Genomic DNA, 57,671 nt, shown 5'->3' on the forward strand with positions numbered 1-57,671 from the left:
CAGGTCCACTGCGACGCGCAGATCCGCTTCCACTCGCCGTACGCGGACGTGACCGAGTTCATCGAACGCGTCGTGCGCGCGTTCGCCGCCGCCGCGCCGCCCGACACGCGCCTGGTGGTCAAGCACCATCCGCACGACCGCGCGTACCGCGACTACACGGATTTGCTCGCGCGCCTCGGGCGCGACGCCGGCTGCGCCGACCGCATCGTGTATGTCCACGATCTCCACTTGCCGACGTTGCTCAAGCGGGCGCGCGGCACCGTCACGGTCAACAGCACGGTCGGCACGTCGTCGCTGTATCACGGAACGCCGGTGAAGGTGCTCGGCCGCGCGGTGTACGACATCCCGGGGCTCACGTTTCGCGGCAGCCTCGAGGCCTTCTTCGCCGACCCGGGCGAGGTCGACGGCGAGCTGTTCGCCGCGTTCTGCAAGTGGCTGCGCTACCACAACCAGATCAACGGCAGTTTCTACCGCCGGCTACCGGGCGTCGAGACGCCGACCGGAATGACCGCGCCCGCGCGGCCGGACGAGTCGGTCCCGGCCGTCCGCCGCGCGGTGTGACGGGGCGGGGGCGCGGTGCTGTCGGTCGTGATCCCGGTACGCTGCCGCGCGCCGACGCGCTATTTGCTGCCGCGGCTGGCGGCGCTGGTCGACCGGCTCGCGGGCGAGGCGGACACGGAGGTCGTGGTCGTCGACAGCGCCAGCGCGCCGGCCGAGGCGGCGGCGATGCGTCGTCTGTGCGCGCAGCACGGCGCGGCGCTGGTGACCGATCCGCACCCGGTCGAGCCGTTCGCGCCCGGCATCGCGCGCAACCTGGGCGCCGAGCGCGCCACCGGCGACACGCTGGTGTTCTTCGACGCCGACCTGCGGGCGCCGGCCGATCTGTTCGCGCGGGTGCGGGCGTGGGCGGCCGCGCCGCCGGCGCCGCAGGCGTTCTTGCTGATTCCGAGCCTGTACGCGACGCGCGCAGAGACCCGTCGGCTGGAGGCGGACCCGGAGGCGGACCTGGCGCCGCTGGTCGACTCGCTGCTGGCCGGCGACAACCACCGCGTGTCGCTGGTCGCGCTCAGCACGTCCACCGTTGCGGTCGCTCGCGACCATTTTTTCGCGATCGGCGGCAACAACCCGGCCTACCTCGGCCACGGCTGCGAGGACTTCGATCTGCTCCACCGGCTGGCGTCGCGCTGGCCGCACGCGCGGCGGCCGGCCGACTACTACGAGGACGTGCGCACGCGCTTTCCCGGCGACTACCGCGGCTTTCGCGCGTACCTGGCTCACTACGCGCTGCCGTTGTTGTTCGACGGACTGTTTACCGTACATCTTTGGCACGACCGGCCGGTTCGGCGGCGGTACTTTCGCCAGCGTCGCCGCAACGAGCGGCTGTTGCAGGCCAACATGCGCGCGGCCGACGCGGCGCCGGGAGCATGGGCGGGCGAGGGGACCGAGCCGCCGCCACCGCTGGCCGACGCGATTGCGGCCGCGATGCGCGCGCGCGGCCTGGACCCGGACCGCCAGCCGGGCCTGTTTCGCTGGCGCCCCGGCGTCGTCGCCGACGGGCGCGCGCGCAGCCGGCTGCGCAAGCTCGTCGTGCATCCGCACGAGTTCTTCGCGGACTCGCGGGTGCCGCTGTTGCGGCCGCTGCGGCGCCTGTTTCCCAAGTGAGCCGGGATGCGGGCGGCTCGCAGATACGCGGCAGGCGGCGGGCGGCGGTTCGCCGCGCCGGCGTGCGCGGTCGTGGCGCTCGTCGCGGCGACGCCGGCCGTCGCGCAGACCGCGGCCGCGCGCGCGCCGCACGCTGCCGCGGACCGGGCGGGCTCGCGCGGCGGCGGCGCGCGAGCCCCGGCCGCCCCCGCTGCGCAACCCACCGCACCGCCCGCGCGTGCCGTCGCCGGACGGCCGCCTGCGCGGCGGTCGCCGCATCGCCTGCGCGCGGTCGTCGAACTCGCGGCGACGCTCGCGGGCGGCGCCGCGTGGTACTGGATCGACCGCGACCGCCAGGTGGCCGACTGGGACTTCCCGAGCGTCGAGCAGCGGCTCACGTTCGAGGCGTGGCGCTACGACCACAACCCGTTTCCGATCAACTTCATCGCACACCCGCTCAACGGCGCGGCCTGGCACGTCATCGCCCGGTCCAACGGGTTCGGCAAGCTGTCGGCGGTCGGCTACGGGCTCGCCACGTCGTTGGCGTGGGAGTTCGGGCTCGAGTTTCGCGAAAAGGTCAGCGTCAACGACGTGATCGCCACGACCGCGGCCGGCGTCGCGATCGGCGAGTTCGCCCACCTGCTCGGCCGCTTCCTCGCCGCGCCCGGGCGCCCGGCCGGGCCGCTGGCCGCCGCGGCCCGCTGGACGGTCGGCCTCGGCGCGGCGGGCCACGCGGCGATCGACGGCGCGGCGCCGGCGCCGGTGCCGTGGGTCCGACTGGCCGGCGGCGCGACCTCCGCCCGCTGGCGCGCGTCGGGCGACGCGCCGGGCGGCGCGTGGACCACCGCCGGCGTTCGCTTTCGCGGCGAGCTGGTGGACGTCGCGGACTTCGGCTCCGGCCGTCCGCGGGCCGGCTGGTTCGCGGCCGGCAGCGCCACGTCGCTCGAGGTCGCGGCGGCCACGGGCGGCGGCGGCTACGGCGTCGACGTGTACGCGGAGGTCGTGCCGGCCGGCTACCGCGCCCAGCGAGACGGGCGCGCCCTCGTCGTCGGCCCGGCGGTCGCCTACCGCTACCGCAAGCACGCATTTCCGATGTGGAACGATCGCCTCGGCGTCGTCCACCTGCCGGGGCCGGCGGTGGCGGCGTGGTGGACGCGTCGCACCTGGCGGGCGTCGGTGGCGGCGCGGGCGAGCGCCGACTTCGCCGGCGTCGACGCCAACGCATTCGCCGCGTGGCGCGCCGACCATCCGAGCGCGTACGACCGGACGATCTTGCACAAGCACGGCTACTACTACGGCTGGGGCGGCTCGGCGCGACTGCGGGCGGAGGTGGCGGCCGGCCGCGCGGCGCTCGGCGCGGTGGTCCAGGCGGCGGCGTACGCGTCGGACGAGGGGCTCGATCGCAACCAGGAGGAGATCGACCTCGAGGCGCCCGCGCGGGACACGGCGGTGGACGCCGAGGCGTGGGCGCGGTGGCGGGCCGCGGAGACCTGGTACGTCGAGCTGCGGGGGCACTGGGGCAGGCGCGACGAGCGAATCGCCGGCGGCTATCGCTACGGCGCGTCGATGTCGCAGTGGTCGCTGTCGGTGGGCGCCGCGCGCTGACCGCGACGCGCGGCTGCCGGCCGGGGGGCTGCTGCGCTACAATCGCCGCGCATGGCGGGGTCGGTTCAGGCGCGGTTGCCGGTCGAGCCCGAGGTCGAACTCGCGCGGGCGCGGGCGGACCTCGAGGCGCTCACCGGCGCGATTCGCCACGACCTGCGCGCGCCGCTGCGCGCGATCATCGGCTTCGCCGAAGCGTTGTGCGAGGATTGCGGCGATCGCCTGGGGCCGGACGGCGCGGCGTACGCCGAGCGGATCGTGGCGGCGGCGCGCAGCCTCGACCAACTCGTCGTCGACCTCGCGGCGTACTGCCGGCTCGGCAGCCAGCCGTTGACGCTCGGCGCCGTCGCGGTGGCCGACGCCGTCGCCGACGCGCTGACCGCGATCGACGACCAGCAGCTCGTCGCGTCCGCGGCGGTGGAGGTCGCCGGCGACCTGCCGCGGGTGCGCGCGCACGCGCCGACGCTCGCGAAGGCGCTCGCGCAGCTCATCGACAACGCGCTGCGCTACCGCAAGCCGGACGTCGCCCCGCGCGTGCGCGTGTACGCGACGGGCGGGATGGGGCCGCAGACGGTGCGGGTGTGGGTCGAGGACAACGGCATCGGCATCCCGCCGGAGCACCACGCGGACATCTTCGGGGTGTTCGAGCGCCTCCACGGCGTGGAGCACTATCCCGGGACCGGGATCGGGCTGGCGCTCGTGCGGCGCGGGGTCGAGCGCATGGGCGGCGCCGCCGGTGTCGAATCCGTGCCGGGGGAGGGCAGCCGGTTCTGGATCGAGCTGCCGGCCGCGCCGTGAGCCGCCCGCGTCCGCACGGCCTGTCCGGAAGCGAGTCGGCACCGCCGTTGCGCGTCGCGATCGTCGACGACAGCCCCGACGACCGCCTGCTGAGCGTTCGGCAGCTCCGCCGCGACCTCGGCGCGGTGCACGCGATCGAGATCGCCCACCCGGACGATCTGGACGCGCTGTTGGCGACCGGCGACTACGACGTCCTGGTGACCGACTACAAGGTGCGCTGGACCGACGGCTTGTCCGTGTTGCGCCGGTCGAAGGAGGCTCATCCGGATCGGCCGGTGGTCATGTTCACCGCGACCGGGAGCGAGGAGGTGGCCGTCGCCGCGATGAAGGCCGGCTGCGACGACTACCTGGTCAAGTCGCCACGCAACTTCGTGCGGTTGCCGATCGCGGTGCGCGCCGCCGCCGACCGCGCCGCGGCGGCGCGCCGGGCGGCCCATCTCGAGTCGCAGCTCGCGCGGTCCGAGGCGCGGTGGGAGTCGCTCGTGCGAAGCGCTCCCGACTACATCCTCACGGTCGACCGCGATCGCACGATCACGTTTCTGAACCGGCCGGCGGCGAGCCCGGTCGACCGCATCGTCGGTCGCCGCATCGACGAGGTCGGCGGCGTCGAGCCGGCGAGCGAGTTGGTGGCCGCGGTCGACGCCGCGTTCGACGGCGCGTCCACCGCCGTCGACGTGACCGCGCGTGCGCCGGACGGCCGGCAGCTCGCGTTTCACGTGCGCGTCGGCCCCGTGGCGGGACCGGCCGGCGTCGACACCGCGATGCTCGTGGCTCGCGACGTCACCGAGCAGCGCCGGATGGAGGCGGAGCTGCGCGCGGCCCAGGAGCGCGAGCGCGAGCGCATCGCAGCGGATGCGGCGTACCTCGCGACGCAGGTCGCGGAGGCTCGGAGCGAGCGGATCGTCGGCGACAGCCCGGCCATGCGCGCGCTGCTCGACCAGGTGCGGACGGTCGCACCGACCGACGCGACCGTGCTGGTGCTCGGACCGACGGGCACCGGCAAGGAGCTGATCGCCCACGAACTGCACGCGCTCAGCGGGCGGGCGGACAAGCCGCTGGTGAAGGTCAACTGCGCGGCGATCTCGGCCGGCATCGCCGAAAGCGAACTCTTCGGCCACGAAAAGGGCGCGTTCACCGGCGCGGATCGGCGGCGGCTCGGGCGGTTCGAGATCGCCGACGGCGGCACGATCTTTCTCGACGAGGTCGCCGAACTCACGCCGGACCTCCAGGTCAAGCTGCTCCGCGTGCTGCAGGAGCACGAGTTCGAGCGAGTCGGCAGCTCGACTCCCGTCCGCGTCGACGTGCGCGTGGTGGCCGCGACGAATCGCGATCTGGCCGCGATGGTCCAGGCGGGCGAGTTCCGCAGCGACCTGTACTATCGGCTCAACGTGTTTCCGCTGCGCGTGCCGCCGCTGGCAGACCGCCGCGAGGACATCCCGCTTCTGGTCGACTACCTGATCGAGAAGTTCGCCCGGCGCGTGCGCAAACCGATCGACGGTGTGACCGACGCGGCGCTCGCCCGGTTGATGCGCTATCGCTGGCCCGGCAACGTGCGCGAACTGCAGAACGTCATCGAGCGCGCCGTCATCGTCGCGCGCGGGCCGAAGATCGACGTGGCGGACATCCCGCCGCTGGACGCGGACGAGGCTCTGCCGCCCGCGCTTCGCGCGCCGGCCGCGGACGACGCCGCGCCGCGATCGCTCGACGACGTGTTGCGGCGCCACATCGAGCGCGTGCTCGCCGAGCACGACTGGGTCATCGAGGGGGAGCGCGGTGCGGCCGTGGCGCTCGGAATCAATCCGAACACGCTGCGGTCGCGGATGAAGAAGCTGGGCATTCGGCGGCCGGCTGGTCGCCGAGGATGACGGGCGAGCCGATCGGGACGACATGCGAACGGGAACGGTACTTCTGGTCGAAGACACGCCGGACGACGAGCTGCTCGCGTTGCGCGCCCTGCGCCGGGCCGAGCCGGACGTCGCCGTCGAAATCGTCCGCGACGGCCAGGAAGCGGTCGACCGACTCCTCGACGGCGACGCGTTGCCGGACGTCGCGGTGCTCGACCTCAAGCTGCCCAAGATCAGCGGGATCGACGTGATCGCGCGCGTGCGCGCCGACGCGCGGGCACGCGACGTACCGATCGTCGTGTTCAGCTCGTCGGCCGAGGCGCGCGACGTCGCCGCGTGCTACGCGGCCGGCGCCAACAGCTACGTGCAAAAGCCGGTGGACTACCGCGCGTTCGCGGACGCGCTGGTCGACATCGTGCGCTACTGGACGCGGCGCAACGTGTCCGGCGACGGCGGCTGACGGTCGACGGCGGTCGCCCGCAACCCGCGGCCGAGTCGGCGCGGTGCGGACCGACGCCGCGCGGCGGGGCGACCCGCCGGAGACCGTCGCGCGCGGCCCGCGGCGGCTGCGCGCGGCGGCACGCTTCACCGCCCGGCGCGCCGAAATATCGCGGATCCCATCGCATTTCGGAGCCCGACGGCCTATAGTGCCTCCAAGTCCTTGAAATGGCTAACCATATTGGTTGGCCCAAAGTTGGCAAGGACGGGTTGCAGTACATGGACACCACCGATTCCCCATCGCGAGAGGATGTGCTGCGGTCGCTGCTGCGGCGCATGGACCAGTCGTTGCGCCAGCTGCAGGCGGATCTCGCCGAGATTGCGCTGATGGCCGGCCTGCGGCGCGGCGACGCGGAGCGCGCGGGCAGCCGCGTGGACTTCAGCACGCTGTCGGCTCGGGAACTCGAGATCGTTCGCCATCTGCTGGCCGGCCGGCGTGTTCCGCACATCGCCCGATCCCTGGGATTGAGCCCGAACACCGTCCGCAGTCACCTGAAGTCGGTGTTCAAGAAGCTGGGCGTTCGCTCCCAGGGCGAGCTGATCGAGCTGTGCCGCGGCCCCGACCCGGTGTGAGGCCGTCGACGTCGGGTCACAGCCGGAGTTCGGCGCCGGCCACGCGCGCGAGATCGACCGTGAGGTCGTCGAGTCGGAACGCGGCGGGCGCAAACCCCGGCCAGTCCACGCCGGTGACGCGGACCAGGGCGGGCGTCGCCGGGAGGGGAACCTCGGCCGGCGGTTCGACCTCTCGCGCGCCGTCGAGCACCAGCGCCGTCCACACCGGGTCGCCGGCCGCGTCGACGACGGCGACGACGTGCAGGGCGGCACCGGCGCTCGGGGCGAACGCATAGCGGTTCCCGGCCGCCGACAGGGCGGCCGGCGGCGCGAGCCACGGCGGCAGCGCGGCGCTGGCGGCCAGATCGACGTCCCGCACCAGGGAGGACGTGTAGGGGGCGGGGGCGCCGAGACGTGGCGTCGCGAGTCCGACAAGATCGTAGCGTCCGCCCGCGAACGCCCCGGTGAGCGCGGGTGCGCGGGCCGTCGCCGCCCCGGGGCGCACAGGAGTTGTCATCGCCGCAGCGTTGACACGCGCACCGGATCTGTCGCGACAATGCGCGCGGAGGTAGCCCTATGCTTCGGACGACTGCGAGGATGTGGACGATGCGGCCGGTCGCCGGTCTGCGATCTGGCTTGGTTGCGCTGGCCGGCGCGCTGGTGTGGCTCGGCGCTGGCTGTGGGGACGGCGGCGGATCCAAGCCGGACGCCGCACCGATCTCGCTGTTCGACGCGGCCCCGCCCGACGCCGCGCCGCCGGACGCGTTCGTGTGCACGAAGACGATGTGCGGCACCGAATGCGTCGACCTCGAGACCGACCCGCGGCACTGCGGCGCGTGCGACAACGCGTGTCCGCCGGCTGCCGATTGCGCGGCGCCCGACTGCGTGTGTCCGAGCAACTTCGTGCCGGCCGCACCTGGCGCGCTGTTTTCCCAAATGAACACGGAACAAGTCGCGCCAGACATCCTCGGACTGATGGTGTTCGCGGGGACCGACGGCAACGCGCACGCGCTGATTGCGATGTTCGCGCCGGACGTCGCGACGGGCGTCGACATCGACCTGGCGTCGGCCGACGCTCCGACGATCGGCTTCGGCTACCAGGTGGACACGGCAAACTTCACGTTGCGCAGCGGGTTCCTCGCGACCAGCGGGACGCTTCGCCTCGACCACGCGTGCGCCGAAGGCGTGGCGGGGACGGTCACCGGCGCGAAGCTCGAGGAGTATGACGTGTTCTCGATGACGCCGGTGACCGACGGCTGCGCGATCGACGACGTCGACGTGACGTTCGCGATCGGCGCGGACTGCGCGCCGACGCCCGACGCGGGGCCGGCCGACGCGGGGCCGGCCGACGCGGGGCCGGCCGACGCGGGCTCGGCCGACGCGGGCTCGGCCGACGCGGGCTCGGCCGACGCGGCCGGTTTGTAGCCGCCGGCGGCGGAGGACCCGCGGCGCGCAGCCGGCGGTCACCGTGCGTCCGCCGGCCGGCGCGCGGCCGCGGCGGCCGGCTCGACGCCGCGGGCCGGGGCGCGTGTGCGTGTCGGGTCGCGGTACAATGGCCGGGATGGCAGCGATCGCGGGGCGGCGGCGCGCGATGGCGGTGGCGGCGGCGGTCGCGGCGATCGGCTGCCGCGGCGGCGACCGGCCAACGCCTCCGGGGGCGCCGCCCGATGCGTCGGCATCGCCCGCGCATGCATTGGCGTCGGCGCCGCCGGAGCCGCGGTCGCCGGCGCCCGCGCCGCCGGCGATCGCCGAGGCGGCCGTGCGCGGACTGGTCGATGCGTGGGCGCGGGCTCAAGCGGATGGCGACGCGAAGGCGCTCTCGGCGCTGTACGCCGACGGCTGTACGGGCGTCGACCGAACCGGCGGTCGGCTGGCCCGCTACTCGCGCGCCGCGTGGTTTGCCGCCCGCCCGCGCATCGCCCCCGCCGCGGCGCGCCGCGCGGTGGACGGCTTGCGCGTGACGGCCGGCGCGGTCGCGGCGGTCGCCGACTTCGCGTGGCGCGGGCCGGTCGACGCCGTACGAGTGCGGCTGGTTGCGGCTCGCCGTGGGGACGGACTCGCGATCGTGCGCGAAGAACTCGGGCCGGCCGACGTCGCCGGCGACGGTGCGGCGCCGGTGCCGGCAGACGTATTTTCGTTCGTGGTCACCGACGGCGGCGTGCCGTACGTCGTCGTCGACCGCACCGCGCCGCGCGATTGGGCCGCCGGACCGCCCGTTCTCGTGTCGCGCGCGCCGGCGCGGGCGCTGTCGGCCGCGCGGCTCGACGCGCTGCCGGCGCCGCTTCGGGCGTGGCGCGGCAAGGCCGTCGCGCTGTTTCGCCCGGCGGGCGCTCCGTGCACCGGACACGTCGACGGCCTGTACGTGTTGTCCGGCTTCGAGCCCCCGGCCGAAGCCGAAAACGCCTGGTCGACGATGGAGGATGCGGCCGTGGCAGCCGACATCGTGCGCACCGCGCCGGTCCATTGGTTGGTTGCGCGTGCACCGGAGGCATGCGCCGGCGCGCTGTGGGCGCGCGCCGACGACAAGAACCTGATTCCGCGCGCCGTGCGGTTGCCCGAAGGCGACCGGCCTGACGTCGAAGCCGCCGCGACCGAGCACTTTCGCAAGCTCGCCGGCTACCGCGCGCGCCAGCGCGCGTACCGGCGGGCAGGTCGCCGCCACCCGTGGGACGCGGCCGCCGGAGGGCCGCTGGTCGTCGTGTTCGACGACCCCAAGGTCGGCCGGACGTTTGCGGCCGTCACGGTGCGTCCGGGTCGCGAGTGCGGTGGATGGACCGGGTCGCTGTGGGCGCTGTTCCAGTTGGTCGACGGCGGCCGTCGCCCGCGGCTGGTCGCGCTCACCGACCCCCGCGAGCCGGGACCGGCGTTCGTCCCGCAGACGTTGGCCGACGTCGACCGCGACGGCGACTTCGAAGTGATCGGCCACGGCGCGCTGGCGAAGCTCGTCGGGCGGACCTACCGAACCGTCGACCGCGCCGCGCTGCCGGCGCTCGACAGTCCGTGCGCCGCGGCGTCGGTCACTCGATGACCGGCACCGACGTGGTGACCGCCGCGCCCCACCATCGCACGCTGCCGCTGTCGACGAGCGTGGCCGCGCCGGTCGCGGGGTCGAGCAGGACGAATTGGCCGTCATCGGTGAAGCCGAACACGCGGTTGCCCCAGAAGCCGACTCCCCAGATGTCCGCCACGCCGGTGTCGCCGATCACGGTTGCGGCGCCGGTCGTCGGATCGACGCGCGCCAGCAGGTCCGTGCCGGCGCCGCCTTGTTTGACCGTGGCGACGGTGCCGAACCCGGCCACCGACACGATGTCGCCGCTGGACGTGAGCTGTCCGCCGTAAAAGGCTGTTGCGCACAGCCGCTGGCTGCGGTCGCGATCTGCGGGCGATCTTCGCCGTACGTCCTTGCGCCCTTCGGTACCGTATGTGGATACGCGCCCTCGTGCGCTACGGGTGTGCGCCGAACCTCGCCTCGCATCTCGCAACCTCGCTGGCGCGCCTATACGCAACAGCCTCCCAGCGGCCGATCGGCGTGCTCGCGCCGGTGATCGGGTCGATGCGCACGAACGACCCGTCGAGCGCGGCGCCGACGAGGGTCTCGTCGCCGGTCGGACCGACCTGCTGCGCCGGAATGAACGACAGGCCGTTGAACTGCCCGTCGAGATCCGCGAGGTACCTGCACGCCGCCGTGGCTTCGTCCACGGCGTACACTTTGTCGAACGAGATGCCGATCAGGCGGCCATCTTTGTCGATGGCAATGTCGGTCATCCGGTCGGCGCCGGCGGGCCATGGAAACGGGCCGACGAGGGTCACCGCCAGCGTGTCCGGATCGACGCGGTACAGTTCCGTGGCGCTGTGCGCAAACACGGCGGCGTCTGCCGGCTGCGGCGCGGCATCGGCACGACTGAAGCCGGCGTCGGCGCGCGTACCCGCGTCGCGCAGGCCGTCGCCGCCGTCACCGATGCGCGGACCGCAGCGGACGGCCGCGGGCGCGACCGCGGCCCACCGTGCCGCGCGCCTGCCGACCGTCCCCATCCCTCCTGGCTCTCCGCGGTGCCCGTTTGGCCGTCCGCCGGTGGCGATCACGGGATCGGCGGCAACTCGTTGCACGCGCGATCGATGATCGCGAACGCCTCGTCGAGGCCGTCTTCCAAGTTCCCCTGGCACAGGTCCCACCACACGCCACGATCTTGCGCCATGAACAGGTCGGTGATCTGGCGCAACTTGACCGCCTCGTCCGCCTGGCCGTACGCGCCGTTGCACCCGCCCGGTTGGCCGCCGCCGATGCCGACGAACACGATGCGCTTCGGGTCGCCGAACTTGGTCGCCACGAGCCGATCGTAGACCTCCTGTGCCGTCGCGTTCGGCACGGGCTGCTCGTCTTCGTCGGTGATGGCGAGAACGACCAGCAGCGCCTCCGGGCGCGAGAAGCCGGCGTTGGGGCCGGTCGAGTAGGGCGGCTCGAGCGAGGCGGCGGCGGCGGACGCGGGTTGCTCGTCGTCGTTGTCGCCGGTGCAGTTGTTGCGCTTGTCGAGGTCGCCGACGCACGCGAACTCGGCGTTGAGGTTGGGCGACGAGCTGTCAATCCACACCTGTCCGCTCGAGAAGTTGCAGTCGGCGCCGGCGCTGTTGGTCGTGTGGTAGTTGGCCGGATCCGGACAGGCGTCGAGCGTGGCGACCCGGAAGTTGTCGAGTCCCATGCCGACTTGCGGCAGCCGCTGCGCGAACGCCGGGAACACGATGTCGCGGATCGCGACCAACTCCTCGGTCATGGAACCCGATGGATCCACGGCGATGATCATGTCCACGAGGCGGCAGGCCGACGGCGGCGCGGCGTCGGGACAGTGTTCCTGGCAGGCGTGGCCGCCGCCGTCCCCGGACACGCCGCCATCGCCGGTGACGTCGTCGTCGTCGCCTCCCACTTCACCGTCGCCGCACGCGCCCGCGAGCGGGACGCACACCGCGAGGATCCAGCCCAGCTTGATCAGTGCGCGCATCGAATGCCTCCCGGCTCGGCCCGTCTCGCGGACGAACACCGCCGATCATAGTACGAGTTGTGAAACGACAGGTACACGAACCCACCTGCCTGCATAGCAAGGGGCGTGCCGAGGTGAGCTCGCGCACGCGGCGGGCTCGCCGAGAGCGCGTCTACACGTAATCCAGACCACGACCGCGCCGTAGCCGCGCGCGATTTCAGCCGACCGCGGCGCGGCGAACGCGCGCGGATCCGGCGCGCGCGGCGCCGGGCGTGCCGCAGGCCGGGGCGCCCAGTGGGGCTGCCGTCGCCACCGGGGTGCGCGGGAGACCGCAGGCCGCTCGCGGACGCGCGCGGCGCGCCGCGCCCGGGGCGCGATTACACCAGCGCCAGCTCCGGCGGCGCGATCGCAAACGCCGCGTTGATGAGCCCGACGTGCGAGTAGGTCTGCGGGAAGTTGCCCCACTGCGTCCCGGTGGCCGGATCGATGTCCTCCGACAGCAGGCCGACGTGGTTGGCGTGGTCGACGAGCGCCTCGAACACGGCGCGCGCCTCGTCGCGTCGACCGACGCGGGCGAGCGCCTCGGCGTACCAGAAGCCGCACGCGGTGAACGCCGCGTGCGTCTCGCCGATGCCGTCGTGGTGGCGATATCGGTACAGCAGGTGGGGGCGCGCGGCGAGGCGTGCGGCGGTGTTGCGGACGTGGGGATCGGCGTGCGGATGGTCGCGGCCGAGCAGGCCGACGTTGACCATCATCATCAGCGACGCGTCCGCCTCGTCGCTGTCGACGGCGTCCGCGTAGTAGCCGCGGTCGTCGCGCCAACAGCGCTGGTCGATGAGGTCCGCGGCGCGCTCGGCGACGCGGCGCGCCCGCCGGAGCAAATCGTCGTCGCGGTAGCGCGCCGCGACGCGGGCCGCCGCACGGCCGCCGGTCCAGTGCATCAGCAACGAAAACGTGTGCAGCCGCTCGCGATCGCGCTTTTCCCACGGGCCGACGTCGGGCTGGTCGATCGTGCGTTCGATGCCAGCCAAGAGCCGCGACAACAGCGCCGATGCGTCGCCGCCGGCGGAGTCGCGAAACCGCATGTCGAGAAACAGCGGTGCGATGGCGGCGATCATCTCGCCGTAGACGTCGTGCTGGCGTTGCGCGTACGCGGCGTTTCCGATCCGCACCGGCCCGCCGCCCGCCGCGCCAGCGAGGTGGTCGAGGACCACCTCGTCGAGCGTGCGCTCGCCGGCAATGCCGTAGACCGGCTGCAGCGCGCCGTCGCTCTCCTCGGCGATGTTGGCGAGGTAGCGGACGAACCGCTCCATCTCCTCGAACTGGCCGAGGCGGCGCAGCGCGCCGAGGGTGAAGCATGCATCGCGCAACCAGCAGTAGCGGTAGTCCCAGGTGCGGCCCGAGTTCGGGTACTCGGGCAAGCTCGTCGTCGTCGCCGCGGTGATCGCGCCGGTGTCCTCAAACTGGTGTAGCTTCAACGCGAGGGCGGACCGGATGACTTCGGCGTGGTAGTCGTCGGGCAGCACGCCGTGTTTGACCCACGTCTGCCAGTAGCGCACGGTGCGGTGATAGAACACCTCGCACGTCTCGGTCAGCGGCGCCTCGAGCGGTTGGCCCCACGTGAGCACCAAGTAGACATCGTCCGAGAGCACGAACGGTCGGCCCTCGTTGACGAAGTGGAGCGACGCGTTCGTCGTGAGCCGCAGGTGGGCGTCCGGCAGTTGATAGCGGATGTGGTTGCTCGCCGGCTGCGGTGTCGGAACCACGCGGCCGTAGTCGTAGACCGGCCGGCACACGACCCGCACCACGGGCCGGCCGGACAGCCGGCGGATGCGCCGCACGAGCATCGTCGGCTTGTAGAACCGCTCGTACTCGCGGAAGCGCGGCGCGAAGTCGAGTACCTCGAAGTCGCCGGACGCGGTGCGAAAGTACGTCTTGACCACGTTGGTGTTCGGCAGATACTCCTGCGCGGTCGAGAACGCGCCGTCGCGCGGCGCGACGGAGAATTCGCCCCCGCGCTCGCGATCGAGCAGTCCGCCGAACACGAAGCTCGAGTCGAACCGCGGCCAGCACAGCCACTGCACGCGGGCGCGGTCGTCGATCAGCGCCTGATAGCCGCAATTGCCGATGAGACAGAGGTTCACGGAGGCGGCAGAGTATGACATAAGCGAGCCATGGCGGACTCGAGACTCCTCGTCGCGTCCGTGCGGTTGCCCGTGTCGCTCCACCGCCGCGACCACGCGTGGGCCGTCGCTCCGAGCCCCGGCGGGCTCGCGACGGCGCTCCGATCGGTCGCCGAGCGCCGCGCGTTCACCTGGCTCGGCTGGCCGGGCGCGCACGTGCCACCGGCCGAGCGTGACGCGGTGCGCGCTCGACTCGCCACCGCGGGCGCGGTGCCTATCTTTCTGGGCAAACGCGAGTTTGCGGGCTTCTACGAGCAGTTCAGCAACCGGCTGATCTGGCCGCTGTTTCACAACCTGCCCGAGCGCCTGCACTACGACCGAGCCGCGTGGCGCCACTACCGCCAGGTCAACGCGCGCTTCGCCGACGCGATCGCCGAGCAGGCACGGCCCGGGGACACGATCTGGGTACACGATTACCAACTCGCGCTGGTGCCGCAGATGCTGCGGGAGCGCAAGGTCGCGGGGCCGATCGGGTTCTTCTTGCACATCCCGTTTCCGTCGGCGGAGACGTACCGCACGCTGCCCGTGCGCGAGGAGGTACTGCGCGGCATGCTCGGAGCCGACCTCGTCGGGTTCCACACCTACGAGTACGTGAGCCACTTTCGGAGCGCGTGTTTGCGCGTTCTCGGCGTCGACTCGGAGCCGGAGACGGTGTACTTGCCGTCGCACTCGGCCCAACTCGGCGTGTTGCCCATCGGCATCGACCCGGACGAGATCGCGCGCCTGCGCGACACCGACGAGGCGCGCGAAGAGTTGGAACGCCTGCGGCGCCGGTTCGCCGGCAAGAAGCTCGTCGTAGGCGTCGACCGCCTCGACTATACCAAGGGCATTCCGCAGAAGCTCCTCGCGTTCGAGGAGCTGCTCGCCGCCAACCCGCGGCTGCGCGGCAAAGTCGTGCTGATCCAGGTGGCGGCGCCGTCGCGGACCGGAGTTGCCGAGTACCAGGAGCTCAAGCGCGAGGTGGACGAACTCGTCGGTCGGATCAATGGCCGGTTCGGAGCGACCGACGACGTGCCCGTCGTATACATCAATCGAAACTTGTCGCGCGCGCGGCTCACGGCGCTGTACCGCGCGGCGGACGTCGCGCTGGTCACGCCGGTCCGCGACGGGATGAATCTGGTGTGCCTCGAGTACGTCGCCGCGCGCGGCGACGATCCCGGCGAACTGGTGCTCAGCGAGTTCGCGGGCGCGGCGGCCTGCCTGTCCGGCGCGCGCCTCGTCAACCCGCACAACCCGGAGCACGTGGCCGAGGTGCTCGCGGCCGCGCTCGACGCGGTGCCGGACCGGACGGCGTTCGAGCACATGACGGAGTTCGTGTACACGAATACGTCGGCGGCGTGGGCCGAGCGGTTCCTGCGCCGCCTGGAGGCGCGCTACGAAGAACTGCACGCGGGCGTCCAGCGCCTCGACGTCGCCAAGCTGGATGCGCGGTCGACCGACACGCGCGGGCACCGCCCGCTGGTCCTGCTCGACTACGACGGCACACTACAACCGCACGCGAGCGTGCCGTCGGCCGCCGCACCGACCCGGCGCGTGCGCGACACGCTCGCCGCGCTGGCCGAGCTGGCGACCGTGTACGTCGTGAGCGGCCGGCCCGCCGACGTGCTCGACGCGTGGCTCGGCGATCTGCCGATCGGGCTGGTGTGCGAACACGGCCTCAACGTGCGGCCGCCGGGCGGCCGATGGCCGGAGGTGCCGCACATCGACCGGGACGTGCTCGAGTCGGTCGTACGGCCGGTGTTGCGCGACTTCGTCGACCGGACCCCCGGCAGCAAGATCGAGGACAAGCGCGCGTCGCTGGCGTGGCACTACCGGGCCGCCGACCCGAAGCTCGGCGCGTGGCGCGCGCACGAACTGCTCGCGCTGCTCGAGGAGCGGCTGCGCGGCGAGGAGTTTTCCGTGCTGGTCGGTTCGCGCGTCGTGGAGATCCGCCACCGCGAGATCAGCAAGGGGCGCGTGGCCGCGCGGTTGCTCGACGGCGTGGCGCGCGAGGCGTTGGTCGTGTGCGCGGGCAACGATCGGACCGACGAGGAGATGTTCGATGCCGTGCTGCGGTCGGGCCACGAGCGCGTCATCGTGTGCCACGTCGAGGGGCGCAACACGATCGCGCCGTACTTCGTCGAGACGCCGGCCGAGCTGCTCGACCAGCTGGGGGTGTTGATCGACCGCTGGCGCGCCGAGCGCGGAGAGGGCGTCGGGCGCGGCGCCGCGGCTCCGTGACCGCGCGCCCGCGAGCGCGCGCCGCGCCGCGGCCGTGGTAGGGTCGGCGGCGTGCAGACGGAGACGTCTGGCGCGTGGTACCGGCGCCTTCACAACCAGGTGTTGCTCGCGATGGTGCTCGGCGCGGCGGTCGGGCTCGCGGGTGGCCCTGCCGCGGCGGACAAGGTCGGCTGGCTCGGCACGGTGTTCGTCCAGCTGCTCAAGATGGTCATCGTGCCGCTCGTGTTCTTCTCGGTCGCGACCGGCGTCGCATCCGTCGGCACCGGCCGCGACCTCGGCCGGCTGGGCTTGAAGACCCTGGCCTACTACGTGACCACGAGCCTGGCGGCCATTTTCGTCGGCCAACTGCTCGTCAACGCGATCCGGCCGGGCGTCGGCGCGTCGTTCGAGGGGCTCGCGTCGAAGACGGTACCGCAGGTCGCGCAGCCCGCGGGCGCCGGCCAGTTCGCGCTCGACCTGCTGCTTCGGTTCATTCCGAAAAATCCGATCGAGGCGTTCGCCGGCGGCGAGATGCTCGGCATCATCGGCTTCGCGATCTTCGTCGGCGTCGCGATCTCGCACAGTCCCATCCAGGTCCGCGACCGCGCGAAGACGGCGTTCGACGCCGCGTTCGAGGTCATGATGACCCTCACCGGGTTCGCGATCAAGGTGCTGCCGCTGGGCGTGTTCGGCCTCATCGCCGTGGCGGCGACGTCGGCCGACGCGGCCACCGTGCGCGCTCTCGTCAAGTACGTCGTGACGATCGCGCTCGGGTTGGCGATTCACGCCGGCGTCACGCTGCCGCTGTTGTTGATCGTGCTCGGGCGCGTGAGCCCGCGGGCGCACGCGCGCGCGATGCGCGACGCGTTGCTCACCGCGTTTTCGACGAGCAGCTCGGCGGCCACGATGCCGGTGACACTCGACGGCGTCGAGCGCCGCGCGGGCGTGAGCAAGCGCGTCGCCAACTTCGTCATCCCGGTGGGCGCGACCGTGAACATGGACGGCACGGCCCTGTACGAGTGCGTCGGCGTGATCTTCATCGCGCAGGCGCTCGGCTTCGACCTCAGCGCGGCGCAGCAGGCGACGATCGTCGTCACGGCGCTGGCGGCGTCGATCGGCGCCGCCGGCATCCCGTCGGCCGGGCTGGTGATGATCTTCATCGTCCTCGAGGCGGTCGGCCTCGCGGGCGAGGCGGCGACGGTCATCGTCGGGGTGATGCTCGCGATCGACCGCCCGCTCGACATGATGCGGACGGCGGTCAACATCTGGTCCGACTCGTGCGGGGCCGTGATCGTCGCGCGCTCGGAGGGCGAGGAGCTGCCGGCGCTGGCGCGGCCGCGGCCGGCGGTGCGGTGACCGCCGGCGGCCGCGGGCGGCCCGCCGCGGGCAAGTGGCCCGGGCCGGCGTGCAGCGCTTGACGGCGAGCACGATTTTCCGCAGACTGCCCCGGCCATGGCTACCCGACGTTCGAAGCGAAGCCTGCGAAACCGGCCGAAGTTCAAGCAAGAGCGGTCGCTCAAGAACCGACGCAAGAAGGCGCGCAAGGCCGCGCAGTACGCGCGCAACCGCAAGCGCTCGAAGGCCAAGCGACAAAAGCGCACCGGCCGCAAGCGCATCGGCGTGTAGCGGCGTCGCGCGCGGGCGGCCTACCCGCTGAACTGCACGTCGGCGCCGCGTATCTGCTTGACCAGCGCCGTTCGCAACACGGGCGACACGCGCCTGAGTTCGTCGACGAACGCGCGCATTTCGGGGCTCACGTGCTGGAACTCGATGCCGACGCCGCGCCCGCTGGTCCACGCGACCCGGCCGGACGCGGTCGCGGTTCGGCCCGCGCGCACCTCGAGCGTGACGCGAGCGGCGCCGGCGGCCGGCACGTCGTCGATGCGCTTGACGCGGAGGCCGCCGGGCGACAGATCGACAATCTCGCCGCGTCCGGTCGCGCCCTCCGCGCGCAGCGTCGCCGCGACGTGCAGCGGGAACCGCTCGTGCCGGCGACGATCCGCGGGCATGGCGCCGGAGGATAGCGGACGCGCGCCGGTCAGGCGAGCTTCGGCCGCCAGCCGGCGAGCGCCTTTTCGACGAACATCAGCCGGTCGACGCCCCAAAACAGATGATCGCCGTCGTCCGCGCTCACGATGAACGTCGGCGCGCCGAATATGCCGAGGGCGACCGCCTGTTCGCCGTTGGCGATGAGCTGTTGCTTGATGGCGGGGTCGCGGGTGCGCTCGAACATGTGCTGCGGATCGAAGCCGTGGCGCTCGAGGACCGCCGTCAGCGTGGCCTCGTCGTTGAGGTCGCCGTCGTCGACCCACAGCGCGCGAAACAGATCCTTCGACAGCGGCGCGATGCGGTCGCCGGCCGCGAGGGCGAGGCGCAGCGCGGTGATCGTGCGCATGGGGAAACGGGACGCGAAGCGGAACGGCACGCCGAGGTGGTCGGCCCACATGTGTAGGTCGCGCGCCATCCAGGCGCGCTTGGGCTCGGGCATGGACAGAATTGGCACGTCGGGAGTGCCGATCGCCTTGAACAAGCCGCCGAGCAAGAACGGCCGCCACTCGAGGGTGACGCCGGCGCGGTCGGCGACGGCTTCGACCTGCGTCGATGCCAGGTAGGTCCACGGGCTCGAAAAGTCGTACCAGAATTGCAGAGTCGTCATCGGGGTCTCCATCCGGCCAGCGCCCGCTCGACGAACGGCAGGCGGTCCTGGCCCCAGAACATTATTGGCTCGTCGTCGCCGACGAACATCGTCGGAGCGCCGAACACGCCGCGGCGCACCGCCTCGTCGGTCCGGCGCCGCAGTTCGGTCTTGATCGCGGGGTCGTCGTTGGCGGCGAGTGCGCGGTCGATATCGGCGTCCGCGGCGCCGGCGTCGCGCAGCGCGGCCGCGATCGTGGCCGGATCGTCGAACGCCCGGCCGTCGACCCAGTACGCGCGGTACAGCGCGTGGATCGCCGCGGGCCACGCCGGCTGCGGCAGCGCGAGCAGCGCGCGCAGCGCCCGCACGGTGCGCATCGGGTGGCCGGCCGGTACGCGCAGGTCGACGCCGAAATGGTCGGCCCAGCGCAGCATGTCCAGAGCGTTGTAGCGGGCCTTGGCCGCGGGCATGTGCGCGGCGGGAACCTGCGGCGCCGACAGCGCGCGGAACACGCCGCCGAGCAGCATCGGCTGCCACACCAGCTCCGCGCCGGCGCGCGCCGCGATCGACTCGATCTGGGTGCTGCCCAGGTACGCATAGGGGCAGGAAAAGTCGAACCAGTATTCGAGCCGCACCGCCGCGTCGTACCGCATCCGACGAGAACCGGCAACCGGCGATGGTCGCGCTCGACCGCGCGCCCGGCGGGCGATCCACCGGCGTGCTACAGTCCTGGCGATGAGCAGCTCGCACCGCCGGCTCACGTCGTTCAGCCACGGCGCTGGTTGAGCGTGCAAGATCCCCAAGGAGGACCTCGGGAAGGCCCTGAGCTTTCTGCCGCCGCTGCCGGACGCGCTTCGCGAACGCATCGTCGTGGGCACCGATTCGCACGACGACGCCGCGGTCTACGCGCTCGACCGGCACACCGGCATCGTCGCGACCGTCGACGTGTTCACCCCCATCGTCGACGACCCGCGCGACTTCGGCCGCATCGCCGCCGCGAACTCGCTGTCGGACGTCTACGCGATGGGCGGCGAGCCTCTGTTCGCGCTGTCGGTCGTCGGGTTCCCGATTCGCGAGCTGCCGGTGGACGAGCTCGGCGCGATGCTCGCGGGCTCGGCCGAAGTCGCGGCCGAGGCGGGAATCGCGATCGTCGGCGGGCACTCGATCGACGACCCGGAGCCGAAGCTCGGGCTGTGCGTCATCGGCCGGGTCGCGCTCGCGCGCGTCGTGCGCAACGACGCCGGCCGGCCGGGCGACGCGCTCGTGCTCACCAAGCCGATCGGCACGGGCATCATCACGACCGCGATCAAGCGCGGCGCGGCAGACGCCGACGTGGCCGCGGGCGCGGTGGCCGCGATGACCGCGCTCAACCGCGCGGCCGGCGAGGCGATGGTCGCCGCCGGGGCGGTCGCGGGTACCGACATCACCGGGTTCGGCCTGCTCGGCCACCTGCACGAGCTGGCGCACGGATCCGGCGTGGCGGCCGAGATCTCGGCCGGCGCGGTGCCGCTGTTGCCCGGAGCGCGCGCATTGGCCGAAGCGGGGATCGTTCCGGGCGGCACGCGCCGCAACCTCGACTATTTCGGCCGCTGGGTCGAATTCGACGACGCGGTGGACGCCACTGGGCGGCTGTTGCTGGCCGACGCCCAGACGTCCGGCGGCCTGCTGATCGCGATCGCGGCCGACCGGGCGGACGCTCTGTGCGCCGGCCTCGCCGAGCGTGGCGTGCAGGCGGCGGCAATCGGCTACTTGGTCGCCGGCGAAGCGGGACACATCGCGGTCCGCGCCTGACCCGGGTTGCGAAAGTCTTTTTGGATTTCAACTAGTTGAAACTCGACCTTTGACACCGCCGCGCGCCGGCGAAAAAATAAGAGAGACCGTGGCCAAGCTCGTCGAAGGGTTCAAAGACGGCAAGCCTGAGCTCGGACGCCGGACGTTCCTCGTACCGGAGACGAACGCCGAGGTACTGGCGCTGCTGTACCACGAGCAGACCGGGATCGTCGGCGGCCTGCCGGTGGGGCCGGTGACGACCGATCCGCTCGGTGCGTACGGCATCCGCATGTATCCCGACCAGGATCCGCAAGTCCTCGAAGAGACTCGCCGTTATTTCGAAAAACTGGCGGAGCGCTTCACCAACGAACTGCCGAAGGCGTAACCTTCGCGGCACCGGTGCTTGCGCATGCGCGGAACCGCGGGCCCGCGCGGTCCGCTGCGTCGGGATGCCGTATCCCGGGCGCGTGGGGCGCGTTCGCGGCCGCCGCGGCCGCCGTGCTAGGCGGATGTCCACGCCCGCCGGCCGGGCCGCCGCCCGGCTGCGGCAAGGACACGGACTGCCGTTTCGACCGGATTTGTGTCGACGGCGCGTGCCAGGACCGGCCGCCGTCGCCGCCGCCCGACGCGGCTCCGCCGCCCCCCGACGCGAGGACGCCGGGGCCGCCGCCGTTCGCCATGTACCTCGGCGACGCCCAGCACACCGGCCGCACGGCCGGACCCGCGCCGCCGCACGCACCCGCCGAGAAGTGGGCGTACAAGGTCGGCGCGCCGATCGCCGGCTCGCCGACGGTGGGCCCGGACGGGACGATCTACTTCACGTCGCACGACGGCTTCCTCCGCGCGCTCACCCCCGACGGCGCGCTCCGGTGGGAGTTCGCGACCGGCGATCGCATCTGGAGCACGCCCGCCGTCGCCGAGGACGGCACGGTCTACACCGGGTCGGACGACGACCACTTGTACGCGGTCGACGGGGCGACCGGCGCCCTGCGCTGGAAGCTGCGCCTCGGTGCGTGCGATCCGCCGATCGGCATCGGCCCCGAGGGGGTGCGCTGCGACGTCGACGGCGGTCCCACGATCGGGCCGGACGGGACGATCTACACCGGCGGCGACGGCGTCTACGCCGTGTGGCCGGACGGGACCCTGCGGTGGAAGTTCGCCACGCCCGAGCACGTATCGACCGCGCCGGCGCTCGCGCCCGACGGAACCGTGTACGCCGGCTGCCAGGACGACGCGGTCTACGCGATCGCGCCGGACGGCACGCGCAAGTGGGCGTTTCGCACCCGGGGCGACGTCGAGTCGTCGCCTGCGGTCGGCCCGGACGGCACCGTCTACGTCGGCAGCGACGACAACGGCGTCTACGCGATCGGTCCGGACGGCGCGCTGAAATGGAAGCTGGTGACGCGCGACGACGTGCGCGGATCGCCGGCGATCGGGGCCGACGGTCGCATCTACATCGGGTCGTACGACCGCTCGCTGTACGCGATCGAGCCGACCGGCGCCGTCGCGTGGACGTTCGAGGCGGCGGACCGGATTCACGGTTCGCCCGTGGTCGCGGCCGACGGTGCCATTTTGTTCGGCTCGCAGGACGACCACCTGTACGCGGTCGAACCGGACGGGCGGCTGCGCTGGTTCATCGCGTTCGACGGGGATGTCGACACGTCGCCGGCGATTTCGGCCGCCGGCGTGCTATACGCGGCCAGCGACGACCAGACCGTTCGCGCGTTTCAGTGACGATTCATGGCTTTCAATCGAGATGATGTCCTGTCTTCCCTCCGCGGCGCGGGTCCGATGCGCATGGCCGATCTCGCGACCGCCCTGCGGGTGCGCAAGTCCCAGGTGCCGCGGCTGCGCAAACTCGTCGCGGCGCTCGTCGACGAGGGCGTGGTGGTCAAGCCGTCGCGGATGACGTACGCCGTGGCCGACGAGCCACGCCCGCGCCGGAAGGACGCGGCGGAGCCGCTCGCGGTCGGGCGCATTCGCGTTCACCCGGCCGGTTACGGGTTCGTCGAGCGCGACGACCATCTCGACGACATCTTCATTCCCGCCAAGTATCGCGGCGCGGCGCTCGACGGCGACCGCGTGAGCGTCTACACGTGGGATGGGTACAAGGGGACCGAGGGGCGGGTCGAGGAGGTGCTCGCGCGCGGTCGCGCGAAGCTCACCGGAGTCGTGCGGCGCGCCGGCCGTTCGTTCGTGCTCGACCCGGACGACCCGCGCGTGGCGTCGTCGACCGACGCGCACGTGGCGATCGAAGACCTCGGGCCCGCGCGGCCGGGCGACTGCGTGCTCGCCGAGATCACCGAGTACCCGCGACAGCGGCGCGGCGGCATGACGGTCCGCGTGCTGCGGGTGCTGGGAGAGCCGGGCGACCCGCGCACCGAGGTCGCCAAGATCGTCGCGTGCGCGGACATCCCGGACGAGTTTCCCGACGACGCAAAGGCGCAGGCCGCACGCACGCCGCAAGCGCTGCGCAAGATCGACCTCGCGGACCGCATCGATCTGCGCGATCGGGAATTTTTGACGATCGACCCGGAGACGGCGCGCGATTTCGACGACGCGATCTGTATCGAGCGCAACCCCGGCGGTGGTTGGCGCGTTTGGGTGGCGGTGGCCGACGTGTCGCACTACGTGCGGCCGGACGACGCGCTCGACCGCGAGGCGCAGATCCGCGGCGTGTCGGTCTACTTTCCGGACCGGGCGATCCCGATGCTGCCGCCGGAACTGTCGAGCGGGATCTGCTCGCTGAATCCCGGCGTCGACCGCTGCGCGATGGTGGTGCGCATCGACTACGACGACGACGCGACCGTGCGGGACACCGGGTTCGCGGCGGCCGTGATCCGGTCGCGTGCGCGCCTGGATTATCCCGGCGTCGGCGCGGCGCTGTCGGGCGACTTTCGCGGTCGCATCGCCGCCTACCGAAAGTGGGTCGCGGCGCTGCGGGACATGGACGCGCTCGCCCAGCGGCTCCGCCGCCGCCGTATGGCGCGCGGCGCACTCGAACTCGAGCTGCCCGAGCCGAAGGTCATCCTCGACGAGGACGATCCGCTGCTGGTCCGCGACGTCGCGCGCGCCAAGAGCGTCCCGTCGGAGCGGCGGGCCTACGAACTGGTCGAGGAGTTCATGCTCGCGGCCAACGAGGCGGTCGGCGAGTATTTTGCCCGGCGCAAGCTGCCGACGATCTGGCGAGTGCACGCGCCCCCGGCCGAGACCAAGTTGGCCGAGCTGGCGGCCGTGTTGGAGGGGTTCGGCATCTACGTCGACGAGGAGGAGGCGCAGTCGCCGCGCGGGCTCAAGCGCGTGATCGACGCGGTCCGCGGCCACCCGGCCGAGAGTTCGCTCATGTTCCTCGTCCTGCGGTCGCTCACTCAGGCCGTGTACACGACGGACAACATCGGCCACTTCGGCCTCGCATCGGACGCGTACCTGCACTTCACGTCGCCGATTCGGCGGTATCCGGATGTCATCGTCCATCGGCTGCTCAAGTACCACCTGCACCGCGAGGGCCAGGCCAGCGGCGGTGGTGGGGCGTTCCGGCCGCCGCCGGTCGAGGAGTTGGAGCAGATCGCGGCCGCCTGCTCCGGCTACGAGCGGCGCGCGATGGAGGCCGAGCGCGAGGTCGTCGACATGTACGAGGCCTATCTGATGCGCGATCGGGTCGGCGAGACCTTCGTCGCGACGATCGTCGCCGTGACCCACTTCGGCGTGTTCGTGCGCCTCGACGAGCCGTTCGTCGAGGGGTTGATCAAGTTGGAGAACCTCGGCGACGACTTCTTCGAACACGATCCGCTGCACATGACGCTCACGGGGCGCAAGACCGGCGCCCGGTTTCGCATCGGCGACGCCGTGCGGGTCGAACTGATCGAGGCGTCGGTGCAGCGCCGCCAGATCGACTTCCGCCTCGCGGCCACCACGCCGGCTGGGCCGGGCGGCAGCCGCACGCCCCGACGGCGCGACGACCGCGGCCGAGGGCGCCGCGGGGCGGACAGCGGCAGCCGGCGCAAGCGGAAGGCCGCCGAGGGACGCGACACGGGGCGCGGGGGGCGCGGCCGCCGCAGGTCGACGAAGGGCCGGCGGTAACGGTCTCCGGCCTACGCGCCCGCTGGCGGGACGTCCGCGGCACGGCGCAACAGGCGTTCGAGGGCGGCGACGAGCCGCTTGCGCGTGACCGGCTTCGGGATGAACCGGGCGGCGCCGAGCTGCTTGGCGCGCTCGCGATTGGGCCGCGTCGTGCGCGACGAGATCACGATGGCGGGCAGCTGCGCGAGGTGCGGGTGGCGGCGCATGGCCTCCAGCAGCCCGAACCCGTCGAGTCGGGGCATCTCGATGTCGGTGACGAGCGCCGCGTAGCGCGTCTGCCGCAGCATGGTGAGCGCGCGTTCGCCGTCCTCGGCGACGTCGACTACGTAGCCGGCGCCGGCCAGCATGCGGCTGACCGCCTCGCGGACGGAGCGCGAGTCGTCGGCTACGAGAACGCGCGGCGGCGGCACATCCGGCGCGGGCGGGTGCGGGTGGCGGTCCGCCGGCAGATCGATCGGCGCGTCTGGATGCGCGAGCTGCACCAGGGCGGCGGTGTCGATGATGAGCTGCACCTTGCCGGAACCGCTGATCGTGCCGCCGGCGTACAGCGGCAGATCGGACAGCAGCGGGCCGAGGCTCTTGACGATGATCTCCCGCGGGCCGATCACGCGATCGCACGTGACCGCGAGGCGCTTGCCGGCGTAGTCGACGACGACCGCCGGGACGCGGCGGGCGTCGGCCGGCGCCGGCGCGCCCAGCACGGCCTGCAGGACGACCAGCGGCACGCTGCCATCGGCCAGCCGAAGGCGGTCGGGCATCGCCGGCGACGACGCCTCGATCCACACGGTGTCGAGCACGTGCACGTTCGGGATGGCGTACACGTGGCCGGCGATTTTGAACAGCAGCGCCTGGCTCACGGCGGCGGTGACGGGCAGCCGCAGGGAGAACGTCGTGCCGGCGCCGCGCGTCGATTCGACGGTGATGTCGCCGCCGAGCCGAGCGATGGTTTCGCGCACCGAGTCGAGGCCGACCCCGCGGCCGGCGAGCGCATCCGTCTCGTCTCGCGTCGACACGCCGGGCTCGAACATCGCCCGCAACACCTCCGCCTCGGTCGCGCGCCGAGCGCGCTGGGGCGTCCACAGGCCCAGCGCGACGAACCGCTCGCGCAATGCATCCGGGTCGATCCCGGCGCCGTCGTCCGCGATGTCGATCCACACCGCGTCGGCCTGGTGGCGCGCGCGCAGCGAGATGCGTCCGACGGGAGGCTTGCCGGCGGCGATGCGCTGTTCTGCCGGTTCGATGCCGTGGGCGACCGCGTTGCGCAGGATTTGCAAGATCGGTGCGAAGACCTGGTCCGCGACGAGCTTGTCGAACTCCGTGTCGTCGCCCGACGTGTCGACCTCGATCCGCTTGCCGGCTTCGCGCGCGATTTCGCGCAGCGATACGCTCAGCCGCTCGAACAGCACGCGCGCCGACGCCATGCGGACAGCCGACAGGCCCGACTGCAGCGCACCGGCCGTCTCGCCCAGCGCCGCCGCATCGTCCGCGAGCGCCGACGTCGACCGGGCGAGCGCGGCGACGTGCGCGGCGAGCCGCTCTTCGATGTCCGCGAGGGCCGCTGCATCGTCGCCGAGCCGCTCGCCGAGGGCGCCGGCGACGTCGCGCAGCGTGCGTCGGGTCGCGTCGAGTTCGCGCACCGCGCGGCGTAGATCGCCGATCCGCCGGTCGATGCGCGTGCGGTCGAACGTCAGTTCGCCGACGCTGTCCATCAGCCGGTCGATGCGAGCGGCGTCGATGCGGAGCACGCGGGTCGTGTCCCGCCGGCGCCGGCCGGCGACCGATCCGTCGGCCGGTGCGTCGGCGGCGTCGGTGGGGATCGCGATCGCTCCGCTGTCGGAGGCGGCCAGCGCCGGCTCCGGCGCCGCGTCGCCCGGCGAAGGCGCCACCGCCGACGGCCGATCGGTGGGTTCGCGCGCGCGATCCGGCGGTGCGGCACGGCGCGCCGCCGCGCCGGCCGGCTCGCGGTTTTGCGCGCCGGCCGGTGTGCCTTCCCGCCGGCTCGGCGGTGTCTGCGCCCGTGTCGCGGCTGGCTCGCGCCGTGCGGCGAGCGCGGCGAGCGCCGCCATTTGCTGGCGCATGCGCGCGATCCGGTCGGCTGCCGCCTCCGGTGCGTCGGCGTCGTCGACGACCGCGCGCAGCGTGTCGACGATCTCGATGAGCGCATCGGCCGTCGCGGCAGACCAGCCGATGGTTCCCGATCGCAGCCGCGCAAACAGGCTCTCGAGTTCATGGGCGCACGCGGCGACGTCCGCCAGCCCTACCGTGGCGGCGCTGCCCTTGAGCGTGTGGGTCGTGCGCATCATTTCCTGCAGCGCGGCGCGGTCGAGTTCGGCGCGGCTCGCGTGCAACAGTCGTCGTGTGATCCCCTCCAACTCGTCGTGCGCCTCGTCGCGAAAGAAGCTGCGCAGCATGCGCGCCTCGTCCGCGTCGAACCCACTGTCGTCGCGGTCGTGACTCACGTGAGCCCTCTGCGGGCGAGCGCGGCGGCGGCGGCGGCGACGTCGGACAACAGCGCCGGCGGATCGAGCAGCGGGATCGCATCTCCGCCCGCCGGGTCGGCCAGGCCGACGCCATCGTCGGTCTCGCGCAGCGTGGCGACCAATTGGACGCTGTCGATCGGGACCGCAGCGCGAGCATCTTCGACTTCGACGAGCACCGCCGACTCACCGGCGTGCGGCGCCGGCCGCTCGCCGAAATGCGGCAGTCGCAAGACGGGAACGATCGCGCCGCGTACGTTGACGACTCCGGCGACCGCGTCCGGCGCGCGCGGGACGGGGGTAACGTGGCCGAGCGACGTCACCTCGCGCACCCACCGCAACTCGATCGCGTAGCGGTGGCCGCCAATCGCGACGACGATGACGTTTCGCATCCGGTCCGGTTATACCGCGACCGGCATGACGCGGCGGCGGATCAGTTTGATCGACAGCAGCCGGTACAGCATTTTCGAGACCTCGAACGAGCCCATTCGCGACGCCCGGATGATCTCCTTGACCGTGTTCTTGCCGTTGACGAGTTCGAGCACGGCGAGTTCCTCGCGCGTGAGCCTGCCGCGGCCCATTTGCGCGACGGCGTCCTCGTTGCGAAGGAACACCGTGTCGAAGTCGTCGATCTCGCGCTCGATGAGGTGCCACTCGTCGACGCGGCGGAACCCTTCCATGAGGATGCCCTCGACGTCGAGACCGAGCGCGGCCTCGACCGCCTGCGCCGGCATGTCGCGGGTCGCTCGGAACCGGAACGTCCCATGGTTCCAGCGCAGCACTTCGTAGATCAGCTCGGTCGTCTGCTTGCGCAATGCGACCGTGAGGTCGTCTGCGCTCAGGTAGCCGAGCTGGACGAGTTGGCTGCCGATGAGTTTGCTGCCGGGCGCGCGCGCTTCGAGGAAGCCCTCGAAGTCCTCTCGCTTCATCAGATCGGCCTCGAGGATGAAGCGGCCGAGCAGGAACTCCTCCGGAACACCCTCCGCGATCGCGAGGTCGACCGCGCCGTTGCGGAAGTAGATTTCGACGGTCTCTCCCGCGCGGCTCACGTACAGAACGCCCGACTGCCGCTGTGCGTCGAGCAGCTGCAGCACTTCGGCGATCGGCACGACCTGCAGGTTGCCGGACAGCACCCATTCGTCGGCGGACGCGTCGAACAGCGCGCGCGCCGGCGCGAGGAGGTCGCGCAGTGTCTCGTCGTCGAGCGCCGATCGCGCGGCGTCTTCGATGGCGTCGGCGTCGGTCGGCACGTAGCTGTCGCGCGCGTCGTCGTCGTCGCGCGCCGCATCGGCCAGAGAGAACAGCGCGGCGATGCGCGCGCCGACGGTCTCCGCAATCGCATCGCGAATTGTCGCGAGTGCTTCGCGCCGCTGCGCGATGTCGAGGTCGTCGTCTTCGGGGGAGCGGTCGCCGCGAAGCAGCGGCTCGGGCCGGTCGTCCGCCTCGCCGGTCCGGCGACCGAACTTGTCGATCGTGTGCTGCACCACCGCCGTGATCGCCTCGGGCGAAAACGGTTTGGTGATGTAATCGACGATGCCCATCACCTTGACGAACCGTTCGCCGACCTGGTCGCCCTTGGCGCTCATCAGCACCACGGGCACGTGGCGGAGTTGCTCGTCGGCCGACAGTGCGCGACACACCTGGTAGCCGTTCATCCGCGGCATCACGAAGTCCAGCAGGATGCAATCGGGGCGGTGCTCGCGCGCGGCGGCCAATCCGGCCTCGCCGTCGGGCGCGGTTTCCACCCGGAACCCGGCCTTGGTCAGGACGAGTTGAACGACCTTGAGGATCGTGGGGCTGTCGTCGATGACGAGGACCGTTTCTCCGGCCAAGTCCGTCCTCCCTGAAACGTCGAGTCGCGGCAAGCGGCGCCGTTTTGCCGCTGCACGCTACGTGCGACGGCCCGCGGTGCGGTCCGACTCGGCGACTGTACACGCGCCGCGGGGCGGCGTTCAACGCCGCGGCCGCGCGATCGCCGCGCGGCGCGGAGGCCCGCGCGCCGTCCCCGCGGCCGCGCGGGCGGCTCGGGGCGCCAGACGCCGCGCGCCGAAGCGGCCGCGCGGGCGGCTCGGGGCGCCAAACGCCGCGCGCCAAAGCGGCCGCGCGTGGTACCTTCGGTCCATCGGCTCCGCGTTCGTATGACTACGCCGGATTCGCTTAGCGACAGTTTCCCGAGGAAGTTCGGGAAGTACCATCTGCTCGGGCCGCTCGCTCAAGGGGGGATGGGGGCGCTGTACCTTGCGATCACCGGCGATCGCGGGCTCGAGCGGCTCACGGTCATCAAGACCGTCTTGCCGCATCTGGCCGACAAGGAGTACGTCGCGCGGTTCCGCGACGAGGCCAAGGTGGTCGTCAAGCTGTCGCATAGCAACCTGATTCCCGTGTTCGACGCCGGGCAGGTAGATGGCGAGCTGTTTTTGGCGATGGACTTCGTCGAGGGCAAGGACCTGCGCGCGGTGTGGAATCGGTGCGCGAAAAAGCAGGTCGCCTTCCCGGTCGACATCGCGGTCTACATCGTCAAGGAACTCGCGCGCGGATTGCACTACGCCCACTCGTTCCGCGACCTCAAACTCGTGCATCGCGACGTGTCGCCGCCGAACGTGCTCATCTCGTTCGAGGGCGAGGTGAAGCTGACCGACTTCGGTCTGGCGTCGTCGACGCTCAAGGTCGAAAAGACGGCCCCCGGGATCATCTACGGCAAGGTCGCCTACATGTCGCCGGAGCAGGCGCGCGGCGAGGAACTCGACGGGCGCTCTGACCTGTACGCCGCCGGGATCATCCTCTGGGAGCTGCTCACGGGCCGCCAACTGTTCCCGCCGAGCAAGGACCAACCCAAGGACCTGGTGGCGCGCGCCAAGGATCCGCAGGTGCCGCCGCCGTCGGCCAAGGCGCCGCGCGTGCCGCCCGAACTCGACGCGATCTGCGCCAAGGCGCTGGCGCCCAATCGCGAGGACCGCTACCCGACGGGGGAGGCGTTTCGCGAGGCGCTGCAGGCGTGGCTCGCGAAGGCCGCGCCGACCACCGACGCGTCGCGGCTCAGCGCGTTCGTCAAGGATCTGTTCGCGGAAGATCTCGACAAGGATCGCGCGGCGCGCCAGCGACTGATCGAAGAGGCGCGGCGGCGCGCGCGGATGACGCTGCCGCCGACGGCGGAGCTGCGCCGCTTGCTCGAGGAGGAGGGCAGCAAACAGCACGCGTTCACCGACGCGTCGGCGCCCGGCGACCGGCCGAGCGGCACGATGCCGATGGTCGGTCGGCGAGCCGAGGACCGCGGTGTGCCGCGCGACCGGCGGCGCGGCGATCGGCGGCGCGGCGCGGTGGACGTCCCCGCGCCGGGGCCGGGCGGCAAGACCGTGCCGCGCCCCGACACTGCCTCGGGAGCGCTCGCGCTGTCCGAGCAGCGCGTCGAGGATGCCGTAGCCGAGGACGATCCGCGGGCGTTCATCGGCCAGGTCATCGACGGGCGCTACCGCGTGCTCGAGTTGATCGGCGAAGGCGGCATGGGCCGCGTGTACCTGGCCGAGCACGTCGAGATCGGCCGGCGGGTCGCGCTCAAGATCTTGCACCCGGTATACAGTCGACTGCCGGAGCTGGTGGAGCGATTTCGCCGCGAGGCCCGCGCGGCGTCGCGCATCGGCCACCCGCACATCGTCGACGTCACCGATTCGGGCACGACGCAGGACGGCTCGGTGTACTTCGTCATGGAGTACCTCGAGGGCGTCGAACTCGCGAGCGTGATCGACCGCGAGGGGGCGCTCGACACCGCGCGCGCGCTGCACATCGCGGGGCAGATCTGCCGCGCGCTTGCCGCCGCGCACAACGCGGGCATCATTCACCGCGACCTCAAGCCCGAGAACGTGTTCCTCACCGTCCGCGAGGGCACGTCGGACTTCGTCAAGGTGTTGGACTTCGGCATCGCCAAGAGCGCCGAGGCGGAGGAGGCGCGCAACAGTCGGCTCACGCACCCCGGCATGGCGATGGGCACGCCGGAGTACATGGCTCCGGAGCAGGCCGCCGGCCGGCCGGCCGATGCGCGCACCGACGTGTACGCCGTCGGCGCGATCCTCTACGAGATGCTCACCGGCCGGGCGCCCTACACCGGCGACAACTTCATGGAGATCCTGTCCAAGAAGGCGAGCCAGGATCCGGATCCGCTGGCCGAGGTGCGTCCCGACCTGCCGCCCGCGGTGGTCGAACTGGTCGAGCGCGCGCTTGCGCGCGATCCGGCCGAACGGCCGCCGTCGATGGAGGCGTTCGAGTACGAACTCACCAAGTGTCTGCAGGGGCGCGGCGCCGCGGTCGCCAAGATTTTGGGGGTGCCGGTGTCGGCGGCCGGCGGCGCGCCGCCGAAGCTGGGCGACGGAGGCGGCCGCGCGGCGGAAGAGGCGGCGCCCGCGCAGCCTCCGGCGCCCGCCGCCGGTGCGAAGCCGGAGCCGGCCGCCGGCGCGGAGGCGGCGCCCGCCGAGGACGGACCGGCATACGAGACGGCGATCGTGCCGCCGCCGGAACTCGCGCTGCGCGGCCGGGCCGCAGGGCGGGTCGCCGGCTGGGCGCTGTTGTTTGCCGCGCTTGCGTTTGGCGTCGGCGTCCTGCTCTACGTCGCGGTCGGCGAGCGCGGCGCGCGCAGCCGCGCTCGCGCGTCCGTCGGCGGGGCGTGGGACGCCGCTGCGGTGACGCGCTCCGCGGTCGCCCCGGCGACGGCCGACGCGGGCGCGGTCGCGCGCGCTCCGGCGGATGCCGCGCCGACCGCCACGGCGGCGCCCGCGGTGGACGCGGGCCGGGTCGCGGCGGCGGGCGCGGCGCCGGCGCCGGTCCGCACGCGCACCCCGGCGCGGACGTCGTCGACCGGCGCGCCGCGGAATCGGCGCGAGGCCGACGACCTGTTGCGCCGGGCCAAGCGCGCCGAGAACGCGCTGGACTGGGACAACGCGCGACGTCTGTACGCGCGCGTCGCGAAGGGCAAGTACCGGCGGGCGGCGGCACTGCTCGGGCTGTCGAAAGTTGCGTTCGAGAACAAGCAGCTCGACGCCGCGATCGACTACGCGATGAAGGCGTTGCAGGCGGGCGGAGGCAACAAGGCGCGCATGCAGCTCGGTCACGCGTACTTCAAGAAGCGCGACTTTCAGAAGGCGATCGACTACTACGAGGCGGTGCTCAAGACCGACCCCGGTCACCGCGAGGCGCAGACGTCGCTCAACGCCGCGCGCGAGCGGTTGCGCGCGCGGTGACCCGGCACCGGCGCGCCCGCGAGCGGCCGGCCGCCGCGCACCGGCGTCAGAACGCCATGCGGACGGACGCGGCCGCACCGCCCGGCGCGGGCGCGATCGTCAGCTCCGCGTCGCGCGCGTCCCGCCAGAACATCCAGCCGGCGGCCGCGCCTGCACCGGCGCCGATCGCGATCAGCGCCGCGCCGGCGCCGCCGGTCTCGTAGCGCTCCGCGCACCGCGCGCCCGCTGCGTCGCACCTCCCGTCGCCGTCGACGGCGACGAGCACGGCGCCCGTCGCGATGGCCGCAGTGGCCGCGCCGGCCGCGACCCACTTCCACGTTCGATACGGTCGCCGGGGCGGCGTCATCGGGAGCGGCGGCGCGGCGGCGGCGGCGGCCGGCAAATCCAGTTCGACGACCACCGGCTCCGCGTCCGACTCCGAGATCCGGACGGTCTGCGCGGCGCGCACGTGTCCGGGGGCTTCGGCGACAATCGCGTGGTCGCCGGGATCGAGATTCAGTTCGTGGGGGCTTTCCCCGACGCGCACGCCGTCGACGGTGACGACGGCCCCCGGTGGGCGCGTGACGATGCGAACGGGGACCGGTTTCGCGGGCGGCAGTTCGACCATCTCCTGCGCTGCGGTCGCGATCAGGTCGCCGACCTCGGTCACGGTGCATACCGGGCAGCTGCGCTCGGCGCGCGTCACCAGGGCCCCCTCGACCTCCGCTGACAACAGCTCGAGCTCGACGAAATAGGCCGACCCGGTCACTTCGATCCGCGCGCGCACGAAGTAGTTGGCGCCGACCTTCTCGCCGATGCGCTGCAGGCAAGTGGTCGACCGGCAGCCGATGAGTTCGGGGCTGTCGGCGAGCGCGTGCATCACGTCGGTGAGCGCGATGACGCGCAGCCCGCCGGCCGCGAGGCCCTTGGCCAGGCTGCGGTGGGCGTGGTCGCGCATTTCGGGCGGGCCATCGCCGGTGATCTCGATCGACACGACGGCGACCGTGCCTTCGCGCGGTCGCGCGCGCGCGGCGGGCGAGAGGGCGAGGAGGACGGCGACGGCAGCGAACGCGGCGCGGCGGACAATCATGCGCGGCGGACTATACCGCGAACGGGATGCGGGGCTCGCGGCCGCGAACGGGATGCGGGGTTCGCGGCCGCGCGACGGGATGCGTCGCTCGCGGCCGTGCGACGGGGCGTCGCGTGGCGCACGCGCGCGATGGGCCCCGCGCGCGGTCACCGCCGCGCCAGCGTCGCCAGCCGTTGCGCCAACTCCCCGCGCCGCAGCGGGCGATCGATGCGGTACGCGATCCGTCCGACGGCATCGAGAATGACGGTCGTGGGCACGACGGTCACCGGGCCAAGGTCGGAGCGTCCGGCGAGGACGTCCTGCCCGCCGAGCGCGACCGGGTAGTGCGCGCCGGATTCGCCGGCCCACGCGGCGACCGTCACGTCGGTCGCGTCGGCTCCGAGCGCGACCCCGATCACCGTCGCCAATCCCCGGTCGTGGGCGTCGTTGAGCGCGTCCACGTCGAGCATCGCGGGCAGGGCGCCGACGGAAAACAGATGGAGCACGACCGGCCGGCCGCGCAGGGCCACCGTGCGGAGCGCCCGGCCGTCCGCCGTGTGCACCGTCAGGTCGACCGGCCGCCCGGCGGACCGCGCGCGCGCCGCCGAGCCACACGCGCTCAGCACGGCCGCAGCCGCCACCGCGGCGGCCCGCGTGCGCCGCCGCCGCCGCGCGCCGCCCGCGCCGGCGGGATCGGCGCCCGCCGCGCGCGCGATCGCGGTCGCGGGCCGCGGCGTCATCGCGCCGTCCATCGCACTGCGCTCGCACGTCACGCCGGCTGGCGCGCCATGAGCGACATCGCCAGCTGCATGGCGAAGTTCGCGTCGCCGGCGATCTGAATCTTGCCGGCGAAATACGCCTGCGGGGCCGCCAGTTCACCGCTGCGAATCTGGGCGAGGGTGTCGGCGTCTATCGTGATCGTTGCAGCCGGTTCCGCAGATCCCTTGAGGGAGACCGCGATCGACCACGTCCGGCCGTTGAACCCGGGGATCTCGAACGTCAGCGTGCCGGCGGTCGCCTCGAGGAGTTGGCGTGTCTGCGGGTCGGCGGCCACGAGCAGCTTGGCAGGGTCCACCTGCTGTGGCAGCAGATCCGCGGCGCCGTCCTCGCCGCACAGCGCGGCGCGCCAGTCGTCGACCGACAGGGATAGTACGAGGTCGGCCTGCTCGGCGCGTCCGGGCCGCACGGTGAGTTCGCCGCCGTGGGTTTCGACCGTCCACTGTCCGCCGCCCTCACCGGTGAGTTCGACGACGACGGTCGTGTCCGGCGGTGTGCCGGTCGTCGCCGCCGCGGCGCGGTATTGCGCGGGCAGCCAATCGCGAAAGAACGCGTCCGGGGTGATGTCGCGAGGTGGGCGTTCGATGGCCATGCCTAACCGTACCGGATACGATTGCGTCGTGCCCACCGACTTCGACGACAAAGAGCCGAGTGTCGTGTCCGAGCCGGTCGAGCGGCGGGATGCCCCGCGCGGCCTCGTTCGCGACGTCGCCGTGACGCTGCCGGACGGGCGGCGGGTCCCCACGGTCGAGGCGAGCCGCAAGGGCGTATTCGCCGCGGTGGACGACCCGGACGCGTGGCCTCTCGGCACGCTGCTCGACATCGGGATCGAACGCGGCGATCGCCGGGTCGCGTGTCGCGCGGAGGTCGTGCGCAAGGAACTCGAGCCGCGCCGCGGCGTCGCGCTGCGCATCGCGCACATCGCGCCCGCCGACGAGGAGCGCTTGCGCGACCTGCTCGAGTGAACTGGGTTGCGCCGGTCGTGCGCGGCGCGCACGTCGCGCCGGCGGACGGCGAGCGCCGGCGCGATCTGGGCGACCGGTGCGGGCGGCGCCCGTCACACGTTGAACCGGAAGTGGACGACGTCGCCGTCCTGAATGATGTAGTCCTTGCCCTCGACGCGCAGCTTGCCGGCCTCGCGGCAGCGGGCTTCGCTGCCCAGCTCGACGAGATCTTTCCAGTGGATGACCTCGGCGCGGATGAAGCCCCGCTCGATGTCCGAGTGGATCTTGCCGGCCGCCTTCGGCGCGGGCGTTCCTCGTCGGATCGGCCACGCCCGGCACTCGTCCTCGCCCGCCGTGAGCATCGAGATGAGGTCGAGCAGGGCGAACGCCGCCGACAGGAATCGGTTGCGCGCCGACTCGTGGAGTCCGAGCGATTCGTAAAACTCCGGCTGATCCGCCTCCGGCATCTGGGCGATGTCCATCTCGACCCGCGCGGACAGCGCGACCGTCCCGAGCCCGCGGTCGGTCGCGGCGCGCGCGATGTCGGAAGGAATCGGCTCCGCGATCGCTGCCTCGTCGAGGTTGACCACGACCAACACCGGTTTGAGCGTCAAGAACCGGTAACCGGAGATCATCTTGAGCTCCTCGGCGGACAGCTCGCAGGCGCGCAGCGGCGTCTCCGCCTCCAGCCAGCCGCGGATGCGCTGCATCAGATCGAGCTCACGCGGCGAGCTGCGGTCCTTGGCGAGTCGTTCGATGCGGCGCTCGACGATCTCGAGATCGGCGAGGATGCACTCCGTTTGCAACCCGGAAATTTCGGCCAAAGGATCGGGCGGCTCGGGCAGCGCGTCGCTGGCGAACGCGCGGACGACCTGGCACAGCGCGTCGACTTCGCGCATCGAGTTGAGGGTGGCGCGGTCCAGGCCGTGCCCGGACGCGGCGGCCGGCACGTCGGTGAAGGCGACCTCCGCGTAGGTGATCTTCTTCGGCGAGTACAGCGCAGCGAGCGCGTCGACCCGTTCGTCCGGCACCTTGACGGCGCCGAGGTTGGCCTTGCCGGCCTTGCCGCCAAAGCCCGTCTCCGCCGACAGGCCCGTAAGGGCGTTGAACACCGTCGTCTTGCCGCTGCCGGGGTACCCGACCAGTCCGATCTTCATGGGCCGCGGATTCTAAAGGCTGTCGCGCCGCACCGCCAGCGCGCCGGCGTGCGGCCGGCGCTACACCAGGGAGCCGGCGAGCCAGTCCGCCAGGTGGCCGACCGAGCCGAGCAAGGTGTTGGTCCGCCGCAGGCGGTCGCTCAGCACGCGGACGATCGTCACCAGCACCGCGTTGGCGGCGGCCGGTTCCTGCTCGAGCAGCGTCTGCAGCGCCGTCGTCGGCATCCGAAACAGAAACGACGGCTCTTCGGCGACGACGTCGGCGCAGCGGGTCGCCGGTTCGACGAGGCACATCTCGCCGAAAAACTCGCCCGCCCCGAGCGTCGCGAGCACCCGGCCGCCCTTGCGCACGGTGACCGCACCGGACAGGACCAGGTACAGCGCATCGCCCAAGCTGCCCTCGGTGACCACCACTTCGCCACGGTCGAACGTCTCCACGTCTCCGGCGCTCGCGAACCGTCCAATTTGACCCGGCGCGAGCCGGCACAGCAGCGGGTGGCGTTCGAGCAGTGCGGCAGGCGCGGTCACGACGACTATTATATAGTGCGCGCATGCGGGCCATCGGGCTGTGCGCGATCGCGATCGCTGTCGGCATCGCGCCCGCGCGCGCACAACAGGACACGCGCTATGCGGAGGAGCCGACCTCCGGGCTCGACACGCCGCTTACGCCGCTGGCGGGAGAGTACGACGCCATGGCCGTGGTCGCGAATCCGGCGGGGCTGCGGTTTCTGCGCGGGCGGCATGTTGGCTTGCTGCTCCACGTCGACGACGACGCGGAGGCCACATCGGCCGGCGCCGGCTACGGCGGCTACGCGAGCGCCGGAGTGCAGTCGCGCCTGGTGCCGCCGATGGGCATCGGCGTCGGGCTCGAGGTGCTGCGCCCTGCGCGCGCGGCGCTGCTGCCCGATCCGGGCGAGCCGGTCCGGCTCTCCTTGGGCTCCGCGCTGCCGATCGGCGACGCAGCCGCGTTCGGCGCCACCTACCACCGGTTCTTCGACAGCGGCGGGCCGCTCGACGGGGTGACTACTTGGGATCTCGGGCTCGCGGCGCGCATGGGGCCGCGGTTTGCCGCCGGGTTTGTCGTCCGCGACGTCGGGCGCCCGTCGGTCGACGGCGTGCCGGTACAGCGCCGCTACGAGGTCGAGGTCGCGACGCGGCCGACCGGGACGGACCGGGTCGAGCTGGCGCTCGGCGGGCGGTTCGGTGAGACGCGGCTGGACATCGACGGATGGCTGCGCGGATCGGTGCGCGTGGCGCGCGGCGTGTGGTTGCGGTCTGAACTCGTGGCGCAGCGCCTCAACCGCGTCACGGCCACGCCGGGCGGCGAGGTCGACGACGGCGTGTACGAGGCGCGCGTCACCGCCGGTGTCGAGCTGTCGTTCGGCCGCACGGGAGCGCTCGGCACGGGCACGTTCGCCGGCAACCTCGACGGAGGCGACGCCCACCCGCTCGCCGCCAGCGTGTACCTGCGGGTGAGCGACGAGCAGCGCCCGCCGGTGCTGGGCGAGCGCGAGCGGATCGCGAAATTCGAAATCGGCGGTGCGCTCAGCGAGCGCGCGCTCACGGCCACGGTGTCGGCGCTGCGCGACGCCGCGCGCGACGACGCGGTGCGCGCGGTATTCGTTCACGTCGACGACGTGCAGGTCGGCTGGTCCGGCGCGCGTACGCTGCGGCGCGCGCTGCAGCGCGTACGCGAGGCCGGCAAGCCCGTATTGGCTTACATCGTGGCCGGCAACACCCGCGACTACTACATCGCCAGCGCGGCCGACAAGGTGTGGGTCGACCCGGCGGGGGGCATTCGGCTCACCGGGTTTGCCGCGACCGTGTTGTACTTCAAGGAGCTGCTCGCGCGCGTCGGGGCCGAGGCGCAGTTCGAGCGGATCGAGGAGTTCAAGACCGCGCCGGAGGCGTTCACTCGCACCGGGCCGTCCCAGCCGGCGCTCGCGATGCGCGAGTCGCTGTACGACGACCTGTACGCGACGATCGCGGAAGACATCGCTCGCAGCCGCGGCATCGCGCCGGCTCGCGTGCGCGAACTGATCGACGGCGGCCCGTACACGGCGGGCCAACTCGCCGACCTGCCCGAGCTGGTCGACGGTGTCGTCGAGCCGGATAAGCTCGGCGATGCGGTGCGCGCGGCGCTCGGACGGTCGCTGCCCTTCGGCCCGCGGCCGCTGCGCGCGTCGGACCGATGGCACCACCCGACGATTGCAGTCATCTACGTAGACGGCGACATCGTGAGCGGCCGCAGCCGGTGGATTCCGCTGCTCGGCCGGCGGCTCGCCGGGTCCGAGACGCTCGCCGCGGCGATCGCGGGGGCCCGGGCCGATCGCGACGTGTCGGCGATCGTCGTGCGCGTCGACTCGCCGGGCGGCGACGCGCTGGCGTCGGAGGTCATCGCGCGCGAAGTCAAGAAGACGCGGGGAGTCAAACCGATCGTGTGCTCGCTCGGCGACGTCGCCGCGTCGGGAGGCTACTTCATCGCCGCGGGGTGCGACCGCATCTTCGCGGAGCCGACCACGATCACGGGGTCGATCGGTATCTTCGTCGGCAAGGTCGATCTGTCGGGTCTGCTGTCGCGCCTCGGAATCACCTGGCACACGTACAAGCGCGGCCGCGCGGCCGATCGCGACAGCTACTTCCGCCCGTACACGGACGACGAGCGGCGCGCGGTCAAACGGCAGATTCGCTACTATTACGGTCGGTTCGTGGACTTCGTCGCCGGCAATCGCGGGCTGACGCCGGAGCAGGTCGACGACGTCGGCCGCGGGCGCGTGTGGACCGGGCGGCAGGCGGTCGACGTCGGCCTGGTCGACGAACTCGGCGGAATCGGCGACGCGATCGCGCATGCCAAGCGGGCCGCCGGGATCCCCGACGGCGTTCCCGCGCAACTGCGGGATCTGCCGGACACGCCGCTCGGCTTGCTCAACCGGTTGCTCGGCGCACCGGCGCTGGGGCGCGGCGATGCCGGCGCGCTGGCGCCGGGAGTGCGCGAGGTGTTGCGCGCGCTGCCCGCGTCGATGTGGGCCGAATCCGGTCGCGCGCACGGTCGACCGCAGGCGCGCCTGCCCTTCGACATCGTGTGGGACTGACCGCGGCGGCCGATCGGTCGCCGCCCGGTCATCGCGCGTCGAGGTACGCGCGCAGATCGGCCGGCAGCGGACTCGATACGGCCACCGGCTCCCGCGTCGCCGGGTGGGGAAACTCGATCCACGCGGCGTGCAGCGCCTGGCGCGGCAGTTCGATCTCGGCCAGAAGCTCGTCGGTCAATCCCTCGTCGCAGTAGCGCGCGAACAGCTCGTCGCCGTGCGCGTACAACTTGTCTCCGACAATCGGGTACCCGGCGTGGGCCAGGTGCACGCGGATCTGGTGCTGCCGGCCGGTGACCGGCACGCAGCGCACGAGCGCGCGGTCGCGACGGCGTTCGACCACGCGAACCCGCGTCTCCGACGGCAGGCCGTCCGGTCGCACCTCCATGCGTACGGCGATCTTACCGGTCCGCGGGTCGACCAGGGCGAGCGGTGCGTCGATCACGTGCTCTTCGGTCCACGGGGGCACGCCGCGGACGATCGCGAGGTATGCCTTCCGTACGCGCTTGTACTGGAACGCCTTCTTGAGCTTCGACGCGGCGCGTTTGCCCTTGGCGACGACCAGGCAGCCCGAGGTTTCGCGGTCGAGCCGATGCGCGATCTGCGTTTGCGCGTCGGGGTACCGCTCGGACAGCAGGCGCGTGAGCGTGTTGAAGTAGAACTTTGCCGACGCGTGCACCGGCAGTCCGGCGGGTTTGTCGACGACCAACACGTGCGGGTCGTCGTACAGCACGCCGAAGTCGCGCGGACACGGCGGCTCGGGCTGCGCCGGCCGGCGCAGGATGATCTGTTCGCCGGCCGTGACCCGCGCGTTCGGCTTCACCGGCCGGCCGTCGGCGCGCTCGATGCCGGTGCGAATGATGGCCTGCAGGCGGGTGCGCGACAGCCTCGGGATCTGCGCCTTGAGGAAGTGGTCCAGCCGGAATCCGGAAAACTCCTCCGGGACGACGAACCGGCGCTCGATGATGCGCGGCCTGCCGCTGTCGTCGAGGTGGACGTCCATCGTTCACAGTGGGCGGCGGTGGCTACGAGCGGAACTCCGATGGATCGATGTTGAACTTCTTCATCTTGTTGTAGACCGTCCCGCGGGATACGCCGAGCGTGCGCGCCACCGACGGGATGTTGCCCCGGTGCTGCGCGAGCGCGGCGATGAGCAGCTCGCGCTCGGACTCGACCATCGACTTGAGGCGCGGCGGCTGCTCGGCGCCACCGAGCGGAGGGCCCGGATAGCCGCCGAGGGCGGGCGGGACCGGGGCGAACGCGGCGGGCCCCGTCGGCGGGTTCCCCGGCGGCGCGCCGGCAAACGCGGGCGGAAACAGGCGCTGGAGATCGCGGCGCGCCTGCTCGATCACGAGCGGCACTTCGGTGAGCGCGATCTGGTCGTCGCCCGCGAGGTTCACCTCGCCTTCGAGCACGTGTTCGAGTTCGCGGATGTTGCCGGGCCACGGGTAGCTGCGCAGCGCGTCCATCACGTGCGGCGCGATGTCGCGAACCGGCTTGCCGAGCCGCGCGGCGTAGATCTGCAGAAAGTGTCGTGCGAGTACCTCGACGTCCTCCGGCCGCTCGCGCAGCGGCGGCAGGTCGATGTGGATGACGCGGAGGCGGAAATACAGGTCTTGCCGGAACAGACCGCGGGCCACCTCGGCGCTCAGGTCGCGGTTGGTCGTGCCGATGACGCGGCAGTTGAGCGGGATCTCGCGGGTGCCGCCGAGCCGCTGGGTGACCTTCTCCTGCAACACGCGCAGCAACTTCGCCTGCATTTCGAGCGGCATGTCGCCGATCTCGTCGAGCAGGATGGTGCCGCCCTCGGCCAGCTCGAACTTGCCCGGGCGGCCGCCGCGCCGGGCGCCGGTGAACGCGCCGGTTTCATAGCCGAACAGCTCGCTTTCGAGCAGGTCGCGGGGGATCGCGGCGCAGTTGATGCCGACGAACGGCCCCCCGGCGCGCGGGCCGGCGTTGTGGATGGCCTGGGCGAACAACTCCTTGCCGGTACCGCTTTCGCCGGTAATCAGCACGCTCGAGTCGGACCGCGCCGCGGCCTCGGCGAGCGCGAGCCGCCGTTTGAGCGCGGCGGACACGCCGATGATGTCGGCGAACGAGTAGCGCGCGGTCGACCCGACGATCCGCTGCGCGACCGACGTGGCGCGCTTGAGTTCCGTGAACGTCGCGACCACGCCGGCGATGTCGCCGCGGTCGTCGCGGATGACGCGCGTGCTGCACAGGTAGTCGCCCGTGGGCAGGTTGACGTTGCGGCCGTCGTACTCCTCGCCGCCGACGATGGACGGTCGCAAGAAGTCGAGTTCCGGCATGCGAGTGAGCCGGGGAGGTCGCTTCGGGTCGTACCGCACTCCGAGGATGCGCGAGGCTTCCTCGTTCATCGCGATGACGATGCCGCCCGCGTTGAAGGTGACGACGCCGTCGCGGATCGCCTCCAGCGTGGTGGCCGTCGCGCGAATCTGTACGCGCAGCTCCTCCTGGATTCGGCCGTTTTCGAGGGCGGTGGCGGCTTGGCCGGCGAACACCGACAGCAGGTCCAGGTCGCGTTCGGTGAACACTCCGCCCGACAGCTCCTTGTCCGCGTAGATGATGCCGTAGACGTCCCGGCCCCGGCGCAGCGGCACGACCATCGCGTAGCCGAGACGCAGCCGCCGCTGCCGTTCGGCGTCGGCCGTCGGCGGCGGGTCGCTGCTGCGTCCGTCGCCGGCGCGCCCCGCGTCGCCGGAGGGCGCGCCCGGCGCCGCGTCGGCGCGAAACAGCAGCGTCGCGGCGCCGCCTCCGCGGGCCGTTTCGGACAGGTCGAGCAACCGCGTGGCGGCCTCGTCGTCGGCGACGTTGTGGACGCCGTGTACCGCGAGGTCGCCCGTGTCGGGATCGGCGAGGGCGACGAACGCGCGATCCGCGTTCGACAGCTGCGCCGCCATGTGTGCGATCTCGCTGGGGAGTCGGCCGTAGTCGTCGACCCGCGCCAGCGATTGCGTCAGCTCGAGCAGGGTACGGATGTTCTCGCGCTCGACGACGACCGCGTTGACGGCGCCGAGAAACCGCTCCTCCGCCATCGCCATCGCGTCGAGGCTGCGCGACAAGGTCTGCTCGACCGCGGCGATGCGCGTTTGCGTCTCGTCGACGGCGGACACCGGCGCGCCCGTGCGTTTGGCGATCGTCTCGACCGCGGCGCCGACCAGGTCGGCGAGCCGTTGGCTTTCGCGGTGCACGGCCATGCGGTGCTGCTTGAGTTCCTGCAGCAACTGCAGCACTTCGACCTCTGCGACGCGGTCTGTGGCACGGCGGCCGTGCTGGCGAAACGCTTCGCGCACGCGTTCGAGGTCATAGAGACCGCCGAGTTCGCGGAACAACTCCTGCGCCTTCGCGAGCCAGTAGGCGGGCGGATCGTTGAACCCATCGCCGAGCTGGTGGCCCGCGTCGCCCATGAACAGGCCGAATTGCAGGTACGCCTCGGCGAGTTCGCGCCGGTAGCCGTCCGTCTGGAATGCGGTCATCGCGCGGCGGAAATAGCGTTTGGCGTGCTTGACGTCGCCGGTGCGCCACGCCACGACGGCCTGGCACATCAGTGCCCGGCCGATCGCGAGCGAATCGCCGCTGGCCCGCGCGTCCTCCTCGGCGCGGCGCGCCAGCGCGCGAGCGTCCTCGAGTTGGTCGCGCGCGGCGGCGAGACGCGCGAGCCCGCAGTGGATCGTGGCGAGTTCCGCGCCGTCGAAGTGCTGTTCGAAGTGGCTGCGGGCGCGCGTAAACAGCTCCTGCGCCCGCTCGTACTCGCCCGCGCGCAGGGCGATGTGGGCGAGCGCGTTGAGCGCGCGCGCCTTGAGGTCGGCGTCGCCGAGGTCGTCGGCCACCGCGAGCGCACGGTCGAGGTGGATGCGCGCGCGGTCCGGTTCGCCCTTGGCCCCGCACGACGCGCCGATCGCCGCATCGGCCGCTCCCACGCCCGCGCGATCGCCGAGCGAGTCGAACAGCCGGCGCGCCGCCGAGAAGTGGTGCAGCGCTTCGTCGTGCAGACCGGAGCGGGCGCACAGCCGGCCGAGCGCCAGCTCGGTGGCGGCGCGTTCGCTGGCCGGGAGATCGCCGCGCAGTTTGTCGTGCAGGCTGTCGATCTCCTCCCTCGAGGCAACGCCCATCGGACTTTCCATTGTAACCGATGTATAGTGAGGACTGATGTCCCCACCGCAGGATGCTCGCGAAAAGTTTCCCGACTTCGTGCCGCCGACGAAGATCTCCTACCTCGGCGACCGGTCTCCGACCCTGCACTTGCGACGGTGCCGGCTCACGCTGGCCGGCCCCGACGGACCGCGGGAGTTCACGTTCGACAAGGGCGAGGTGACGATCGGCGGGATGAAGGACAACGACGTCGTACTGCCCGACGAGACGGTGTCGCGCTACCACTGCAAGATCATCCAGGAAGAAACCGGCTACGTGCTCGTCGATCTGCACTCGACCAACGGCACGTTCATCAACAAGGTGCGCATTCGCGAGGCGTTTCTGCGCCCGGGGTGCACGATCTCGTGCGGTCAGACGCAGATCAAGTTCAACGCGGTCGACGAGGCGGTCGAGATCCGCCCCTCCCGCAAGGACCACTGCGGGGACCTCATTGGCGCGAACCCGAAAATGCGCGAGCTGTACTCGATCATCGAGAAGATCGCGCCGACCAACACGACCGTCGTCATCGAGGGGGAAACGGGCACAGGAAAGGAGGTCGTCGCCCAGTCGATCCACAAGCTGTCGTCGCGCGCCGGCGGGCCGCTGATCGTGGTCGATTGCGGCGCGGTGCCGCCGAACCTCATCGAGTCGGAGCTGTTCGGCCACGAGAAGGGCTCGTTCACTGGCGCGACGATGACGCGCCAGGGATTGTTCGAAATGGCCGACGGCGGCACGTTGTTTCTCGACGAGCTCGGCGAGTTGCCGCTCGACCTGCAGCCGAAGCTGTTGCGTGCGCTCGAACAGCGCGAGATCCGCCGGGTCGGCTCGGCCAAGCCGATCCGGGTGGACGTGCGGATCATCGCGGCGACGAATCGCAGCCTCGAGGAGGAGGTGCGCAGCGGCCGTTTCCGGCAAGACCTGTTCTATCGGCTATCGGTCGTGCGGTTGAAGCTGCCGGCGCTGCGCGAGCGCGCCGACGACATCGCGCTGCTCGTCAATCACTTTCTGTCGAACCACAAGTACAACCTCGACGCCGATGGCAACCCGCGCGTGCGCGGGCTCAGCCGCCGCGCCGCCGAGGCGCTGCGCGCCTACCACTGGCCGGGCAACGTGCGCGAGTTGGTCAACGTCGTCGAACGCGCGGTGTCGTTTTGCGACGGCGACACGATCGACATAGGCGATCTGCCCGAGCACGTGCGCGACGCGGCGACCGGTGGCGCCGCGCCCGCGCGGGGGCGGGCCGCGACCGCGAGCGACGTCGACCGCGTTCCGGTCTATCCGCCGCGGCCGCCGGAGGAACTGGTGTCCGGCGACATCAAGTTCAAGGACGCAAAGGAGCGGTGGGTGTCTTCGTTCGAGCGCGACTACATCCTGTCGCTGCTCCGGCGCAACAACGGCAATATTTCGCACGCGGCGCGCGAGGCGGACATCGACCGCAAGTACTTTCGCAAACTGATGAAGAAGTACGGCATCGACGCGGGGGATGCGGGCTCGGACGACTGACCGCCGCCTGGCGACGCGGTCCCGCCACCTTCACATGGCGCGCGCGTGCTCGTCGAGGCGACGCGCGCCCTCCATCAACAAGTGGGTCGTGGTCTGGCCCACGCGGTCGGGCCGGTCGACCTCCTGGCTGTCGAAGTCGAACGATCCGTCCGACCAGGTGAGCAGGTGGTAGATGCACTCCTCGTCGCGCGGTGCGTCGCGGCCGTCGATCTCGGCCTGGACGACTCGCCCGTCGCGCAGCCAGATGCGAGCGGTATCGCCGCCGCCGGCCGCGCGCAACGTCAGCACGCCCGACTTGCGCTCCAGTTCGAGGAGGGTGAGCAGCGACGACAGGCCGATCTGCGCGAGGCTTCCGGCGATCGCGAACGCGCCGGAGCCGTCGGGTTTGGCCGGCGGTGGCGGCGGCGCGGGCACGGTCTGGATGCGCTCGCGCGCGGCGCGCTCGATCATCTGGGTGCGGCGCAACGTGTTGGCCACGCGCAGGTCGAGTTCTTCGAACCGAAACGGCTTGGGCAGGTAGTCGTCCGCGCCGAGCCGGAAGCCGCGGATGCGGTCGTCGTCGGACGACAGCGCGGTGAGAAAAATGACCGGGACGAACGCGAACTCCGGGCGCGCGCGCAGCGCACGGACCAACTCCCAACCGTCCATGCGGGGCATCATCACGTCGGTGATGACCAGATCGGGCGGCGACGCGGTCGCTCGGTCGAGCGCCTCCCGGCCGTCGGTCGCGGTGTCGACGCGGTACCCGCGCTTCTCGAGAACCGTCGTGACCATGCGCAGGATCCACGCGTCGTCGTCCGCGACCAGGATGCGCAGTGGCTCCCCCATCTGAAACCCTAATGGTATTGGGAGGTTTTAGAGGGTGTCAACCGACTTGCGCGCCGCCGTGCGCGGGCGGTCGCGCTCGGTGGCGCCGCCTCGGCCGGGGTCGCGCGCCGTGTCACGGCCCGGCGCCGCCCATGACCGAATCGTGACGCAGCGGTGGCGCCATCTTGGACGTCCGGTTGGTACGACCGACTCGTGTCAACGATCGCACGTCCTCGTTTCCCCCGACTGTCGACCCTGTCGTTCGTCCTCGTCCACGTCGCCGCCGTCGCCGGCGTCGTGGCCCTGGGCTGGTCGTGGTCAGGCCTCGCACTCGCGGCCGGCATGTATGCGCTGCGCATGTTCTTCGTCACCGCCGCCTACCACCGCTACTTCTCGCACCGCGCGTTCAAGACGTCCCGCTGGTTTCAGGCGGTGCTCGCGTTCATGGCCGAGACCAGCAGCCAAAAGGGCATCCTGTGGTGGGCCGCCCACCATCGCGACCACCACAAGTATTCGGACACGCCGCGCGACATCCACTCGCCGCGGCAAAGCGGCATCTGGTACGCGCACGTGGGCTGGGTGCTGTCGGATCGCACGCGCGAATACGACCGCGGCCGGGTGCCGGACCTCGTGCGCTACCCCGAACTCGTCTGGCTCGATCGCTACTGGGCCGTGCCGGTGGTCGCGTTCGCCGCAGCGATGTTCGCGCTCGGCGGCTGGCACGGCCTGGTGTGGGGGTACGGCGTGTCGACCGTGCTGCTGTGGCACGGTACGTTCACGATCAACTCGCTTTCGCACGTCATCGGCCGGCGCCGCTACGACACGAGCGACGATTCGCGCAACAACGCGGCGCTCGCGCTGATCACCCTCGGCGAGGGGTGGCACAACAACCATCATCACTATCAGAGTTCGGCCAACCAGGGGTTCTTCTGGTGGGAGGTCGACGTCACGTACTACATTTTGAGGGCACTCGCGGCGGCCGGCATCGTGTGGGATCTGCGCAAGCCGCCGCAGCGCGTGTTGATGGGCGGCCGGTCGCGCGATGCATCCGACGCGGACGCGGCTTCGCGGGCGGCGGACGCGGCGGCGCAGGACGAGCGCGCGCCCGCTCGCCGGGCCGCATGACCTGCCGCCGGCGCCGCGTCACGGTGCGGCGGAAAACGCCGCGGAGCATGCGTTGGCGATCAGCCGCGGCCAGTCGCCCGCACAGCCGAGCGCGCTCGCGCCGCCGCCGTTGACGTACACGACGCGAAAGTCCGGCCGGTACGCGGCTGCGATCTCCCCGTCCGCGTAACTGCCGTCGCGCCGGCCGTCGCCTTGGAGCGCGAGGCGATCGCGGTACTCGCACTCGTAGGCGTTCACGCCCGCGTGCAGCGCGGTCGTTCCGTCGCCGGCGTAGGGGGCGGGACTGAAGTGGTTCATCCCGGTCGGCGACACGACCGGCGAGTAGGACTCCGTCATGACTCGGCCGCCGAGCGAGTTGCCGAATGTATAGGTGGTGAACACACCGAGCACCGCGACGCCGCCGGCGTCGACGAAATCGGCCAACGCGTCGCCGAACGCCGCGCGATCGCCGTAGGGCTCGTTGACCCAGGTGTAGATGCAATCGTAACCGGCCAGCGCATCGGCGCCGGGCGGGGCGGCGCGCGCGTCGAGGTAGTCGACCGGGCCGCCGGTGATCTCCGCGATCGCGGCGCGGTAGGCCGCGTCGTCCGGTTCGGTCGGCGCGTACAGGATCGCAACGCGCGCGCACTGGCTCGGCTCGCCGGCGCAGCGGAAAAACGGCTCCACCTCGCACGCGGCGCTGCAGCCGTCGCCGTCGGTACGGCCGCCGTCGTCGCACGCCTCGGGCGCGGCGATCACGCCGTCGCCGCAACCGACCCCCGCGTCGGGCGCGGCCGCGTCGGGCGCGCCGGCGTCGGGCGGCGCCGCGTCGGGCGGCGCGGCATCGGCCGGCGCGGCGTCGGCCCGTGCCGCGTCGGCCCCGCCGTCGGGGCCGGCCGCGCACGCGGTCGCGAGCGCCGCGGCGATCCAGGCGGCGCGGCGCTCGCCGGGCGCACGCCGGCGCGGTCGCGCGACGGCGGTCTGGCGATTCGCGGCTCGGTGTGTGTCCCAAGGTCTCATCGGCTGCGCCACCGCAGGCGTTCGGCCGGCCAGCTCCGGCGCGTCAGTGCCGTTGTACCATCGCGCGCGGCCCGCGGCGCTAACGGGTCCTGGCCGGGCCGGGGCCGGCCCGCACCGGTTCGGCTGCGGCCGTCCGGATCTGCCGCGGCTGCCACGCGCCGCCGGCCCCGCGCAGCCGCACCACGCCGCGGTAGCTCACGGCGAGCACGCCGCCGTCGGGCGAGGCTCGGACGACCGACCAGCGGTCGCCGTCCGCGAGCGGCGGCAAGTCGGCCACCCGGCGCAGCGAACCGGCCTCGACCACCGCGAGCGCGCCGCCGCCGGGGAGTCGGCCCGCGACGACGATCGTTCCGCGCGGCGTCGCATCCGCCGCGTCGGCCTCGAACTGGGCGAGTGCGTCCGGGCGCGCGATCGGCCGCGCGCCGTCGGCGTGCAGCGCGAGAATCGTCCCGGCGTCACCGATCGCGTAGGGCGGTTTCCCCGGCCAGCCGACGAGCCGCGCGACCGTCTCGGGGGGGGTGAACCCGCCGGGCACCGGTGTCCACCGCCGGCCGTCGCCTCGCTCGATGGCGCCCGCGTCGTCGACGAGCCACACCGCGGCGGACGAGCCGGCCCACAGCGCCGCGACACCGGCGGGCGCGCGCCCGATCCGCCGAAACGCGCCGCCGTCGAATGCGTATAGCGTGCGGCCGATCGCAACGATCGGCAGGCCGGTGTCGGTGCTCGCGCGGGCGACGCCGCGCGCCTCCAGCGCGACCGCGCGCCACGCGCGGCCGTCGCGCACGTACAGCGGTGCGCGGCCCGCGATCAGGACGATCGTTCCGTCGCCGGCGCGGACGGCACCGGCCACGTCCTCCGCGATGCTGCCGGGTGCGTCGCGGGCCCAGCCCCCCGGTGCGGGCGTGTAGATCTCGCCGGCCTCGCCGACGAGCACCAGCCGGTCGAGCTGCGCGCGGTCGCCGATCGACGTGACGACGCGGGCGGGCCGCGCCGGCGCGTCGGCGGCGGGGGCGGCCGCCGCGGGCGCGCACGCGAGCGCGGCGGCGACGACGGCGGTGCGCGCGATCCCGATCAGCGGCCGCCGCCGTCCCGATCGCCGCGCGATGCGCGCTTGAGCTCCGTTACGCCGTCGCACTTGGCCAGGTCGTCGACGGTGCGCGCCTGAATCATGCATCGGATCGACTCGGATGACGCATTCGCGCGGCACGAACGGACGGCCGCGTGTTCGTCCGGACCGGAGCCGCTTTCGTTGACGCCCGTGATGCGAAAGATGTTTCGCACCGCTTCGCGGCACTGCTTCTCGTTGCCTTCGCCGCACGCGACCAACAACGCGGCGGCGGCGGCGATCGTGAGCCATTTCATCGTGGAGCCTCGACAAGTCCCGCGCGGCACCGCCGCGCTCGCGGTTACCGTAGCTTGAAACGCGCCGCGGCGAAACACTCCGGCCGACCGTCCGGGCGAGGTCGGGGGCGGGGGATGGCGCGGCCGCAGCCCAGGCGCGCGCGGCGGCGCCCCGCGCGTCGGCCGCACGCCGCGGGCCGCGCGCCGGCGGCGCGCATCAGCGCGGCGCGTCGGCGCCGGCCCACAGCGCGGCGGCCCGTTCGAGGTCCTGCACCGTGTCGATCTCGCGCCACTGGCCGCGGATTTCGACCGGGTGAATCGGGACGCCGGTGTCGATGAGGTGCTGAAGCAGGTCGGTGAGGTAGGCGGCGCGAAACGCCGGCGCGCGCATGAACGGCGCGTCTGGCCGGTCGGCGTAGCGCGCCGCCAGTTCGCGCCACGCGTCGCGCATCCGCGCGGCGCCGGCCGCCGACAGCTTGACCAGCCCGATGAACTCGCCCCACGCGTCGTCCGGGGGCAGCGCGCGTTTGCCCACGCGGCGCACGCGACCGGCCAGGTCGACCTCGGCGACCTCGGCCTCGTCCAGCGGATGGTCGGTGCGTCCCTCGTAGACGGCGCGGAAGTCGCGGTCGATGACCAGCGCGATGTCGGCCGGCGACGCGATCGCGCGCGCGACCACGTCCGCGGTGAACACGATGTCGCTGTAGCTGACGAGCAGAGGCCCGTCGAACTCGTGTTCGGCGCAAAACAGCGACGCGAGGATGTTGTTGGTGCGATAGTCGGGGTTGTCGACGAACCGGATGCCGCCGCCGAGCGCGGCCGCGCGCGCCTCGAGCACGTCGCCGAGGTACCCGCGCACGACGACGACGTCGCGCACGCCGTGGGCGCGCAGCGCGTCGAGTTGGCGCGCCAGGATCGGCCGGCCAGCGACCGGCACGAGGCACTTGGGGATGCCGTCCGTGTACGGGCGCAGCCGGCGGCCCATTCCCGCGGCGACGACGATCGCCTTGCGCGGGCGCGTCACGCACCCCTCCCGAGCCGCAGCACCAGGCCGAGCGACACATACCCGGCGTACAGCGCGTTGACCGCGCCGTAGGCCCAGAGATAGACGTCGAGCCGGTCGACCAGCGCGCACAACCAGATGTACTGCGGGTAGTGAACGACGAACCGGGCGAGCCACTCGAACGCGCCCAGCGCACGGCCGAGCGCGCCGGCGCGCGACACCGGTTGGTGCGGCTGGCCGTCGGCGGTCGGCGGCTTGGCGCCGTACTCGGGGCGGCGCGTGAACGACGTCATCGCGATGCCGCTGGCGAGGGCCACCAGCCCGGCGACGCCGCACAGCAGATACACCGCGTCGCCCGAGCCGATCCACAGCCGGATGGCGACGGTCCCGAACACGAGGAACGCCTTGACCTCGTCCATCAGGAAGTCCAGCAGGTGGCCGAGCACCGACGCGGTTCCGCGCAGGCGCGCGAGCTGGCCGTCGGCGCAGTCGAGCACGAACGACAGCTCGAACACGAGCGCGCCGGCGACCGCGCCCGTCCATCCGGGCCACGCGAGCCAGACGCCGCACGCGGCGGCGCACAGCGCGGCCGACAGAAACGTCACCTGGTTCGGCGTGATGCGCGTGTTGCGGATCGCATAGACGAACAGGGCGGCCGGCGGGCGGCACAACCACTCCGTGAACCAGTTGATGTCGCGCCGTTTCTTCGACGCGCGGTAGACCTGGGCAACTTCGCCGAGCATGCGGCACCGTAGGGTACACGCAGTCGCCCCGCGCGTGCGCGGGTGTCGGGCGCGCCCCGACGTGCGGCCGCCGCCGGTCACAATCGCTCACCGGTCGGCGTTTTCGCTTGCCGGCGCGGGCCGCGGGCCGGTAGGGTCCGCCATCGACATACAACCAACGGGAGGAGGGATTTAGGATGCCCGAGCACACGATCCCCGCGTCTCTCATCGAGCGCATTCGCATGGGTCGCGCCGCCCTGGTCGTCGGGGCGGGACTGGGAATCACGACGTGGAAGCAGGTCCTCGAGCGGATGAACGAGGAGCTGCGCGACGACGAGGCGGCCCACAAGGATGTCGCCAAGCTGCTGCACAAGGGCAACCTGACCCGCGCGGCCGGGTTCCTGGCGCGCAAGCTCGGGGAGGCGGCCTGCGACCGGATCGTGCAGGAGGCGTGGCGCACGCCCGACGCGCTGCCCGAGGTGGCGCGCGCGGTCGCACGGTTGCCGATACGGCAAGTGTGGTCGGCGTTCCCGGGCGATCTGCTCGAGGCGGCGATGGAGGCGGAACGGCCAGCGGACTGGCCGTCGCCCCGCGTCTACACGTACCGCGACATCGCCGCGATCGATCGCCGGCGCCGCTACGTGCTCAAGCTGCTGGGCGATTTCGACAGCTACGTGGTGACGCCCAAGTCGGTGCGCGCCGCGCTCGCGGGCCGCCAGGACCTGCGCGACTTCGTCCGCGACCTGTACGCCGAGGGCGCGCTGGTGTTCGTCGGCTTTCGCTTCGGCGATCCGGACCTGGCCGCGCTGCTCGATCGGGTGTTCGGCGCGCTCGAGCCGCCGCAGACCACCCACTACCTGATCGCGTCGGGCGTCGGCCCGGTCACGGTGGACGAACTGTTGGCGGAGCACCACATCGAGGTGGTCAATCTGCCGGGCAAGGGCGCCGACGAGACGGCCACCGCCGCGCTGATCGACTACCTCGACGCGCTCGCTTCGGCCTGCGCCGAAGCCGGCATCAGCCTGGCACAGACGCGGCCGGACGCCGACGACCTCGAGGGCTGGATCGCGCGCCTGGCCGACGATGCGGACGACGCCGAGGCGGCGGCCGCGGTCGCCGCGATCGAGGCGGCCGCGCGCGACGCGGGCGACGCCGAGCGCTTGATCGAAGTGTTGATGGCGCGCACGGAGGTGGAGCCGGAGCCGGCGCGGCGCGCGCAGCTGCTGCGCGCCGTCGCCGACGCGTTCCAGAACCAGATCGGCGACCTCCCGCGCGCATTCACCGCACTCACCGTGGCGCTGCGCGAGGATCCGGCGGACGCCGCGACGATCGACACGCTCGAGGCGCTCGCGGGCGAGACCGATGCCTGGGCCGAACTCGTCGGCGAAGTCGCCGAGATCGCCGGCGAGGTCGAGGAGGCGGCGGTCGGGGCGGCGCTGTGGGCTCGGCTGGGCCGCTGGTACGACCTGCATTTGCGCCACTACGACTACGCGGTGGCGGCCTATCGGCACGCGATCAAGCTCGATCCGGATCACCTGGACGCGCGCGCCGGCGTCGAAGAAGTGTTGCGAAAGCAACAAAAATGGGCCGAGCTGGCCGACGAGATCGCGGCCCACGTCGACCGCGAGCCGGACGTCGATCGCAAGGTGGACCTGTACCTGTCGCTCGGCGACCTGTACGAGACGCAGCTCGCGTCGTCGGCGCGCGCGGCCGACGCCTACCAGGCGGCGGTCGACCTGGACGACACGAATCAGGACGCGCTGGCCGCCCTCGAGCGCCTGTACCGGCGCGACGAGCGCTGGGGCAAGCTCGCGACGGTGCTCGAGCGGCGCGCGGAGCTGTTCGAGGCGGCGGGCGACGCCAACCGCGCTGCGGCCGTGCGCCACGAGCTGGGCACGTTGCGCGCCGAGAAGCTCGGCGACCTGGAAGGCGCGATCGCCAAGTACGAGGCGGCGGTGGACGCCGACCCGGCGGACGTGAGCGCGCTGCGCGCCCTCGAGGGCCTGTACGAGCGCGCGGGCCGGACGGACGACTACCTGCGCGTGCTCGAGCGGCTCGTCGACGTCTCGCCCCCGGCGGAGCGGCCGGCGCTGCTCCGCCGGCTCGCCGCGGAGCTGGCCGAGGCCGACGGCGGCGCGGCGCGCGCGGTGGACGCCTACGCGCGGCTGCTCGACATCGAGCCCGACGCCGAGGACGCCTACCGCGCGCTCGAGCGGCTGCACCGCGCCGCCGGCGACTGGTACGAACTGGTCGGCGTCTACGAGCGCCACATCGCCGCGCTGCGCGCGCCGGCGCCGCGGGTCGACCTGTACAACGAAATGGCCCGCGTCTACGAGGAGGAGCTGGCCGATCCGCACCGCGCGATCGAGGCGCACATGAACGCGCTCACGATCATGGACGACCACCGCCCATCGCTGGTCGCCCTCGCGCGCCTGTACGAGCGGATCGAGGCGTACGATCGCGCGGTCGACGTGCTCGTCCGGCACGCCGAGCTCGACGGGGCCGGCGGAGCCGAACTGTGGCATGCGGCGGGCGCGATCGCAGCTGACCGCCTCGACGATCCGGACCGCGCCGAGCGGTTCTTCGAAAAGGCACGCGAGCTGTCGCCGGACTTCTTGCCGGCGGTGCAGTCGCTCGCCCACCTCCACCGGCGGCGCCGCAACTGGGCTACGGCGCTGCAGCTTCTCCGCGAGGCGGAGGCGCTGTCGCACAACCGGCTGGAGAAGATCGATCTGCTGGCGCAGGCGGCCGACATCGCGGACGAGCAGCTCGAGGATCCCGACGCCGCGCTGGCGCTGCGCCGGCGCATCCTCGAGCTGGACCCGGAGAACGTCGACGCCGGCGCACGCGTGGCCGATCGGCTCGTCGCGGCCGAGCGGTGGGAGGAGGCCGAGCCGGTGCTCGAGATGCTCGCTCGCCGAGCGGAGGGCGGCGACCGCGTCGAGCGGGCGCGGCTCGAGGCGTTGCTCGGGCGCGCCTGCGAGCAGCTCGGCAAGACCGACAAGGCGGCTCGGCACTATCGGCTCGCCGTCGAGGCGGACCCGGATTCGCTCGAGGCGGCGCTGGGATTGGCGTCGATGGAGTTCGAGCGGGCCAAGGCGGCGGGGGTCGAGGACGTCTGGCGCGAGGTGGACCGCCGCTATCGCGAGATCCTCGCGCGCCACCGCGCCAATCTCGCCGACGGCCAGGTGGTCGACACCTGGCACCGGCTCGGCGTCGCGGCGCTCGCGCTCGGCGACGACAAGAAGGCGGACAACGCGTTCCGTCGCGCGCTCGAACGCGACCCGCACCACCGGCCGTCGCTTCTCCGGGTGATCGAGATCGCCGAGCGGCGCGGCGACTGGAAGGCCGTGGTCGAGGCCAAGCGCGACCTGGTCGAGGGCGCGCCGGCCGACGAGCGCGTCCGTCTGTTCGCCGACATCGGCGACATCTACGCTCGCGAACTCGACGACCCGGTGACGGCGCTCGGCGCCTACCTCGAAGCGATCAAGATGGAGCCGGACAACCACGTGCTGCTCCACAAGACGCTCGACATCTACACGCAGCAAAAGCAGTGGCGCCGCGCGATCGAGACGCTCGGTGCGATCGCCGCGACCGAGCACCACGCGGCGCGCCGCGCCAAATACCGGTACGCGGCCGCGGTCATCGCGCGCGACGAACTCGGCGACGTCGACTTGGCGGTCGATAGCTTCAACCAGGCGCTCGACGACGATCCGACGATCCCGAAGGCGTTCGATGCGATCGACCGCCTGCTGTCGGACAAGGGCGACTGGCGAAATCTGGCGCGCGCATACCGCAAGATGCTCAAGCGCGTCGGCGAGGACGCTCCGACCGGCACGCTGCTGAAGCTGTGGACGCGCCTGGGCGACATCTGTCTGGACCACCTGGGCGACAACGAAGCCGCCATCGCCGCGTACGAGGTCGCCTCGTCGCTCGCGCCCGACGACGTCGACCGCCACGAGCAACTCGCCAACCTGTACCTCGAGGCCGGCCACGAGCGGCGCGACGATGCGATCGCGGAGTTGCAGATCCTCGTGCAGGCACAACCGGATCGCGTCGAGCTGTACCGCGCGCTGTCCAATCTGTACTTCGAGGCGGAACAGTGGGACAAGGCGTACTGCCTGGCGCAGGCGCTCGTGTTTCTCGGCGCGGCCAACGATCGCGAGCGCGAGCTGTACGAGCGGCAGCGGCCGCGGCAGTTCCAGGTCGCCAAGCGGCGGCTCACCGAGGAGCTGTGGCAAAAGGCGATCATCCACCCGCGCGAGGATCGCCACGTCAACGCGATCTTCAGCTCGTTGGTGGCGCCGCTCGCGGCGACGACCGCGCAGCCGCCGTCGGCGTTCAAGCTCAACCCGAGCCGGCGCGCGAACACGCTGTCGGACCCGCACGTCGCCGCCCGTGTGTTCGGCTACGCGGCCAATGTCCTGGCCCTCGATCCGGCGCCGGCACTGTATCTGGCGCGGGACGTCGCCGACGGCATCCGCATCGCGAACACGGCGGAAAAGGGCAGGCTTCAGCCGTCGGTGGTCATCGGCCCGCCGCACCTCGACAAGGACGACGAGCGCGAGCTGGCGTTCGAACTGGGCAAGCGGCTCGCCTACCTTCGACCGGAGCGCTACGTCACCTACGCGCTGCAGACGCTGCCCAGGCTCGAGGCGGCGTTCCGCGCGGCGCTGAGCGCGGCGGGCGCGGCGGAGATCGAGGGGGAGGTCGAGGCCGCGCAGATGGCGCTGCAGATCAAGAAGTCGGTGCCGGCGGCGGTGCTCGACCAGGTGTCGGCGATCGCGCGCAAGATGGGCGACCGCGCGGCCAACGGCGTCGTCGCGCACTGGCGGTCGGCGGCGGATCTCACCGCGAACCGCGTCGGGCTGATCTTGTGCAACGACTTCGAGACCGCCGCTCGGCAGATCGCGACCGAGCCGCCGGGACAGACGACGCTGTCGGCCAAGGACCGGTTGCGCGACCTGTTGGCGTACTCGGTGTCGGAGGCGTACTTCCAGGTGCGGCGCCACCTCGGCCTGGCGGTGTCGACCGATGCGTAGGCCCGCGGGGAGCGATAGCCGGATCCCGGTCGCGGCGCCGGCTGGCGGCCCGCGCGACCCGCTCGGCCCCGTGCTCGCCTGGTGCGCGGCGCTGTCGGCGCTGGCGACGGCGGGCGTCGTCGCGCTGGCCTGCGGGGGCGGCGGCGACTCTCCGTGCGGCAATGGCGTGGTCGACCCCGGCGAGCAGTGCGACGACGGCAACACCGACCCGAACGACGACTGCGACAACAACTGCTTGAGCAACCTGCCGACTCTGCGCGTGCGGTGGGTGTTCAACCGCGACGCGGCCGACCAGTTCGACCAGGACGGCTGCCTCGACCTCGGCGTGAGTCGGGTCGAGGTCGACATCGTTCACGCGACCGACCCGACCGTCGCGGAGTCGGCCAGCGAGACGTGCAGCCTGCGGCAGGTGACCTTCCTCGCGCTGCCGCGCGGCGACTACGTGGTGACGCTGCGGCCGGTCGACAGCGACGGCGCGCTGCTCACGCGGGCCCCGATCGAGAACCTCGTGACCGTGCGCGAGGACGTCGAGGCCGAGTTCAACATCCCCTACGACCAGTGGGCCCGCGACTACACGGGCACGCTGTACTTCCGCCTCCACTGGGGGCAGGCGGACGTCGACTGCGCCGCCGCGGTCCCGCCGGTCGTGCAGCAACGGCTCACGCTCGAGCGCGACGGCACGGCGGTGGCGCAGTCGACCGAGCAGGGGACGCCGCTGGACGGCTCCGCGCCCGGGCCGTGCCAGTCGCTGGCCGAACCGTTCCCGCAAAGCGCCCTGTCGGTGCCGTGGGGGCCCTACACGCTACACGTCGAGGGGCTCGACGGTGCGGGAGACGCGCAGTTCGCCGGCGACTTCGACACGTTCGTCGGCGCCGGCGTGAGCAACCCGGAGATGCAGTTCGTCGTGCCGTCCCTCGCGCCGGACGCCGGCGTGCCGGACGCGGGTCCGGCGGATGCACCGGTGGCCGACGCGGGTGGGCCGGACGCGTGAACCTGCGGTACGCTGCGCGCAGTGCAACGACGCGACTCGAACTGGTGTCCGCGCGCGCCGGGGCCGGCCGCGCGGCTGTGGCTTGCGTGTGCGCTGGCCGCCGCGGCCGGCTGTCCGTCGCCGGCCGGCTCGCGGCCGGCGGGGGCCGGCGGTCCCGCGGCCGACCCGGCGCCGCCCCTCGGGGATCCGCCCGCCGGCGACCCGTCCGCCCCGGGATACGCGTATCTGACGGCCATCGAGCCGGCGCTGCAGGGCCGGTGGGTGACCTTCCTCGACAACTGCCGGTTGCGGCTGCCGGGCTCGCACCCGCTCAACGACCCGTCGCTCGAGGCGGCCGTGGAGCTGCAGATCGCGCCGAGCGGCGAGGTGGTCGCGCGCGACCTCACGCGCGCGAGCGGCAACGCCGAATTCGACGAAGCGGTGCGCGAACTGGTCGAGGACGTGCGCCAGGTCGCGCCGCCGCCGGCCGAGCTGCTGTCGGACGACGGCCG

46 protein-coding genes and 1 pseudogene (1 of these 47 running past the window's edge) are annotated in these 57,671 nt (G+C 72.4%); 23 read left to right on the forward strand and 24 right to left on the reverse strand.

The genetic code is table 11. From position 1 onward, the window contains the following. The 7 genes from D6689_14565 to D6689_14595 form a co-directional block, all read left to right on the forward strand. A partial coding sequence (locus D6689_14565; GenBank protein ID RMH40130.1) for a capsular biosynthesis protein occupies positions 1–561 on the forward strand: 561 nt, incomplete at its 5' end. 15 nt (positions 562–576) lie between these two features. Continuing rightward, positions 577–1,662 (forward strand): glycosyltransferase, encoded by a 1,086-nt coding sequence (locus D6689_14570; protein ID RMH40131.1) that lies wholly within the window; start codon positions 577–579, stop codon positions 1,660–1,662. Between the two features lie 6 nt (positions 1,663–1,668). Beyond that, positions 1,669–3,246 carry a DUF3943 domain-containing protein gene (locus D6689_14575; GenBank protein ID RMH40132.1) on the forward strand — a complete coding sequence of 526 codons (1,578 nt, stop codon included), beginning with the start codon at positions 1,669–1,671 and terminating at the stop codon, positions 3,244–3,246. Positions 3,247–3,297: 51 nt separating this feature from the next. Next, a complete protein-coding gene (locus D6689_14580) occupies positions 3,298–4,041 on the forward strand; it encodes a hypothetical protein (protein ID RMH40133.1) in 744 nt (247 codons plus the stop codon). Continuing rightward, positions 3,825–5,906, forward strand: a complete 2,082-nt coding sequence (locus tag D6689_14585) for a sigma-54-dependent Fis family transcriptional regulator (GenBank protein RMH40134.1) — start codon at positions 3,825–3,827, stop codon at positions 5,904–5,906. The genes D6689_14580 and D6689_14585 overlap by 217 nt, the downstream gene beginning before the upstream one ends. A gap of 22 nt (positions 5,907–5,928) precedes the next feature. Next, positions 5,929–6,345, forward strand: coding sequence for a response regulator (locus tag D6689_14590; protein ID RMH40135.1), 417 nt, complete (start codon positions 5,929–5,931; stop codon positions 6,343–6,345). Positions 6,346–6,551: 206 nt separating this feature from the next. Further along, entirely contained in the window at positions 6,552–6,956 is a 405-nt protein-coding gene (locus D6689_14595; GenBank protein ID RMH40136.1) for a hypothetical protein, read from the forward strand. Between the two features lie 16 nt (positions 6,957–6,972). Here D6689_14595 and D6689_14600 read toward each other — a convergent pair whose 3' ends face one another. Next, a complete protein-coding gene (locus D6689_14600; GenBank protein RMH40137.1) occupies positions 6,973–7,440 on the reverse strand; it encodes a hypothetical protein in 468 nt (155 codons plus the stop codon). Between the two features lie 92 nt (positions 7,441–7,532). On the opposite strand from D6689_14600, the gene D6689_14605 reads away from it, so the two are divergent. Together D6689_14605 and D6689_14610 are read left to right on the forward strand one after the other, a co-directional pair. Further along, positions 7,533–8,360, forward strand: coding sequence for a hypothetical protein (locus D6689_14605; protein RMH40138.1), 828 nt, complete (start codon positions 7,533–7,535; stop codon positions 8,358–8,360). A 136-nt stretch (positions 8,361–8,496) separates the two neighbouring features. Then, positions 8,497–9,963, forward strand: a complete 1,467-nt coding sequence (locus tag D6689_14610; protein ID RMH40139.1) for a hypothetical protein — start codon at positions 8,497–8,499, stop codon at positions 9,961–9,963. Here D6689_14610 and D6689_14615 read toward each other — a convergent pair. The 4 genes from D6689_14615 to D6689_14630 all read right to left on the reverse strand — a co-directional run bounded on the left by D6689_14615 (position 9,953) and on the right by D6689_14630 (position 14,073). Then, complete coding sequence (locus D6689_14615; protein ID RMH40140.1) at positions 9,953–10,240, reverse strand: hypothetical protein; 288 nt, start codon at positions 10,238–10,240, stop codon at positions 9,953–9,955. The genes D6689_14610 and D6689_14615 overlap by 11 nt on opposite strands. Positions 10,241–10,379: 139 nt before the next feature. Further along, on the reverse strand, positions 10,380–10,967 hold the full coding sequence (locus D6689_14620) for a hypothetical protein (protein RMH40141.1): 588 nt from the start codon (positions 10,965–10,967) through the stop codon (positions 10,380–10,382). A 47-nt stretch (positions 10,968–11,014) separates the two neighbouring features. Next, positions 11,015–11,968 (reverse strand): hypothetical protein, encoded by a 954-nt coding sequence (locus D6689_14625; GenBank protein RMH40142.1) that lies wholly within the window; start codon positions 11,966–11,968, stop codon positions 11,015–11,017. A 317-nt stretch (positions 11,969–12,285) separates the two neighbouring features. Beyond that, positions 12,286–14,073: a glycoside hydrolase family 15 protein gene (locus D6689_14630; GenBank protein RMH40143.1), complete on the reverse strand. Its 1,788-nt coding sequence runs from the start codon at positions 14,071–14,073 to the stop codon at positions 12,286–12,288. A 9-nt stretch (positions 14,074–14,082) separates the two neighbouring features. On the opposite strand from D6689_14630, the gene D6689_14635 reads away from it, so the two are divergent. Next, positions 14,083–16,311 (forward strand): bifunctional alpha,alpha-trehalose-phosphate synthase (UDP-forming)/trehalose-phosphatase, encoded by a 2,229-nt coding sequence (locus D6689_14635; GenBank protein RMH40144.1) that lies wholly within the window; start codon positions 14,083–14,085, stop codon positions 16,309–16,311. A gap of 111 nt (positions 16,312–16,422) precedes the next feature. Beyond that, positions 16,423–17,646 carry a dicarboxylate/amino acid:cation symporter gene (locus tag D6689_14640; GenBank protein RMH40173.1) on the forward strand — a complete coding sequence of 408 codons (1,224 nt, stop codon included), beginning with the start codon at positions 16,423–16,425 and terminating at the stop codon, positions 17,644–17,646. 290 nt (positions 17,647–17,936) lie between these two features. Here the strand turns inward: D6689_14640 and D6689_14645 are convergent, their stop codons facing one another. Genes D6689_14645 through D6689_14655 form a run of 3 tightly spaced genes read right to left on the reverse strand, consistent with a single transcriptional unit; the run spans position 17,937 to position 19,578 of the window. Further along, the gene (locus tag D6689_14645) at positions 17,937–18,299 is read right to left on the reverse strand and encodes a PilZ domain-containing protein (GenBank protein ID RMH40145.1); all 363 of its coding nucleotides are present in this window, start codon (positions 18,297–18,299) and stop codon (positions 17,937–17,939) included. A 29-nt stretch (positions 18,300–18,328) separates the two neighbouring features. Continuing rightward, positions 18,329–18,958, reverse strand: a complete 630-nt coding sequence (locus D6689_14650; GenBank protein RMH40146.1) for a 2-hydroxychromene-2-carboxylate isomerase — start codon at positions 18,956–18,958, stop codon at positions 18,329–18,331. Then, entirely contained in the window at positions 18,943–19,578 is a 636-nt protein-coding gene (locus D6689_14655) for a 2-hydroxychromene-2-carboxylate isomerase (GenBank protein RMH40147.1), read from the reverse strand. The genes D6689_14650 and D6689_14655 overlap by 16 nt, the downstream gene beginning before the upstream one ends. Before the next feature lie 82 nt (positions 19,579–19,660). Between D6689_14655 and selD the strand changes: the two genes are divergently transcribed. The 4 genes from selD to rnr all read left to right on the forward strand — a co-directional run bounded on the left by selD (position 19,661) and on the right by rnr (position 24,775). Next, on the forward strand, positions 19,661–20,716 hold the full coding sequence (selD, locus tag D6689_14660; protein ID RMH40148.1) for a selenide, water dikinase SelD: 1,056 nt from the start codon (positions 19,661–19,663) through the stop codon (positions 20,714–20,716). Positions 20,717–20,804: 88 nt separating this feature from the next. Next, positions 20,805–21,080, forward strand: a complete 276-nt coding sequence (locus tag D6689_14665) for a hypothetical protein (protein RMH40149.1) — start codon at positions 20,805–20,807, stop codon at positions 21,078–21,080. Between the two features lie 14 nt (positions 21,081–21,094). Then, entirely contained in the window at positions 21,095–22,429 is a 1,335-nt protein-coding gene (locus D6689_14670; protein ID RMH40150.1) for a hypothetical protein, read from the forward strand. Between the two features lie 6 nt (positions 22,430–22,435). Beyond that, positions 22,436–24,775: a ribonuclease R gene (gene rnr, locus D6689_14675; GenBank protein RMH40151.1), complete on the forward strand. Its 2,340-nt coding sequence runs from the start codon at positions 22,436–22,438 to the stop codon at positions 24,773–24,775. A gap of 11 nt (positions 24,776–24,786) precedes the next feature. Here the strand turns inward: rnr and D6689_14680 are convergent, their stop codons facing one another. From D6689_14680 to D6689_14690, 3 genes are read right to left on the reverse strand one after another with little or no spacing between them, the layout of a single operon-like run. Continuing rightward, a complete protein-coding gene (locus D6689_14680) occupies positions 24,787–27,234 on the reverse strand; it encodes a hybrid sensor histidine kinase/response regulator (GenBank protein ID RMH40152.1) in 2,448 nt (815 codons plus the stop codon). Next, positions 27,231–27,644: a chemotaxis protein CheW gene (locus tag D6689_14685; protein ID RMH40153.1), complete on the reverse strand. Its 414-nt coding sequence runs from the start codon at positions 27,642–27,644 to the stop codon at positions 27,231–27,233. Before D6689_14685 ends, D6689_14680 begins: the two co-directional genes overlap by 4 nt. A gap of 9 nt (positions 27,645–27,653) precedes the next feature. After that, on the reverse strand, positions 27,654–29,117 hold the full coding sequence (locus tag D6689_14690) for a response regulator (GenBank protein ID RMH40154.1): 1,464 nt from the start codon (positions 29,115–29,117) through the stop codon (positions 27,654–27,656). A gap of 273 nt (positions 29,118–29,390) precedes the next feature. On the opposite strand from D6689_14690, the gene D6689_14695 reads away from it, so the two are divergent. After that, positions 29,391–32,480 (forward strand): serine/threonine protein kinase, encoded by a 3,090-nt coding sequence (locus D6689_14695; protein RMH40155.1) that lies wholly within the window; start codon positions 29,391–29,393, stop codon positions 32,478–32,480. Between the two features lie 46 nt (positions 32,481–32,526). On the opposite strand, the gene D6689_14700 is transcribed toward D6689_14695, so the two are convergent. From D6689_14700 to D6689_14710, 3 genes are all read right to left on the reverse strand, one after another. Further along, positions 32,527–33,549 carry a PEGA domain-containing protein gene (locus tag D6689_14700; protein RMH40156.1) on the reverse strand — a complete coding sequence of 341 codons (1,023 nt, stop codon included), beginning with the start codon at positions 33,547–33,549 and terminating at the stop codon, positions 32,527–32,529. A 146-nt stretch (positions 33,550–33,695) separates the two neighbouring features. Continuing rightward, positions 33,696–34,301, reverse strand: a complete 606-nt coding sequence (locus D6689_14705) for a TlpA family protein disulfide reductase (GenBank protein RMH40157.1) — start codon at positions 34,299–34,301, stop codon at positions 33,696–33,698. Next, positions 34,298–34,897: a hypothetical protein gene (locus D6689_14710; protein ID RMH40158.1), complete on the reverse strand. Its 600-nt coding sequence runs from the start codon at positions 34,895–34,897 to the stop codon at positions 34,298–34,300. The genes D6689_14705 and D6689_14710 overlap by 4 nt, the downstream gene beginning before the upstream one ends. On the opposite strand from D6689_14710, the gene D6689_14715 reads away from it, so the two are divergent. Beyond that, complete coding sequence (locus tag D6689_14715) at positions 34,869–35,270, forward strand: hypothetical protein (GenBank protein RMH40174.1); 402 nt, start codon at positions 34,869–34,871, stop codon at positions 35,268–35,270. The genes D6689_14710 and D6689_14715 overlap by 29 nt on opposite strands. Positions 35,271–35,362: 92 nt before the next feature. Here the strand turns inward: D6689_14715 and ychF are convergent, their stop codons facing one another. Both ychF and D6689_14725 read right to left on the reverse strand, forming a co-directional pair. Further along, on the reverse strand, positions 35,363–36,406 hold the full coding sequence (ychF, locus tag D6689_14720; protein RMH40159.1) for a redox-regulated ATPase YchF: 1,044 nt from the start codon (positions 36,404–36,406) through the stop codon (positions 35,363–35,365). A gap of 60 nt (positions 36,407–36,466) precedes the next feature. Next, a complete protein-coding gene (locus D6689_14725) occupies positions 36,467–37,018 on the reverse strand; it encodes a cyclic nucleotide-binding domain-containing protein (GenBank protein ID RMH40160.1) in 552 nt (183 codons plus the stop codon). 80 nt (positions 37,019–37,098) lie between these two features. Here D6689_14725 and sppA point away from each other — a divergent pair, with 80 nt between their 5' ends. Beyond that, positions 37,099–39,498: a signal peptide peptidase SppA gene (sppA, locus tag D6689_14730; GenBank protein ID RMH40161.1), complete on the forward strand. Its 2,400-nt coding sequence runs from the start codon at positions 37,099–37,101 to the stop codon at positions 39,496–39,498. Between the two features lie 28 nt (positions 39,499–39,526). Here sppA and D6689_14735 read toward each other — a convergent pair whose 3' ends face one another. After that, positions 39,527–40,498: an RluA family pseudouridine synthase gene (locus D6689_14735; protein ID RMH40162.1), complete on the reverse strand. Its 972-nt coding sequence runs from the start codon at positions 40,496–40,498 to the stop codon at positions 39,527–39,529. A 22-nt stretch (positions 40,499–40,520) separates the two neighbouring features. Continuing rightward, entirely contained in the window at positions 40,521–43,640 is a 3,120-nt protein-coding gene (locus D6689_14740; protein ID RMH40163.1) for a GAF domain-containing protein, read from the reverse strand. Between the two features lie 25 nt (positions 43,641–43,665). Here D6689_14740 and D6689_14745 point away from each other — a divergent pair, with 25 nt between their 5' ends. Next, positions 43,666–45,150 carry an FHA domain-containing protein gene (locus D6689_14745; GenBank protein RMH40164.1) on the forward strand — a complete coding sequence of 495 codons (1,485 nt, stop codon included), beginning with the start codon at positions 43,666–43,668 and terminating at the stop codon, positions 45,148–45,150. A 30-nt stretch (positions 45,151–45,180) separates the two neighbouring features. Here D6689_14745 and D6689_14750 read toward each other — a convergent pair whose 3' ends face one another. Then, positions 45,181–45,978 carry a response regulator gene (locus tag D6689_14750; GenBank protein RMH40165.1) on the reverse strand — a complete coding sequence of 266 codons (798 nt, stop codon included), beginning with the start codon at positions 45,976–45,978 and terminating at the stop codon, positions 45,181–45,183. Between the two features lie 321 nt (positions 45,979–46,299). On the opposite strand from D6689_14750, the gene D6689_14755 reads away from it, so the two are divergent. Next, complete coding sequence (locus D6689_14755) at positions 46,300–47,082, forward strand: acyl-CoA desaturase (GenBank protein ID RMH40175.1); 783 nt, start codon at positions 46,300–46,302, stop codon at positions 47,080–47,082. Between the two features lie 660 nt (positions 47,083–47,742). Here D6689_14755 and D6689_14760 read toward each other — a convergent pair. The 5 genes and pseudogenes from D6689_14760 to D6689_14780 all read right to left on the reverse strand — a co-directional run bounded on the left by D6689_14760 (position 47,743) and on the right by D6689_14780 (position 51,168). Continuing rightward, positions 47,743–48,081 (reverse strand): annotated as a pseudogene (locus D6689_14760) (hypothetical protein). 79 nt (positions 48,082–48,160) lie between these two features. After that, positions 48,161–49,216: a hypothetical protein gene (locus D6689_14765; GenBank protein RMH40166.1), complete on the reverse strand. Its 1,056-nt coding sequence runs from the start codon at positions 49,214–49,216 to the stop codon at positions 48,161–48,163. Further along, positions 49,153–49,443, reverse strand: a complete 291-nt coding sequence (locus tag D6689_14770) for a hypothetical protein (protein ID RMH40167.1) — start codon at positions 49,441–49,443, stop codon at positions 49,153–49,155. Before D6689_14770 ends, D6689_14765 begins: the two co-directional genes overlap by 64 nt. 196 nt (positions 49,444–49,639) lie before the next feature. After that, positions 49,640–50,446, reverse strand: a complete 807-nt coding sequence (locus D6689_14775) for a phosphocholine cytidylyltransferase family protein (protein RMH40168.1) — start codon at positions 50,444–50,446, stop codon at positions 49,640–49,642. Continuing rightward, the gene (locus D6689_14780; GenBank protein RMH40169.1) at positions 50,443–51,168 is read right to left on the reverse strand and encodes a CDP-alcohol phosphatidyltransferase family protein; all 726 of its coding nucleotides are present in this window, start codon (positions 51,166–51,168) and stop codon (positions 50,443–50,445) included. The genes D6689_14775 and D6689_14780 overlap by 4 nt, the downstream gene beginning before the upstream one ends. Positions 51,169–51,344: 176 nt before the next feature. Here D6689_14780 and D6689_14785 point away from each other — a divergent pair, with 176 nt between their 5' ends. The 3 genes from D6689_14785 to D6689_14795 all read left to right on the forward strand — a co-directional run. Beyond that, positions 51,345–56,189, forward strand: coding sequence for a tetratricopeptide repeat protein (locus D6689_14785; GenBank protein RMH40170.1), 4,845 nt, complete (start codon positions 51,345–51,347; stop codon positions 56,187–56,189). Next, a complete protein-coding gene (locus D6689_14790; protein RMH40171.1) occupies positions 56,182–57,180 on the forward strand; it encodes a hypothetical protein in 999 nt (332 codons plus the stop codon). The genes D6689_14785 and D6689_14790 overlap by 8 nt, the downstream gene beginning before the upstream one ends. 21 nt (positions 57,181–57,201) lie before the next feature. Then, positions 57,202–57,671, forward strand: part of the annotated coding region (locus tag D6689_14795) for a TonB family protein (protein ID RMH40172.1) (this coding region is incomplete at its 3' end). The annotated region continues 659 nt past the right edge of the window; 470 of its 1,129 annotated nt are in view.

The organism is Deltaproteobacteria bacterium (assembly GCA_003696105.1).
Classification (GTDB): domain Bacteria; phylum Myxococcota_A; class Polyangia; order Haliangiales; family J016; genus J016.

Bases quoted from the DNA above. Each gene is read 5' to 3' on its own strand.
- D6689_14575 (RMH40132.1), top strand. From the start codon at position 1,669: ATGCGGGCGGCTCGCAGATACGCGGCAGGCGGCGGGCGGCGGTTCGCC.
- D6689_14580 (RMH40133.1), top strand. From the start codon at position 3,298: ATGGCGGGGTCGGTTCAGGCGCGGTTGCCGGTCGAGCCCGAGGTCGAA.
- D6689_14590 (RMH40135.1), top strand. From the start codon at position 5,929: ATGCGAACGGGAACGGTACTTCTGGTCGAAGACACGCCGGACGACGAG.
- D6689_14595 (RMH40136.1), top strand. From the start codon at position 6,552: ATGGCTAACCATATTGGTTGGCCCAAAGTTGGCAAGGACGGGTTGCAG.
- D6689_14605 (RMH40138.1), top strand. From the start codon at position 7,533: ATGTGGACGATGCGGCCGGTCGCCGGTCTGCGATCTGGCTTGGTTGCG.
- D6689_14610 (RMH40139.1), top strand. From the start codon at position 8,497: ATGGCAGCGATCGCGGGGCGGCGGCGCGCGATGGCGGTGGCGGCGGCG.
- D6689_14620 (RMH40141.1), bottom strand. From the start codon at position 10,967: ATGGGGACGGTCGGCAGGCGCGCGGCACGGTGGGCCGCGGTCGCGCCC.
- D6689_14630 (RMH40143.1), bottom strand. From the start codon at position 14,073: ATGTCATACTCTGCCGCCTCCGTGAACCTCTGTCTCATCGGCAATTGC.
- D6689_14635 (RMH40144.1), top strand. From the start codon at position 14,083: ATGGCGGACTCGAGACTCCTCGTCGCGTCCGTGCGGTTGCCCGTGTCG.
- D6689_14640 (RMH40173.1), top strand. From the start codon at position 16,423: ATGGTGCTCGGCGCGGCGGTCGGGCTCGCGGGTGGCCCTGCCGCGGCG.
- D6689_14645 (RMH40145.1), bottom strand. From the start codon at position 18,299: ATGCCCGCGGATCGTCGCCGGCACGAGCGGTTCCCGCTGCACGTCGCG.
- D6689_14650 (RMH40146.1), bottom strand. From the start codon at position 18,958: ATGGAGACCCCGATGACGACTCTGCAATTCTGGTACGACTTTTCGAGC.
- D6689_14655 (RMH40147.1), bottom strand. From the start codon at position 19,578: ATGCGGTACGACGCGGCGGTGCGGCTCGAATACTGGTTCGACTTTTCC.
- rnr (RMH40151.1), top strand. From the start codon at position 22,436: ATGGCTTTCAATCGAGATGATGTCCTGTCTTCCCTCCGCGGCGCGGGT.
- D6689_14685 (RMH40153.1), bottom strand. From the start codon at position 27,644: ATGCGAAACGTCATCGTCGTCGCGATTGGCGGCCACCGCTACGCGATC.
- D6689_14695 (RMH40155.1), top strand. From the start codon at position 29,391: ATGACTACGCCGGATTCGCTTAGCGACAGTTTCCCGAGGAAGTTCGGG.
- D6689_14700 (RMH40156.1), bottom strand. From the start codon at position 33,549: ATGATTGTCCGCCGCGCCGCGTTCGCTGCCGTCGCCGTCCTCCTCGCC.
- D6689_14715 (RMH40174.1), top strand. From the start codon at position 34,869: ATGTCGCGAGGTGGGCGTTCGATGGCCATGCCTAACCGTACCGGATAC.
- D6689_14710 (RMH40158.1), bottom strand. From the start codon at position 34,897: ATGGCCATCGAACGCCCACCTCGCGACATCACCCCGGACGCGTTCTTT.
- ychF (RMH40159.1), bottom strand. From the start codon at position 36,406: ATGAAGATCGGACTGGTCGGGTACCCCGGCAGCGGCAAGACGACGGTG.
- sppA (RMH40161.1), top strand. From the start codon at position 37,099: ATGGCCGTGGTCGCGAATCCGGCGGGGCTGCGGTTTCTGCGCGGGCGG.
- D6689_14735 (RMH40162.1), bottom strand. From the start codon at position 40,498: ATGGACGTCCACCTCGACGACAGCGGCAGGCCGCGCATCATCGAGCGC.
- D6689_14740 (RMH40163.1), bottom strand. From the start codon at position 43,640: ATGGAAAGTCCGATGGGCGTTGCCTCGAGGGAGGAGATCGACAGCCTG.
- D6689_14745 (RMH40164.1), top strand. From the start codon at position 43,666: ATGTCCCCACCGCAGGATGCTCGCGAAAAGTTTCCCGACTTCGTGCCG.
- D6689_14750 (RMH40165.1), bottom strand. From the start codon at position 45,978: ATGGGGGAGCCACTGCGCATCCTGGTCGCGGACGACGACGCGTGGATC.
- D6689_14755 (RMH40175.1), top strand. From the start codon at position 46,300: ATGTATGCGCTGCGCATGTTCTTCGTCACCGCCGCCTACCACCGCTAC.
- D6689_14770 (RMH40167.1), bottom strand. From the start codon at position 49,443: ATGAAATGGCTCACGATCGCCGCCGCCGCCGCGTTGTTGGTCGCGTGC.
- D6689_14780 (RMH40169.1), bottom strand. From the start codon at position 51,168: ATGCTCGGCGAAGTTGCCCAGGTCTACCGCGCGTCGAAGAAACGGCGC.
- D6689_14785 (RMH40170.1), top strand. From the start codon at position 51,345: ATGCCCGAGCACACGATCCCCGCGTCTCTCATCGAGCGCATTCGCATG.
- D6689_14790 (RMH40171.1), top strand. From the start codon at position 56,182: ATGCGTAGGCCCGCGGGGAGCGATAGCCGGATCCCGGTCGCGGCGCCG.